The 56,827-nt window shown below is 73.0% G+C and carries 54 protein-coding genes and 1 pseudogene (1 of these 55 cut by a window edge); 21 read left to right on the forward strand and 34 right to left on the reverse strand.

From position 1 onward, the window contains the following. On the reverse strand, nt 1-272 hold a 272-nt coding region (locus ACXR2U_RS02455), incomplete at its 3' end, for a leucine zipper domain-containing protein (RefSeq protein ID WP_458823335.1). Between the two features lie 342 nt (nt 273-614). Between ACXR2U_RS02455 and ACXR2U_RS02460 the strand changes: the two genes are divergently transcribed. Further along, nucleotides 615-1,679, forward strand: a complete 1,065-nt coding sequence (locus tag ACXR2U_RS02460; RefSeq protein WP_458823336.1) for a threonine aldolase family protein — start codon at nt 615-617, stop codon at nt 1,677-1,679. 4 nt (nt 1,680-1,683) lie between these two features. Here ACXR2U_RS02460 and ACXR2U_RS02465 read toward each other — a convergent pair whose 3' ends face one another. After that, nucleotides 1,684-2,409 carry an SDR family oxidoreductase gene (locus ACXR2U_RS02465; protein WP_458823337.1) on the reverse strand — a complete coding sequence of 242 codons (726 nt, stop codon included), beginning with the start codon at nt 2,407-2,409 and terminating at the stop codon, nt 1,684-1,686. Nucleotides 2,410-2,486: 77 nt separating this feature from the next. On the opposite strand from ACXR2U_RS02465, the gene ACXR2U_RS02470 reads away from it, so the two are divergent. The 3 genes from ACXR2U_RS02470 to ACXR2U_RS02480 all read left to right on the forward strand — a co-directional run bounded on the left by ACXR2U_RS02470 (nt 2,487) and on the right by ACXR2U_RS02480 (nt 7,247). Then, nucleotides 2,487-3,077, forward strand: coding sequence for a TetR/AcrR family transcriptional regulator (locus tag ACXR2U_RS02470; protein WP_458823338.1), 591 nt, complete (start codon nt 2,487-2,489; stop codon nt 3,075-3,077). Nucleotides 3,078-3,447: 370 nt separating this feature from the next. Next, nucleotides 3,448-6,390 (forward strand): glycoside hydrolase family 3 C-terminal domain-containing protein, encoded by a 2,943-nt coding sequence (locus tag ACXR2U_RS02475; protein ID WP_458823339.1) that lies wholly within the window; start codon nt 3,448-3,450, stop codon nt 6,388-6,390. A 116-nt stretch (nt 6,391-6,506) separates the two neighbouring features. Continuing rightward, nucleotides 6,507-7,247 (forward strand): hypothetical protein, encoded by a 741-nt coding sequence (locus tag ACXR2U_RS02480; RefSeq protein ID WP_458823340.1) that lies wholly within the window; start codon nt 6,507-6,509, stop codon nt 7,245-7,247. Here ACXR2U_RS02480 and ACXR2U_RS02485 read toward each other — a convergent pair. Next, a complete protein-coding gene (locus ACXR2U_RS02485; RefSeq protein WP_458823341.1) occupies nt 7,175-7,798 on the reverse strand; it encodes an alpha/beta fold hydrolase in 624 nt (207 codons plus the stop codon). The two genes, ACXR2U_RS02480 and ACXR2U_RS02485, sit on opposite strands and share 73 nt — an antisense overlap. A gap of 31 nt (nt 7,799-7,829) precedes the next feature. Next, nucleotides 7,830-8,609, reverse strand: coding sequence for an MIP/aquaporin family protein (locus ACXR2U_RS02490; protein WP_458823342.1), 780 nt, complete (start codon nt 8,607-8,609; stop codon nt 7,830-7,832). Between the two features lie 156 nt (nt 8,610-8,765). Between ACXR2U_RS02490 and ACXR2U_RS02495 the strand changes: the two genes are divergently transcribed. Continuing rightward, a complete protein-coding gene (locus ACXR2U_RS02495) occupies nt 8,766-9,719 on the forward strand; it encodes an alpha/beta hydrolase (protein ID WP_458823343.1) in 954 nt (317 codons plus the stop codon). 38 nt (nt 9,720-9,757) lie between these two features. Here ACXR2U_RS02495 and ACXR2U_RS02500 read toward each other — a convergent pair whose 3' ends face one another. The 5 genes from ACXR2U_RS02500 to ACXR2U_RS02520 form a co-directional block, all read right to left on the reverse strand. Next, complete coding sequence (locus ACXR2U_RS02500; RefSeq protein WP_458823344.1) at nt 9,758-10,693, reverse strand: Dyp-type peroxidase; 936 nt, start codon at nt 10,691-10,693, stop codon at nt 9,758-9,760. 84 nt (nt 10,694-10,777) lie between these two features. After that, the gene (locus ACXR2U_RS02505) at nt 10,778-13,447 is read right to left on the reverse strand and encodes a helix-turn-helix transcriptional regulator (protein WP_458823345.1); all 2,670 of its coding nucleotides are present in this window, start codon (nt 13,445-13,447) and stop codon (nt 10,778-10,780) included. Continuing rightward, entirely contained in the window at nt 13,444-14,421 is a 978-nt protein-coding gene (locus ACXR2U_RS02510) for an alpha/beta hydrolase (RefSeq protein WP_458823346.1), read from the reverse strand. Before ACXR2U_RS02510 ends, ACXR2U_RS02505 begins: the two co-directional genes overlap by 4 nt. An 88-nt stretch (nt 14,422-14,509) precedes the next feature. Next, nucleotides 14,510-17,356, reverse strand: a complete 2,847-nt coding sequence (locus ACXR2U_RS02515; protein WP_458823347.1) for a helix-turn-helix transcriptional regulator — start codon at nt 17,354-17,356, stop codon at nt 14,510-14,512. A 37-nt stretch (nt 17,357-17,393) separates the two neighbouring features. After that, on the reverse strand, nt 17,394-18,230 hold the full coding sequence (locus tag ACXR2U_RS02520; protein ID WP_458823348.1) for an alpha/beta fold hydrolase: 837 nt from the start codon (nt 18,228-18,230) through the stop codon (nt 17,394-17,396). A gap of 121 nt (nt 18,231-18,351) precedes the next feature. On the opposite strand from ACXR2U_RS02520, the pseudogene ACXR2U_RS02525 reads away from it, so the two are divergent. After that, a pseudogene (locus ACXR2U_RS02525) lies at nt 18,352-19,233 on the forward strand (LysR family transcriptional regulator); the annotation flags it as partial. A 56-nt stretch (nt 19,234-19,289) separates the two neighbouring features. Here the strand turns inward: ACXR2U_RS02525 and ACXR2U_RS02530 are convergent. Continuing rightward, a complete protein-coding gene (locus ACXR2U_RS02530) occupies nt 19,290-20,333 on the reverse strand; it encodes a cupin domain-containing protein (protein ID WP_458823349.1) in 1,044 nt (347 codons plus the stop codon). A gap of 149 nt (nt 20,334-20,482) precedes the next feature. Here ACXR2U_RS02530 and ACXR2U_RS02535 point away from each other — a divergent pair, with 149 nt between their 5' ends. Then, complete coding sequence (locus ACXR2U_RS02535; protein ID WP_458823350.1) at nt 20,483-21,034, forward strand: TetR/AcrR family transcriptional regulator; 552 nt, start codon at nt 20,483-20,485, stop codon at nt 21,032-21,034. A 16-nt stretch (nt 21,035-21,050) separates the two neighbouring features. Here the strand turns inward: ACXR2U_RS02535 and ACXR2U_RS02540 are convergent, their stop codons facing one another. Together ACXR2U_RS02540 and ACXR2U_RS02545 are read right to left on the reverse strand one after the other, a co-directional pair. After that, complete coding sequence (locus ACXR2U_RS02540; protein WP_458823351.1) at nt 21,051-21,746, reverse strand: alpha/beta hydrolase; 696 nt, start codon at nt 21,744-21,746, stop codon at nt 21,051-21,053. 90 nt (nt 21,747-21,836) lie between these two features. Continuing rightward, on the reverse strand, nt 21,837-22,763 hold the full coding sequence (locus ACXR2U_RS02545; protein ID WP_458823352.1) for a LysR family transcriptional regulator: 927 nt from the start codon (nt 22,761-22,763) through the stop codon (nt 21,837-21,839). A gap of 273 nt (nt 22,764-23,036) precedes the next feature. On the opposite strand from ACXR2U_RS02545, the gene ACXR2U_RS02550 reads away from it, so the two are divergent. Further along, nucleotides 23,037-23,948 carry a zinc-binding dehydrogenase gene (locus ACXR2U_RS02550; RefSeq protein ID WP_458823522.1) on the forward strand — a complete coding sequence of 304 codons (912 nt, stop codon included), beginning with the start codon at nt 23,037-23,039 and terminating at the stop codon, nt 23,946-23,948. 34 nt (nt 23,949-23,982) lie between these two features. On the opposite strand, the gene ACXR2U_RS02555 is transcribed toward ACXR2U_RS02550, so the two are convergent. After that, nucleotides 23,983-24,438 (reverse strand): MarR family winged helix-turn-helix transcriptional regulator, encoded by a 456-nt coding sequence (locus ACXR2U_RS02555; RefSeq protein WP_458823353.1) that lies wholly within the window; start codon nt 24,436-24,438, stop codon nt 23,983-23,985. A gap of 84 nt (nt 24,439-24,522) precedes the next feature. On the opposite strand from ACXR2U_RS02555, the gene ACXR2U_RS02560 reads away from it, so the two are divergent. Together ACXR2U_RS02560 and ACXR2U_RS02565 are read left to right on the forward strand one after the other, a co-directional pair. After that, a complete protein-coding gene (locus tag ACXR2U_RS02560) occupies nt 24,523-25,281 on the forward strand; it encodes an SDR family oxidoreductase (protein WP_458823354.1) in 759 nt (252 codons plus the stop codon). A gap of 38 nt (nt 25,282-25,319) precedes the next feature. Continuing rightward, entirely contained in the window at nt 25,320-25,883 is a 564-nt protein-coding gene (locus ACXR2U_RS02565; protein ID WP_458823355.1) for a TetR/AcrR family transcriptional regulator, read from the forward strand. 23 nt (nt 25,884-25,906) lie between these two features. Here the strand turns inward: ACXR2U_RS02565 and ACXR2U_RS02570 are convergent, their stop codons facing one another. Next, the gene (locus tag ACXR2U_RS02570) at nt 25,907-26,926 is read right to left on the reverse strand and encodes an alpha/beta fold hydrolase (protein ID WP_458823356.1); all 1,020 of its coding nucleotides are present in this window, start codon (nt 26,924-26,926) and stop codon (nt 25,907-25,909) included. Beyond that, nucleotides 26,923-28,137 (reverse strand): MFS transporter, encoded by a 1,215-nt coding sequence (locus ACXR2U_RS02575; protein WP_458823357.1) that lies wholly within the window; start codon nt 28,135-28,137, stop codon nt 26,923-26,925. Before ACXR2U_RS02575 ends, ACXR2U_RS02570 begins: the two co-directional genes overlap by 4 nt. 101 nt (nt 28,138-28,238) lie before the next feature. On the opposite strand from ACXR2U_RS02575, the gene ACXR2U_RS02580 reads away from it, so the two are divergent. Beyond that, nucleotides 28,239-28,949 carry a DinB family protein gene (locus tag ACXR2U_RS02580; protein WP_458823358.1) on the forward strand — a complete coding sequence of 237 codons (711 nt, stop codon included), beginning with the start codon at nt 28,239-28,241 and terminating at the stop codon, nt 28,947-28,949. Between the two features lie 63 nt (nt 28,950-29,012). Further along, nucleotides 29,013-29,390 (forward strand): VOC family protein, encoded by a 378-nt coding sequence (locus ACXR2U_RS02585; RefSeq protein ID WP_458823359.1) that lies wholly within the window; start codon nt 29,013-29,015, stop codon nt 29,388-29,390. Between the two features lie 21 nt (nt 29,391-29,411). Here the strand turns inward: ACXR2U_RS02585 and ACXR2U_RS02590 are convergent, their stop codons facing one another. The 6 genes from ACXR2U_RS02590 to ACXR2U_RS02615 all read right to left on the reverse strand — a co-directional run bounded on the left by ACXR2U_RS02590 (nt 29,412) and on the right by ACXR2U_RS02615 (nt 35,264). Further along, on the reverse strand, nt 29,412-30,314 hold the full coding sequence (locus ACXR2U_RS02590; RefSeq protein ID WP_458823360.1) for an alpha/beta fold hydrolase: 903 nt from the start codon (nt 30,312-30,314) through the stop codon (nt 29,412-29,414). Then, entirely contained in the window at nt 30,311-31,120 is an 810-nt protein-coding gene (locus ACXR2U_RS02595) for an MBL fold metallo-hydrolase (protein WP_458823361.1), read from the reverse strand. Before ACXR2U_RS02595 ends, ACXR2U_RS02590 begins: the two co-directional genes overlap by 4 nt. After that, nucleotides 31,108-31,701 (reverse strand): nuclear transport factor 2 family protein, encoded by a 594-nt coding sequence (locus ACXR2U_RS02600; protein ID WP_458823362.1) that lies wholly within the window; start codon nt 31,699-31,701, stop codon nt 31,108-31,110. Before ACXR2U_RS02600 ends, ACXR2U_RS02595 begins: the two co-directional genes overlap by 13 nt. A 21-nt stretch (nt 31,702-31,722) precedes the next feature. Then, nucleotides 31,723-33,117 (reverse strand): FAD-binding oxidoreductase, encoded by a 1,395-nt coding sequence (locus tag ACXR2U_RS02605; RefSeq protein ID WP_458823363.1) that lies wholly within the window; start codon nt 33,115-33,117, stop codon nt 31,723-31,725. A gap of 106 nt (nt 33,118-33,223) precedes the next feature. Continuing rightward, nucleotides 33,224-34,135 (reverse strand): 1,4-dihydroxy-2-naphthoate polyprenyltransferase, encoded by a 912-nt coding sequence (locus ACXR2U_RS02610; RefSeq protein WP_458823364.1) that lies wholly within the window; start codon nt 34,133-34,135, stop codon nt 33,224-33,226. Then, nucleotides 34,125-35,264 carry a glycosyltransferase gene (locus ACXR2U_RS02615; protein ID WP_458823365.1) on the reverse strand — a complete coding sequence of 380 codons (1,140 nt, stop codon included), beginning with the start codon at nt 35,262-35,264 and terminating at the stop codon, nt 34,125-34,127. The genes ACXR2U_RS02610 and ACXR2U_RS02615 overlap by 11 nt, the downstream gene beginning before the upstream one ends. Nucleotides 35,265-35,507: 243 nt before the next feature. Between ACXR2U_RS02615 and ACXR2U_RS02620 the strand changes: the two genes are divergently transcribed. The 3 genes from ACXR2U_RS02620 to ACXR2U_RS02630 all read left to right on the forward strand — a co-directional run bounded on the left by ACXR2U_RS02620 (nt 35,508) and on the right by ACXR2U_RS02630 (nt 38,194). Beyond that, nucleotides 35,508-36,254 carry an SDR family NAD(P)-dependent oxidoreductase gene (locus ACXR2U_RS02620; RefSeq protein ID WP_458823366.1) on the forward strand — a complete coding sequence of 249 codons (747 nt, stop codon included), beginning with the start codon at nt 35,508-35,510 and terminating at the stop codon, nt 36,252-36,254. After that, nucleotides 36,251-37,486, forward strand: coding sequence for an MFS transporter (locus ACXR2U_RS02625; RefSeq protein WP_458823367.1), 1,236 nt, complete (start codon nt 36,251-36,253; stop codon nt 37,484-37,486). The genes ACXR2U_RS02620 and ACXR2U_RS02625 overlap by 4 nt, the downstream gene beginning before the upstream one ends. A 78-nt stretch (nt 37,487-37,564) precedes the next feature. Then, the gene (locus ACXR2U_RS02630; protein ID WP_458823368.1) at nt 37,565-38,194 is read left to right on the forward strand and encodes a TetR/AcrR family transcriptional regulator; all 630 of its coding nucleotides are present in this window, start codon (nt 37,565-37,567) and stop codon (nt 38,192-38,194) included. 27 nt (nt 38,195-38,221) lie between these two features. On the opposite strand, the gene ACXR2U_RS02635 is transcribed toward ACXR2U_RS02630, so the two are convergent. Beyond that, nucleotides 38,222-38,728 carry a MarR family winged helix-turn-helix transcriptional regulator gene (locus ACXR2U_RS02635; protein ID WP_458823369.1) on the reverse strand — a complete coding sequence of 169 codons (507 nt, stop codon included), beginning with the start codon at nt 38,726-38,728 and terminating at the stop codon, nt 38,222-38,224. 39 nt (nt 38,729-38,767) lie between these two features. Between ACXR2U_RS02635 and ACXR2U_RS02640 the strand changes: the two genes are divergently transcribed. Further along, complete coding sequence (locus tag ACXR2U_RS02640; RefSeq protein WP_458823370.1) at nt 38,768-39,742, forward strand: EamA family transporter; 975 nt, start codon at nt 38,768-38,770, stop codon at nt 39,740-39,742. Here the strand turns inward: ACXR2U_RS02640 and ACXR2U_RS02645 are convergent. Further along, nucleotides 39,640-40,512, reverse strand: coding sequence for a helix-turn-helix domain-containing protein (locus ACXR2U_RS02645; RefSeq protein ID WP_458823371.1), 873 nt, complete (start codon nt 40,510-40,512; stop codon nt 39,640-39,642). The two genes, ACXR2U_RS02640 and ACXR2U_RS02645, sit on opposite strands and share 103 nt — an antisense overlap. Nucleotides 40,513-40,612: 100 nt before the next feature. On the opposite strand from ACXR2U_RS02645, the gene ACXR2U_RS02650 reads away from it, so the two are divergent. After that, on the forward strand, nt 40,613-41,410 hold the full coding sequence (locus tag ACXR2U_RS02650) for an SDR family NAD(P)-dependent oxidoreductase (RefSeq protein ID WP_458823372.1): 798 nt from the start codon (nt 40,613-40,615) through the stop codon (nt 41,408-41,410). Between the two features lie 172 nt (nt 41,411-41,582). On the opposite strand, the gene ACXR2U_RS02655 is transcribed toward ACXR2U_RS02650, so the two are convergent. From ACXR2U_RS02655 to ACXR2U_RS02690, 8 genes are all read right to left on the reverse strand, one after another. Further along, nucleotides 41,583-42,296, reverse strand: coding sequence for a GntR family transcriptional regulator (locus tag ACXR2U_RS02655; protein WP_458823373.1), 714 nt, complete (start codon nt 42,294-42,296; stop codon nt 41,583-41,585). Nucleotides 42,297-42,374: 78 nt separating this feature from the next. Next, complete coding sequence (locus ACXR2U_RS02660) at nt 42,375-43,736, reverse strand: aldehyde dehydrogenase family protein (protein ID WP_458823374.1); 1,362 nt, start codon at nt 43,734-43,736, stop codon at nt 42,375-42,377. A 15-nt stretch (nt 43,737-43,751) separates the two neighbouring features. Continuing rightward, nucleotides 43,752-44,756 (reverse strand): proline racemase family protein, encoded by a 1,005-nt coding sequence (locus tag ACXR2U_RS02665; RefSeq protein WP_458823375.1) that lies wholly within the window; start codon nt 44,754-44,756, stop codon nt 43,752-43,754. Nucleotides 44,757-44,758: 2 nt separating this feature from the next. Beyond that, nucleotides 44,759-45,655 (reverse strand): dihydrodipicolinate synthase family protein, encoded by an 897-nt coding sequence (locus ACXR2U_RS02670; RefSeq protein WP_458823376.1) that lies wholly within the window; start codon nt 45,653-45,655, stop codon nt 44,759-44,761. Nucleotides 45,656-45,678: 23 nt separating this feature from the next. Continuing rightward, on the reverse strand, nt 45,679-47,112 hold the full coding sequence (locus ACXR2U_RS02675; protein ID WP_458823377.1) for an FAD/NAD(P)-dependent oxidoreductase: 1,434 nt from the start codon (nt 47,110-47,112) through the stop codon (nt 45,679-45,681). Beyond that, the gene (locus ACXR2U_RS02680; protein WP_458823378.1) at nt 47,096-47,365 is read right to left on the reverse strand and encodes a (2Fe-2S)-binding protein; all 270 of its coding nucleotides are present in this window, start codon (nt 47,363-47,365) and stop codon (nt 47,096-47,098) included. The genes ACXR2U_RS02675 and ACXR2U_RS02680 overlap by 17 nt, the downstream gene beginning before the upstream one ends. Further along, nucleotides 47,362-48,507 carry an NAD(P)/FAD-dependent oxidoreductase gene (locus tag ACXR2U_RS02685; protein ID WP_458823379.1) on the reverse strand — a complete coding sequence of 382 codons (1,146 nt, stop codon included), beginning with the start codon at nt 48,505-48,507 and terminating at the stop codon, nt 47,362-47,364. The genes ACXR2U_RS02680 and ACXR2U_RS02685 overlap by 4 nt, the downstream gene beginning before the upstream one ends. Nucleotides 48,508-48,519: 12 nt before the next feature. Continuing rightward, on the reverse strand, nt 48,520-48,927 hold the full coding sequence (locus tag ACXR2U_RS02690; protein ID WP_458823380.1) for a nuclear transport factor 2 family protein: 408 nt from the start codon (nt 48,925-48,927) through the stop codon (nt 48,520-48,522). A gap of 98 nt (nt 48,928-49,025) precedes the next feature. On the opposite strand from ACXR2U_RS02690, the gene ACXR2U_RS02695 reads away from it, so the two are divergent. Beyond that, nucleotides 49,026-49,901, forward strand: coding sequence for an LLM class flavin-dependent oxidoreductase (locus ACXR2U_RS02695; RefSeq protein WP_458823381.1), 876 nt, complete (start codon nt 49,026-49,028; stop codon nt 49,899-49,901). Between the two features lie 3 nt (nt 49,902-49,904). Here ACXR2U_RS02695 and ACXR2U_RS02700 read toward each other — a convergent pair whose 3' ends face one another. From ACXR2U_RS02700 to ACXR2U_RS02710, 3 genes are read right to left on the reverse strand one after another with little or no spacing between them, the layout of a single operon-like run. After that, complete coding sequence (locus tag ACXR2U_RS02700; protein WP_458823382.1) at nt 49,905-51,098, reverse strand: metal-dependent hydrolase family protein; 1,194 nt, start codon at nt 51,096-51,098, stop codon at nt 49,905-49,907. Then, entirely contained in the window at nt 51,095-52,810 is a 1,716-nt protein-coding gene (locus ACXR2U_RS02705) for a hydantoinase B/oxoprolinase family protein (RefSeq protein ID WP_458823383.1), read from the reverse strand. Before ACXR2U_RS02705 ends, ACXR2U_RS02700 begins: the two co-directional genes overlap by 4 nt. A 14-nt stretch (nt 52,811-52,824) precedes the next feature. Beyond that, the gene (locus tag ACXR2U_RS02710) at nt 52,825-54,858 is read right to left on the reverse strand and encodes a hydantoinase/oxoprolinase family protein (protein WP_458823384.1); all 2,034 of its coding nucleotides are present in this window, start codon (nt 54,856-54,858) and stop codon (nt 52,825-52,827) included. A 366-nt stretch (nt 54,859-55,224) separates the two neighbouring features. Between ACXR2U_RS02710 and ACXR2U_RS02715 the strand changes: the two genes are divergently transcribed. The 3 genes from ACXR2U_RS02715 to ACXR2U_RS02725 form a co-directional block, all read left to right on the forward strand. After that, the gene (locus ACXR2U_RS02715; RefSeq protein ID WP_458823385.1) at nt 55,225-55,545 is read left to right on the forward strand and encodes a putative quinol monooxygenase; all 321 of its coding nucleotides are present in this window, start codon (nt 55,225-55,227) and stop codon (nt 55,543-55,545) included. 41 nt (nt 55,546-55,586) lie between these two features. Beyond that, nucleotides 55,587-56,600 carry a sugar ABC transporter substrate-binding protein gene (locus ACXR2U_RS02720; protein WP_458823386.1) on the forward strand — a complete coding sequence of 338 codons (1,014 nt, stop codon included), beginning with the start codon at nt 55,587-55,589 and terminating at the stop codon, nt 56,598-56,600. Between the two features lie 93 nt (nt 56,601-56,693). Beyond that, nucleotides 56,694-56,827: the start of a sugar ABC transporter ATP-binding protein gene (locus ACXR2U_RS02725; RefSeq protein WP_458823387.1), read on the forward strand. The gene runs 1,393 nt beyond the window's last position; the window shows 134 of its 1,527 coding nt (coding positions 1-134); the start codon lies at nt 56,694-56,696; the stop codon falls past the right edge of the window.

The raw sequence follows: 56,827 nt of genomic DNA on the forward strand, positions 1-56,827 counted from the left end.
CGGGCCGGGCCCCACCGGCGGGTCACCCGCAGCCCGATGATCCGACGTTCCCGCCGAGCCGGTGTGCGCCCGGGTGAGCGGTGCGGGCGGCTGGACCGGTCACCCATGCCCCCAGCGCCGTGGGCGCGGTATCGGTCGGCCCACCGCTTGGCCGTCGTCGGCGAGACCTGGAACCGCTCCGCCGCCCGGCGCAGCGGCCACCGATCGTCCACGACGCACCGCGCCAGCTGGAGCCGGCCGCGGGGGGTGAGCAGGGCGTTACCGTGTGACACGAAGACCTCCGGTGTGTGTGCGTTCCTCGACAGCTCGCACTTCACCCGGAGGTCTTCGCCGTGTCAGCTCGCCACGCCGTCACCAACGTCCGTGGTCAGTACACCTAGGTACCGGGCTCCCAGAAGTCGGACCACGCGCGCCGACACCGGGGCGAGCACCACGTCCGACGACGGGTGAGCGCACCACCGCACCAGGTGCAGCGCCGCGGGGACGTCCAGCGGGGGATCCGGACCATTCCTTCATGGTGCACAACTCGGGCACGAAGTGACAAGGCGACCGAACCACCACAGACCGGCCGGTCGGGTGACCGGGTTGCCGTCCCGGTTGCCACACTGCAGCGCGTGGACGACGAGACCCGCGCCCGGCGCGACCGCTGCACGGTCTTCGTGGCGGGTGACGGCCCGAGCTCACCCGCCGCCCTGCTCACCTCGATCAGCCCGGACGTGGTGCCCGACACCTACGGCGAGGGCGGGGTCGTCGCCGACCTCGAGGCCGAGGTGGCCGAGCTGCTCGGCTTCCCCGCCGCGGTCTTCCTGCCGAGCGGCACGATGGCGCAGGCGGCGACCCTGCGTGTGCACGCGGACGTGCGCGTATCCCGCACGGTGCTCTGGCACCCCCTGTGCCACCTCGCCACCCACGAGGGCGAGGCCCACGCGCGGCTGCACCAGCTGCAGGGACGCGCCGTCGGGGCGGGCGACCGGCTGGTGACGGTCGCCGACCTCGACGCCGTCGCCGAACCCGTCGCGGCCCTGCTGCTCGAGCTCCCGCAACGCGACCTCGGCGGCGCGCTCCCCGCGTGGGAGGACCTGGTCGACCAGGTCGAGTGGGCGCGCGGCCGGGGGGCGGCGGTCCACCTCGACGGCGCTCGGCTGTGGGAGGCGGGTGCGGGGTACGGCCGTCCGCCGCGCGAGATCGCCGCGTTGTTCGACACCGCGTACGTCTCGTTCTACAAAGGCATCGGCGCGCTCGCCGGCTGCTGTGTCGTCGGCTCGGCCGAGGTCGTCGCCCAGGTGCGCGAGTGGCGCCACCGGCTCGGCGGCACCCTGTACGGGCTGTGGCCGCTCGCGGCGTCGGCACGGCACCTGCTCGCCGACCGGTTGGCCGAGATGCCGACCCGGCTCGAGCACGCGCGCGCGATCGCCGCCGCCTGCGCGGGTGTCGACGGTCTGCGGGTGGTCCCCGATCCGCCGCAGACCCCGATGATGCACCTGCTGTTCGCCACGACGGCCGAGCGTTTCACCGCCGCAGCCCGTCGGCTCGCCGAGGACGACGGCGTGTGGGTGTGGCCCGAGGCGATGACGACCGGCGACCCGGGCACCGTGCGGTGCGAGCTGCCGGTCGGGCGCGCGACGACGGCCCTGGAACCGGGCCGCGTGGCGGAGGTCCTCGCCCGGCTGCTGGAGTGAGCGCTCAGGCCGCGAACCAGGCCAACTGCTCGTGCAGCCACGGGTAGAACTCCTCGGCAGGTCGGTTCAGCTGCGACTTCAGGCCACGGGTGGAGTCGTCGGCGAGGACCTCCAGCGCGCCCGCGGCGATCCCGTCGTACGCCTGCGCCACGACGTCGGCGGGGCTGGTCTTCGGCACGTCCCACCGGCTCGACATCGCGGTGTCGATCATCCCGACGAGCAGCCCGGTCACCTGCGTGCCCTGGCCGCCGAGCAGCAGACGCAACGCGTTGGTGGCCGACCACATCGCCGCCTTCGACGCGCCGTAGGCGGTCGGCACGCTGATCCACGCCGCGGACGACAGCACGTTGAGCAGCGTGCCGCCACCGTGGCGCGCGAGCACCGGGCTGAACGCGTTGGCGATCCGCAGGTTGCCGAAGAAGTTGGTCTCGAACACGCGGCGCAGCTCGTCCTCGGGCCCGGCGATCGAGTCGCCCTCGGGCGCGATGGCCGCGTTGTTGACGACCAGGTCGACGTCGGGGGCGGCCGTCACCGCCCGGGCGACGGCATCGGGGTCGGTGATGTCCAGGGCGAGCGCGACGACGCGGTCGTCCGCCCACTCCCGTGGCGAGCGGGCTCCGGCGTACACCCGCGCCGCGCCGCGCTCCAGCGCCTGGCGGACGAACTGCTCGCCCAGACCTCCGTTCGCGCCCGTCACCAGCACGGTCCGGCCCTGCAGAGAACCCGTCATCTACACTCCTCGGTAAGTGGGGTTGATCCCCACATCGGAGCATATGGGGACTGTCCCCACTTGTCGAGGAGGTGCCCGTGACGCCCGAGGTGACGACGGACCGCCCACTGCGTGCCGACGCCCGGCGCAACCGCGACGCGATCCTCTCCGCGGCCCGTGCGACCTTCGAGACCGAGGGCGTGCTCACGCCGCTCGACGCCATCGCCGTGCGCGCCGGGGTCGGCAACGCCACGCTGTACCGCAACTTCCCCACCCGCGACGACCTCCTGAGCGCCGTCATGGCCGCGGAGATCGCCAGCGCCTCGGCCGCCGCCGAGGCCCTGGCGCGGGAACTCCCACCCCGTGCCGCGCTGGCCGAGTGGCTGGTCCGCCTGACCTGGGACCTGCGCATCTGGCACGACCTGCCCTACTGCGTGGCGACGGCCAGCGTCGATCCGGACTCCCCGGTCGGAGCGGCGTGCCACCCGCTGCTGGTCACCACGCGGCACCTGCTCGTCGCGGCCCAGGCGAGCGGTGACGCCGACGCCGCCGTGACCGCCGACGAGGTGTTCGAGCTCGCCACCACGTTGTCCTGGGGGGTCGACCGGTTCGGCGACGACGAGACCGCCGCCCGGCGACGGGTCCGCATCGGCACCGCCGGCGTCTTCCTCACGCCTCCCGCGCCGTAGCACCCCGTCACCGACGGCTGCCACGCGAGGCGGGCACCAGCGAATTTCGCCGGATATCAGCGGTATCGGGCGGTCGATTCGCCCCCTTGACGCTGATTGTCGGCTGAACTTAACCTGTGCCCAGCCGTTGGTTCGTCCGACTAACGGTTTCCCCGCGCGGCCCGGGCCCGTGGTCGACCAGCCGGGGTCCCTCCCTGGAAAGGCGACGTCGCCCATGCCACGAAACCCACGCCCGCGCACCGAACCGCGTGCCCCCGGATCCGCCCGTCAGCGGTGGATCGCCCTCGCAGCAGCCGGAGCCGCCGCGGCGTCGCTGACCGTCGCGGTCGCGGGACCCGCGGCCGCCGACCCGTCGTCCTCCTGTCCGTGGGTGGGCTCCTCCGCCACGGCCGATGCCAAGGCCGCCGCGGTCGTCTCCCTGATGACTCGCGACGAGAAGCTCTCGCTGGTCCACGGCGCGAGCGGTTGGACGTACAACACCGACGGCTACACCGGGATCATCCCGGCGGTCACGCGGCTGTGCCTGCCGCGGATGACGATGAAGGACGGCCCGAACGGGCTGCGGCTGACCGGCACGACCAACCTGCCCACCGGTGAGGTCCTCGCGTCGTCGTGGGACCCGAGCCTCGCGAAGAGCTACGGCGCCGTGCTCGGCCAGGAGTCCCGGACGACCGGGGTGGACGTCCTGCTCGGACCGACGGTCAACCTGGTCCGCGACTCGCGCTGGGGCCGCGCCGACGAGACCTACGGTGAGGACCCGTTGCTCGCCGGCGCGATCGGGACCGGCACCGTGCAGGGCATCCAGTCCGCCGGGGTCATCGCCGAGCTCAAGCACTACGCGGCCTACAACCAGGAGACCAACCGTCAGGCTCCGGCCGACACCGTGGTCGCGAGCGACCGCACGATGCACGAGCTCTACACCCGCCAGTTCGCCGACATCGTGGCGAACGCGAAGCCCGGCGCGATCATGTGCTCCTACAACCGGGTCGATCCCTACTCCACGAACGCGGACGGCACCCGCACCTCGATCGGTCCGACCCAGTCTGCGTGTTCGAGCTCGTACCTCAGCAACATCCTCCACGCGCAGAACGGGTTCCAGGGATGGGTCGGGACCGACTGGAACGCGGCCTACCGCGGCACGACCCTCGACAGCGTCAACGCCGGCCTCAACATCCAGACGCCCGGTGACGACTCGGACGTCTACAACGCCGCACTCGCTGCGGCGGTCGCCAAGGGCTACGTCACCGACGGCCAACTCAGCGGCCTGGTCCGGCCGATCGTGCGCAGCGAGTTCCAGTTCGGGCTGGTCGACAGCCCGAAGACCGGAACGGTGAGCACCCCGTCGTCGACCCCGGAGCACCAGGCCGCGGCGTTGAAGATCGCGCAGAACGGCACGGTGTTGTTGAAGAACACCGACGCCGTCCTCCCGCTCTCCTCGACCTCGGTCGGCTCGATCGCGATGTTCGGCGACGACACCCTGTTGCGGAACTCCGGCACGACACCCGGTTCCAGCGGCGCGCCGCTCGCCCACACCGCGATCGCCACCCGTGCGGGTTCCGGCACCACCACCACCTACGACCCGAGCACGAGTCCGACCGCGAACACCGCCGCGGCGGCCGCCGCGGCCGACGTCGCGATCGTGTTCGTGAACAAGGTGCAGAACGAGGGACGGGACGCGGCCGACCTCTCGCTGCCCAGCAACGAGAACGACCTGGTTTCCGCGGTCGCCGCGGCCAACCCGAACACGATCGTCGTCATGAACACCTCCGCCGCGGTGCTCATGCCGTGGTTGCCGCAGGTCAAGGGCGTCATGGAGGCCTGGCTCGGTGGCGAGCAGGGCGGCAACGCCCTCGCGTCGTTGGTGTTCGGCGATGTCAACCCGAGTGGCAAGCTGCCGCTGACGTTCCCGGCGTCCATCGAGCAGTCGCCCACCAGCACGGTCGCGCAGTGGCCGGGTGACGGCAGCACCGTTGACTACTCCGAGGGTCTGGACATGGGCTACCGGTGGTTCAACGACCACGGGGTCACCCCGGTGTTCCCCTTCGGGTACGGCCTGTCCTACAGCTCGTTCCAGTTCTCCAACCTGCGACTGAGTCAGCCGTACGGAACGTCGGGCGCGAACGTCTCGGTCTCGTTCACGGTCAGGAACACCGGCGCGGTCACGGGTTCCGACGTCGGCCAGGTGTACCTGACCAAGCCGAACACGTTGGCGACCTCGCCGCCGAACCAGCTCGTGGGCTTCAAGAAGGTCACGTTGGCGCCGGGGACCAGCACCAAGGTCACGGTGAACGTCCCGGCCCAGCAACTGGGCTACTGGGACGAAGGCGCGCAGGCGTGGACCGTGCAGGACGGGTCCTACCGTTTCGCCGTCGGGGACTCCTCGGCCTCGCTACCGCTGGCCGCCGACTACGACGTCACGTCGAGCACAGGTCCGGTCCGGCTCGCACTCAGCGGGGCTCCCGCGACGGTCGCGACCGGGTCGTCCTTTCAGGTGAAGGCGAAGGTCTCCGACGTCTCGGACTTCGCGGTCAAGAACGGGTCGGTGGAGCTAACGGGACCGAAGGGGTGGACGGCGACCCCGTCCTCGGCCGGAGCATCGCCCGCGAAGGGCGCGACGGTGACCCGCACGTTCCGTGTCACGGCGCCCACCACGGCGACACCGGGCAACAACCGGGTGTCCATGACGTTGACCGGTCTGGTCGACGGCAAGCGGTTCTCGGTGACGCAGGCGGTGACGGTGACGGTTCCCTTCCGCACCCTCGCTGCGGCCACCACCGTGGTCGGCACCACGACCACCGCGAACCGCGACGCCGGGAACTTCGACGGCCGCGGTGACAGCTACTCGGCCGAAGCGCTCGCGGCCAACGGGTTCGGTCCGGGGGCGAGCATCCGGTTCCCGGACGGCGGCACCACGACGTTCCCGACGGCGGCGCCGGGGACGTACAACGCCCTCACCGCCGGCGGTCAGACGATCGCGCTGACCGGGCGGGGAACCGCGCTCGCGCTGGTCGGCGCCTCGACCCGGGGGGCCGCGACGGGCACGGTGACCGTCACCTACACCGACGGCACCACCAGCACCGGCACGTTGTCGCTCGGTGACTGGACCGTCCCGACCCCGCCGGCAGGTGCCGTCGCCCTCACCACGGTGCCGTGGAACCAGCGCAGCACGGCGACACCGCTCGCCCGGCAGGTCACCCTGTTCGGCCAGGAACTCCCGATCAGGGCGGGCAAGACGGTCGCGTCGGTGACGTTGCCCAGCCTGTCCAGCGTCGGGTTGTTCAGCATCGGCGTCGTCACCGGATCGGGCGTCTAGCACCGACGCGTCGCACACCGCCGGGTGCCGGGCCGTCCACGGGACGGCCCGGCACCCGTACGGAGCAGTCAGGTGACGGACGCAGGGATCGCCCCGGACACCCAGACTGGCCCGCGATGTCCACGCCAACCGGGCCACCCGCACCCTCCGTCGGTGACGACACCACCACGAACAGCGCGATGTCGACGAGGGGCGACGGCTGGATCGAGGAACTGCCGGACCGCCCGCAGGCGCTGTTCAACGCGCTGATGACCGAGCAGTTCGTGCTGCAGTCCGCCCGCAGCGTCACGGTCAACGAGTCCTCGAGCCGGGCCGCGCTGTACCTCACGACGTTGACCAGCACGCTCGTCGCCTTCGGCTTCCTGTCGAGGACCGCCTACGCCGACCGCTACCTCGCGACCGTCATGCCGGTGGTCGTCATCCTCGGCGTCTTCACCTACCAACGACTGGTCGAGACGTCCCTCGAGGACATCGCCGCGCTGGCCGCGATCCAGAACATCCGACAGCTGTACCGCAAACTCGTCCCTGACGCCGCGGACTACTTCGTGGTGCCGGACGTCGCCTCGGCGGCGAACGAGATGTTCGACATCGGTCGGCGCCGCACGTGGGTCAGCCTGTTGTTCACGGTGTCCTCGGGCATCGCCGTGGTGAACTCCATCGTCGCGGCCGCCGGTGTCGCGGTCCTGGTCGACACCACGCACGTGCACCCGTCGGTGGTGATGAGCAGTGGCGCCGTCACGGCGGTCGCCCTCGTCGCGGCGCACCTGCGCTACCAGGAGCGCCGCTACCGCGCCGTCACCGCACTCGTCGACGCGAGCAGGTCCCCGAGCACGCGGATCCGAGCGGGGAACGCCTGATCAGACCGGCCACACGCGTGCAGCACGACGCACGGCACCGGATCGACGTCGGGAAGCCCGTCCAACGTCACACCGCACGCGGGCCCCGCGTGGGGTCGGCCCGGAGTGCGACGGGGACGGTCGCCCGGGCGCAGTCCCTCGACGGAGCGCCGACACTCCTCGGCGAGGTCGGCGGCGATCCCCACGACGCGACCCGCGCCGTGCGCCACGGCGAAGGTGATCGCGTCGCGGGCAGCGACGCCGTACCCGACGAGCACGCACCGTTCGATGCCGAGAGCGGTGACCACCACGTCGAGGTCGTCGGCGAGGAACCGGTCGTCGTGGTGCTCCCGCAGCGGCGCCGACCCGACCGCACCACGCCGGTGGAACAGGACGGTCGGCACCTCTGACCGACCGAGCCACTCGGCGTCCTGCTCCGGCGTCCGGTGCGGCGTGGCGGCCGACGCCACGAGCACCACGGCCGCCCGCTCACCCCGGACGGGCGACCCGAGGAGCCGGTACCGCAGGGTGTTCGGCCCGTCGGCGTCGCCTCCCACGTCGATCAGGGTCATCCCGCGCCGTCCGCCACTCGCGCCCGTGCGATCACGTCGCCGGCTCCCCCGGCGCGGTGGCGGCGCGCAGGAGGCGGTCGTACACGACGACCGCGAGCGCGCCACCGACGAGCGGCGCCACGACGTAGACCCACCCCCACGGGAAGCGGCCGGTGAGGATCGCCGGACCCAGGGCGCGCGCCGGGTTGATGCCCCCGCCGCTCACCGGACCACTGACGAGTGCGCCCGCTCCGAGGGCGAGACCGATCGCGACGGCGCTGGTGGCGCGAACCGCACGCGGGTCGGTGGCGACCGCGACCACCGTGAGGACCAGCACGAACGTCACCGTGGCTTCGACCGCGAACACCTGCCCGGCGTTGCTGGTGCCGGCCGGGGCGACGGCCCCCAAGTGCGCCACCGTGCGGGCCCGTGTTCCGAGGAACGCCCACGTGAGCGCCGCGCCGCCGACGGCGCCCGCGACCTGCGCGAGGACGTACCCGGGGACCAGGCGCCAGGGGAACCGACCCCCGACGGCGAGCCCGAGCGTGACGGCCGGGTTGACGTGCGCACCGCTGAGATGTCCCAGCCCGACGATGACGACCGCCTGGGCGAACGCCACCGCGAGGGGCACGGTGACCGACCCGAACGCGGGCTCGGGCGTGAGGGCGGCCGACGACGCCGCAGCGGTGATCGTCAGGACGAGCCCGGCGGTCCCGACGAGTTCAGCGGCGTGGAGCCGCAGGGGGTTGCCGTCGGCGGAGTGTCCGTGCAGCAACCAGAGGCGTTCGCGGCCCGGGCGGACCCCCACACCTCGCGACGCGGTCGTGGTCATGGACGCCACCGTGGTCGAGGCCGCCCGGACGTCGCATCCGCCGATCGACTGCTCGTCGCGGGGTTGCCGGGGCCGGGAGTCAGTCAGGTTGCGGATGACCGCCCGGGCCGCAGCCCGGTTCGATCCCTGCAGGATCTCGTCCGGAGGAGGACCGCGTTGAGCGAGGAGCGTGTCGTCCTCGATGCGACGACGCGTCGGTTCGTCGAGCAGGCGGCCGTCGCCGAGGCCCGGTCGCCGGAGGCGTTCCGCCGCGCCTACGACGCGCTGTTCGCCCGCGACACCCCGCGCCCGGTCGCGGACGTCCTCGACGTCGACACGGGCGGCGGTCCGCACGAGGCGCTGACGGTCCGCCTGGTCCGGCCCGTGACCGCGCACGAGTCGGCAGCACCGCCGTGGCCCGCCGTCGTGTACGCGCACGGCGGTGGATGGGTCGCGGGCGGGCTCGCGACGTGCGACCGGATCGCCCGCGAGCTCGCGGTCCGGGCCGACTGCGCCGTGGTCGTCGTCGACTACACGGTGACCCCGGCGGCCGGGTTCCCCGTCGCCCTCGAGCAGGTGTACTCCGTCCTGGAGTGGGTGCGACAGCGCGGTGCCGCGTTCGGCTTGGACCCGGAACGTGTTGCGGTGGCGGGTGATTCGGTTGGAGCGACACTGGCGACTGCGGCGGCGCTCGTCGCGAGACAGCGCTCGGGTCCGACCCTGGCCGGGCAACTGCTCCTCTGTCCCTGGACCACCCCGGATGCCGACACGGGGTCGGCGCGCACGTTCGCCGAGGGGTTGGGTCTCCGGCGCGACACCGTGGACCACTGCTGGCACCGGTACGCCGGACCGGACCGGATCCGGCACCTCACCGCCGCACCCGGACGGGCGCGGGCCGAGGACCTGGTCGGCCTCCCGCCCGCGCTGGTGGTCACGGCCGGCGCCGACCCGACCCGCGACGAGGCGGAGTCCTACGCGGCCACGCTCCGCGCAGCCGGCGTCCGCGTCACCGCCGTGCGGTACGAGGGCGCCGTGCACGACTTCGTGACCGCCGACGCGCTGCGTCACACCTCGACGGCGAGGGCGGCCCTGGACCAGGCCGCCCAGTTCCTCGTGCACGTGCTGCGTTGAGTCAGGCCCTCGTGCGCGTCGCGCGCTGAGTCACGCTCTCACGGCTGCGGCGGCAGCTCGTCGAAGAAGTCCAGGGCCGGCGCGAAGAACACTCCGCCGGTCACGGCGCGGGAGTAGTCGAGGATGCGGTCGTGCGTGGCGTCGCCGAGGCCCAGGAACATGTTGCGCAGCATCGCCTCGATCGTGTCCAGGCGCGCGCAGTACCCGATGAAGCAGGTGCCGAAGCTGTTCGTGCCCAACTCCCCGAAGGGCATGTTGTCGCGGACGATCTGCTGCTGCTGCCCCGCGGCGTCCACGATCGTGTTGAGCCGCAGGTGGGAGTCGGGTGCCTTCCGGTCGTCGGGTTGCTCGACGTTGTCGGCCTTCCCCCTGCCGATCACCCGTTCCTGCTGCTCGACGGTGAGTGCCGTCCACGCCTCGATGTCGTGCAGGTACTTCTGCACGACGACGTAACTGCCACCGGCGAAGGCCGTCCCCTCCGGGATGACACCCGCGCGGAAAGCCTTGTTCCCGTGGGGGTTCTCGGTGCCGTCGACGAACCCGAGCAGGTCCCGCTCGTCGAAGGACCGGAACCCGTGGGTCTCGTCGACCACCGCGGCGGACCTGCCGAGGTGCGTCACCAGTTGCCGCCCCAGTTCGAAGCAGAGGTCGGCCCGCTCGGCCCGGATGTGGAACAGCAGGTCACCCGGGGTCGACGGCGCGTGGTGCCGTGCACCGTCCAGCGGCACGAATGGGTGCAGTTCCGGGGGTTTGGGACCGGCGAACACCCGATCCCAGAGGTCGGAGCCGATGCCGACGACGCAGGACAGTCGCCCCTCCGGCAGCCGCGAGGCCACCGTGCGGATCACGCCGCCGACGTCCCCGAGCAGGTCGCGGACCGCGCCCTCGCCGCCCGGGGCGACGGTGACGGTGAGGAAGAGGGCGGCGTCGGTGAGCGGAGCGAGCACCGGCTGCGCTTCGGCGGTGGTGGTCACCGGGATCTCCTGCCGTCGTCGGAGAGCCCAGCGTCTCGAGCGGCCCGCCCACGCGCGTCCGCAATCCGACTGCTCGACACCCCCTCACCCGTCGAGTGGCAGGCCCTGCTCCCGGTCGAGGGCGCGCAGGGCGTCGCGCAGGTGCATGCGGCGCTCGATCCCGAGGCTGCGGAACACCCGGGTCATGTGGGTGGTCACCGTGCGCACCGAGAGGTACAGCTGGTCGGCGATCTCCTGGTTGGTGGCGCCTCCGGCGGCCAGCTCGGCGATCTTGCGTTGCTGCAACGTCAAGACCCCCAGTCCGTGCGTCGGGGTGCGCGGACCGGTCGCGGCGGCCAGCTCGTGGCCGGCGCGCTCGGCCCAGCTCGGCGTCCCGACCGCCTCGAAGGCGGCGACCGCCGCGCGCAGTTGGGGCCGGGCATCCGCCGGTCGCTGCGCCCGGCGCAACCACTCCGCGTAGTCGAGGCGGGCCACCGCACGTTCGTGCGGCCAGGTCGCACCTCCCGGGTGCACCAGCGCCAGCCGGAAGTGGTGTTCCGCCGCGTCGTCCTCGGCGAGCAGCGCCCGGGCCCGGTGCAACGCGAGGCGCAGGCGCAGGGACGCACCGTCGCCGTGCCGGGAGGCCACGTCCACCACCCGCGACCGGGCCTCCTCCACACGTCCCGTGTGCGCGGCCGCGGCCGCGAGGTCGCCGATCGCCAGATCGGAGAGCACCGCGTGGTGCGGAGTGCCGTCCGACCACCACAGCTGCCGCAGGTGTCGCCACGCGTCGTCGTGACGACCGGCGGCCGCGGCCGCCGCGCCCTCGGCCCGCCACAGTCGGACGGCGAGCTGCGGCTCCTCGAGGGGGTCGAACCGGGCGCTGGCACTCCGGAACCCCGGGGCGGGCTCCGACGACATCCAGCCGCCGACCACCTCCACGGCGACCCGCGCCGCGGTCGCCGGCCGGTCCCGCACCGTGCGGGGGAACGAGCCTGCGATCCGCTCCGCCCAGGCGAGGGCGTCCCGCAGGCGACCGGCGTCCGACAGCGCCCAGACCAACGCCTCGGCCGCGTCGCGTTCGGGTGCCGCCCGGCGGCCGGAGTCGGCTGCCGCGCTCAGACGCTCGATCGCGACAGCGGTCTCGTCGAGGAGCAGCGCGGCCTTGCCGACGGCACGGTCGAGGGCCGTGCGCGGGACGGTGGTGGCCCCGGCGACCTGCGCCAGCGCTCGCGTGAGGTGGGGGTCCTGCACGACGGCGGCCGCCGCCTCCTGGTGGGTCGCCGGGTCCAGCAGCGCCGACGCCCACAACCAGAGGGCGGCGTCGACGCCGTCGACGCCGGTCGGGGTGGCCGCCTCGGGGAGAGGACGAAGCGTGGGTGCGGGCGGGCGGGCGACGAGCTGCCGGAGCACGCCGGGCCGGGCGGGTCGACCGGTGCGGTAGACGTCGTCGGTGGCCTCGGCGAGGGTCTCGACACGCAGGTACCGCCGCCCGGTCGGCTCCGGCTCGGGCTCCGGCGGCACGGGCGCCCCGACGAGGTGCCGCGCCCAGGCGGGCTCGTCGATGGCGTGCGCGTTCCACGCCGCGGCACGTCGTCGACGGGCCTGGTCGCCGGGGTCGGGAGTGAGCGCCGCCGCGAGGCTCAGGACCTCGATGGCGGCGTTCGGCGCACCGAGGGAGGTCAGCCGGGTCGCCGTGTGTTCGAGGTACGCGGCGAGCGCTTCGTCCGGGCCCACGCGCCCCGCGCCGCGGTGCCAGGTCGCTCGGGGGTCGTCCGCGGCGAGGGCGGCCGCGATGCGGCCGTGGAGCAGCCGCATCCGGGACGGGCTGACCCCGTGGTAGGCCGCAGCCCGCAGCATCGGGTGACGGAAGTGCACCCGCCCACCCCGGACCAGGAGCCAGCCGTCGTCGCGGGCGGTCACCCACCCCGGGTCCGCGTCGACGTCGGGGACGACCGCGCCGACGACACGCAGGTCGCCGCGGACGGCGGCGGCGACGGCCAACAGCTCGCGCGTGGCCGAGGGCAGTTCCGGCAGCCCGGGCGCGAAGGTCTCGACGAGGTGCCGGGGAAGCGGGATGTGGGGCACGCCCGGGTGGGCCCACTGGGGGTTGTCGGCGGCCCGGCGTCCCAGTTCGGTCAGCGCGAGCGGGTTGCCCGCGGCCTGGGCGAGCAACCGCAGCCGGACGACCCCGTCGGGCGGTCGGGCCAGCTGGTCGAGGTGGCGCGCGGCGTGGACCTGACACCAGGGCCGGACCGTCACCACCTCCTCCGCCCGGTGGGTCGGACCGGGGAGCCTGTTCGACCGGCCGTCGATGTCGGTGGTCGCGACCCGCAGGACCGACACCCGGGCGGGGAGCACCTGCAGCAGGCGGCCGACGAACCGGTGCACGTCGTCGCCGGACAGGCAGGTGTCGTCGAGCACGAGCAGGACCGGCGCCGTGGCACTCATCGCCCGCAGCCGCGACACCGCCGCGTCGAGCAGCACACGCTCGGATCCGGGCAGGTCGCTCTCGGGTGACCACGCGCCCGACCTCGGCCGGCCGAACAGCTGGGTGGACACCGTGACGCCGCGTCGCCGGGCCTGCTCACGGACCTGACGGAGGACGCCGGTGCGCCCCGAGCCGCGCCCACCGACGAGCACCACCGCGGCCCGGTCCCAGCCGCGGTGGTCGAGGCGCGTCAGTGCGTCGGCCGCCGCAGCGTCCGGACCGCAGCAGGCCACCGGAGCGGGCACGCGGTGGCAGACGCTCGCGACGTCCGCGGCGAGTGTCACGGCGAGCGGGTGTCGTCGCGTCCCGCGTGGACAGCGGTGTCCGCGGTGAGGGTGTCGGCGAGGAACCGGGCGGCCTGCACGACGGCGCTGCGTGCCGACGGCGTGCGCCGCAGCGCGTCGAGGACGGCGAAGTCGTGGATGGTGCCGAGGTAGCGGGTGCAGACGACGTCCCCGCCGGCGGCCCGGATCCTGGCCGCGAACGCCTCGGCCGGGTCGCGGGTCACGTCGGCTTCCGCGGTCACCACCAGCGTCGGGGGGAGGTGGGCGAGTCGGTCGGTCACGGCGGTCAGCGGCGACGCGCCGACCTCCGTGCGCGCGGACGGCCGAGGGACGTACTCACGCCACAGGTGGCGGACGTCCGCCATCCGCAGGGCGTACCCGGTGCCGAACTCCCGGCCCGACCCGTCCGCGTCGTCGGGAGCGGAGAACGGGTACAGCAGCGCGACCGCCGCGAGCGGCTCCACGCCACGGTGGGTGAGGGCGACCGCGGCCGACAGGGTCGCCCCGGCGCAGTCGCCGAGCAGTCCGGTCCGCGTCGTGTCGACGCCGGAGCCCAACCCGCCGGCCTGGACCCAGTCGACGACGTCGTGCAGCTGGTGCAGCGGCGTGGGGTAGCGGGTCTCGGGCGTGAGTCCGTACTCGACGAACAGGACCGGCAGGGACGACCGGCGCACCACCTCGTGCGCGAACCGGGCGTGGGAGCGGTAGTCGCCCATCGACCAGCCGCCACCGTGGGCGTACACGACGACGGGCGACGGGGAGGCCCGCGGGTGCTCCGGCTCGAGGAGGTGGACCGTGACGTGGTCGTGGTCGCGGGTCGGGACACGGAACGTGGTGCGGGTTCCCGACGTCGGCACCGGCGCCGTCTGCATCTCGGCGAGAGCGCACCGACCGTCGGCGGACCCCATCTCGTAGAGGTACGGCGGGTGGCGGGCTCCCTCGACGAGCGTGCGGACCAGCGGGTCGAGCGTCACCGTGCCCACGGGAACCCGTCTCCGATCTGCTCACGACCGTCCGAGCCGTCCGCTCCAGGGTCCCGCACGACGTCGACCCGGACCACCGTCATGTGACTGCACCTGCGTCGACCGCGTCCCACGCGGCGACGACACCGGGCAGGTGCGCCCGCGACGCCACCCCCAGCTTCGGGAAAGAGCGGTACAGGTGTGATCCGACGGTCCGCGGCGACAGGAACAACGCCTGCCCGATCTCGCGGTTGGTGAGTCCCGCGGCCGCCATCCGCACGATCTGCACCTGCTGGGCGGTCAACTCGGCCAGCGGGTCCCGGTGCGACGGGCCGACGCTCACACCGGCCGCGCGGAGCCCGCGGTGGGCGCGGTCCTCGAAGGGACGGGCACCGAGCCGGGCGAAGGTGGCCGCGGCCTCCGCGAGGGCCGCCTTCGCCTCGGCGTGGCGGCGCAGGCGGCGTTGGAGCTCCCCGAGTTCGAGCAGGGCGAGCGCCCTCTCGAGGGGCCACGTCCGGCTCAGGTCCGCGTCGAGCAGGGCTGCGAGCGAGTCCACGGCAGCGGTCGCGTCGTCGCGGCCGAGCGCACCCACCCGGGCCTCGACCCACTGCTGCCGCGCGGAGCGCCACCCGGACCGGGCGAGCACCGGGGCGACCAGCGCCCGGGCCTCGTCGCCCCGGCCCGCGCGGCGTCCGACGGCGACGACCTCGGCGACGGCGAGACTGGACAGGTGACGGTGAACGGGACGACCGTCCGCGTCGAACAGCGACCGCATCCAGGCCCACGACGTCTCCACGTCGCCGGTCGCGTCCGCCACCCGACCACGCAGCCAGGCCAGGTGGACCTCCAGGGCGTGGTCCTGGCACTCCGCGACCAACTCGTCGGCGCGCGCGAGAGCCCGGTCGGCGTCGTCGCTGCCGCGCAGGCCCGCGACCACCGCGAGCTGCACGCGGGCGACGGCGTCGACGAGACGCAGGCGGGCGACCGCGTTGACGCGCGACGCCTCCTGGGCGTTCTCGGCGGCCCGCTGCAGGCGGCCGGCGTCGAGCAGCGCCCACCCGAGCGCGGCGAACGTCGTCAACGCGGGGGTGAACACCACGCCGCGACGGATCGTGTCGACGACGGGTGTCAGGTGGGCGACGGCCTGCTCCGTCCGGTCGAGGACGTAGGAGGCGGCCCCCACCGCGGCGGCGGTGGCGAACTGCTCGGGCGTGCCGAGAGGTCCGGGTGCGGGAGGGACCGCGTCGACGCGCGCGGCGAGGTCGGCGTCGGGTACGGCGACCGCGGCGGTCCAGAGCGTCCAGAGCGCGCCCCGGGCCGTCGCCGAGCGAGCCGCCGGGTCGATGCTCGACCACGTCCGGCGGTACCGCCCGAGGGCGTCGTCCGAGCCGGTGCTGTAGGCCGGGAGCGCGGCGGTACCGAGGAGGTCCTCGGCGCGACCCGGGTCGTCGACCACGATGTCGTCGGCCGCCGACAGCACCAGGTCGAGCGCGGCCCGGTGACGTCCGTCCATGGCGGCGGACCAGCCGGCGAGGGCCGCGGCTCCGGCTCGCAGGTCGCGGTCGTGGCTGAGGAGCCGCACCTGGTCGGTGAGCTCGCGGACCCACACGGCCGACCCGGTCCCGCCCGCGTGCTCCGCCGCGATCAGCAGCCGGCGCGCGCGGACCTCGGTGTCGGAGGTGATGGCGGCGGCCCGTTCGAGCATGGTCGCCGCGGCGAGAGCGTCGCCCCGCGCCCCGAGCTCGGCGGCGAACCCCTCGAGGTCCGCGGCGGTGCGGTCGTCGGGCGCCGATCCGCCCGCGCTGCGGTGCCACGCCTGGGGGCCGGGCTCGTCGGCCAACGCTCCCGCCAGGACGTCGTGCGCCACCCGCCGCTCGGTCGCGCTGGCCGCGTCGTGGACGAGCGCCTGGATGAGCGGGTGCCGGAAGCGGGCCTGTCCACCGAGGGTGGTCACCAGGTCGGCGAGCTCGGCGGGCTCCCACGACTCCGGTCGCACCCCGGCTGCCGGTGACTCGAGCACGGAGAGCCGGTGCTCACCGCAGGCGACCAACAGCAGCGCGCGTCGGGTCTCGGCCGGGAGGCGCGTCAGGTCCCGCGCGAACACCTGCCGCACGGCGTCGGTCACCGGCATCGGATCCCCCGCTCGGGGCAGCGCCTCGCCCTGGGTGACGGCGCGGCTCAGCTCGACCAGCGCGAGCGGGTTGCCCGCCGCGAGGCGCAGGATCTCCAGCCGCGCCCGTCCCGTCACCGACGGGTCGACGTCGTCGAGCAGCGCCCCGGCGTCGGACGCGCCGAGTGGCCGTAGGTCGACGACGTCGCACACGCCGACCAGCGCAGGGAGCGGCACCTGACCCCGTTGGGCGAACAGGATCGCGAGGCCCTCCTCGGCGCTGTCCGAGAGGCGCCGGCAGACGGCGGCGACCACGTCACGTGACCCGCTGTCGAGCTCGTGGACGTCGTCGACGACCACGAGGACCGGTCGGTCCTCCGCCACCCGCGACAGCGCGGTCAACACGGCGTGCGGGACGAGCCACGGGTCCGACGCCGCGCCCTCCGGAGCGTGGTCGGGCGCGCCGACTCCCCCGGGACCCCACTGCAGCGCCTCTGCGAGCGCGCCGCCGAGCCCGGGCGGGAGCTCGTCCAGCTGGTCCCGGACCGGCCCGAGGAGCCGGCCGAGACCGCCGAACGAGGCCGCCGCGCTCTGCTCGGTCCCGCTGACCCAGAGCACCCGGAACCCCTCGTCGGCGGCTCGGCGCGCCACGTCCGCGAGCAGAGCCGACTTGCCGACCCCCGCGTCACCCAGGAGCAGGACGGGAGCGCCGGACACCTCCGCCAGGTCGGCCGTGAGGGTCCGGAACGGCGCCGCGGCCCGCAGGACGTGACGGGTGACGAGGTCGATGTCGTCGGCGCGCCCGGCCAACCGTCGCAGGCGCGGACCGGTCGGCACCGGCCCAGCATGCCCGAGACGACGCTGACGGCCCGCTCTACGCCTGGATGAAGGCGAGCAGATCGGGGTTGATCACGTCGGCGTGGACCGTCAGCATCCCGTGCGGGTAGCCCTCGTAGATCTTGAGGACGGAGTTGCGGAGCAAGTCGTGCTGCTTCAACGACGCGTCCTTGTAGGGCACGACCTGGTCGTCGTCGCCCTGGGTGACCAGGACCGGCACCGTGATGGCCCGCAGGTCCTCGGTCTGGTCGGTCTCGGAGAACGCCTTGATGCCTTCGAGGTGGGCCAGCGCGCTGCCCGTCATGCCCTGACGCCACCAGTTGTCGATCACCGGCTGCGAGACCTTCGCGTCCGGCCGGTTGAAGCCGTAGAACGGGCCTGCCGCGACGGCCTGGTAGAACTCGGCCCGGTTGGCCGCGAGGCCGGCGCGGAACCCGTCGAACACCGACACCGGGGTGCCGTCGGGGTTGGCGTCGGTCTGGACCATGAGCGGGGGCACGGACGAGACCAGGACGGCCTTCGCCACGCGGCCCTGCGGTTCGCCGTACCGGGCGACGTACCGCGCCACCTGGCCGCCGCCCGTGGAGTGCCCGATGTGGATCGCGTCCTGCAGGTCGAGGTGCTCGACGACGGCGTTGACGTCGCTCGCGTAGTGGTCCATGTCGTGGCCGGTGCCGACCTGCGTCGACCGTCCGTGTCCCCGACGGTCGCTGGCGATCACCCGGTAGCCGTGGGCGTGGAAGAAGAGCATCTGCGCGTCCCAGTCGTCCGAGGACAGCGGCCACCCGTGGTGGAACACGATGGGCTGCGCCTCGGGACTTCCCCAGTCCTTGTAGTAGATCTCGACGTCGTCGTCTGTGGTCACGAACGGCATGGTGGGCCTCCGGGTGTCGGTAGGAGTGACGACGTCGATGCTGTCGTGGGTGACCGACCGTCGGCTTCCGTACGGTGACTGCCCCAGCGGACCGGGGACCGACCGTGCAGTCAGTTGCACGATGCACCGGTGGGCCGGAGCGGGGCAGCATCCCTCCGGCCGATGCACCTCGACGACGGGAACCCGTGTGCAGTTGCGACAGCTCGAGTACTTCGTGGCACTGGCGGAGGAACGACACTTCGCACGGGCGGCCCAACGCTGCCTCGTGTCGCAGCCGGCGTTGTCGGGAGCGATCACCCGGCTGGAACACGAGGCGGGGATGCCGCTCGTCCGCCGCGGTCACGTGTTCGAGGGGCTGACCGACGAAGGCGCGCGAGTCCTGTTCTGGGCGCGGCGCATCCTCGCCGACCACGCGACGCTGCGCGAGGAGTTGACGGCGTCCCGGCACCGCCGCACCGGCCATCTGCGGCTCGGGGTGACCGACGGCGCGTCGGTGGCCGCGGCGGGGATCATCGGGCGGTTCTGCGACGAGTACCGGAGTGCTCGCGTGGACGTCGTGACCGGGCGCTCGTGCGACGAGGTCCTCGACCGACTCGACCGGCTCGAACTCGACGCGGTGGTGGTCGACGCGGCGACCGCCGCGGGTGCGCGGCGCCGGGTCGCTGTCCTCGCGCGCGAGCGCCTCGCCGTCGTGGGGCCCACGGGCCTGCTCCGGTCGCTCGACGCGGCGTGCGACTGGGCCGCTCTCGACCGGGTGCCGCTGTGCCTGCCGCCGGTGGAACACCCGGTCCGGACGCTCGTCGACGACGCGTCGACCGCGGCGGGGTCCCGGCTGCGGCCACAGGTCGAGAACTCGACGGTCGCCGGGCTGGTCGCGCAGGTGGCGAGCGGCGCGTTCGCGACCGTCTGTCCCCCGTCGTGGTTCGGAGCGCTCGGTTTCGGCGACGCCCTGTCGACCGTGGTGATCGACGGACCTCCGGTGACGACGAGCCTGACCCTGGCGACGTCCTCGCGCACGTCGCTCTCGGTCACCACGCGTGCGTTCGCGGAGATCGCCGTTCAGGCGTCGACCGGGTTGACCCGTTCCACGAGCAGCGGGTCACTCGGGAAGAACGGGAACGTCACGACGTCGTCGACCGGCAACGACATCAGCGCGGCGACGAGTCCGGGTCGCAACGTGCTCAACGCGGCGCGGTAACCGATGTCGGCCGGCGTCGGCTGGTCGAAGAAGATCAGCATGTGGATGTCGCCGTCGTCGGTGAGGTCCTCGATCTGGTGGGGGTAGGCGCGCGGGACGACGTACACGTCACCGACCTCGAGGACGTAGGTGTCGAACGTGCCGTCGGGGTCGAGGATGCTCATGCGTGCCCGGCCCTTGGCGAGGTAACCCACCTCGACGGTGAACGGGTGCCAGTGGATCTCGCGCATGCCCTCGTCGGAGACGGTCAGCGAGTACATGGAGATGTGCGTGAGCGCCGGCCAGAACTGCTTGCGGGCGGTCTTCGCGGTTCCCGACGCGGTGGCGACGGGTGCGGCCATGGCCTCGACGTCGAACTTGTACGCAGACGGTCGTTCGTCGTCGGCGGTGAGGGTGGCGCGGGACGCGACCTCGACGAACACCTCGTCGACGACCGCGTGGGTGCGGTGGGCGAGGACCGCCTCGTCCACGTCCAGGGTGTTGCCGACGACCGCGTCGCTGAACGCCGCGAGACCCGCGCGCAGGCCGATCTGCCGCGGGTCCCCGCTGGTGTGCGCCGCGAGGATCTCGCAGTCGGTGTCGCCGACGTTCTCGACCGCCACCATCACCCCGGTCGGCACGAAGTACATCTGGCCGGCGGCCAGGCTGAACCGCTGGTACTCCTCCTGGTTGCCGAAGATGGTGACGAGCGCGGTGCCGCTCAGGCAGTACCCGAGTTCGTCGGCGTTGACCTGCCACCGCGGTTCCATCGCCGTCCCGGCCGCGAGCACGACCCGGCGGACCGACACGCCGTCGAGCAGGGGGAACGACGCCGTGTCGAGCGCGGTGAGGCTGCTGCCGCCCTGTGTGACGTCGGGCGCCCGGTCCCGGAGGTTGGCGACGTGTCGTGACGGTGTCCTGCTCATCGGGTGCTCCGCTCCTCGTCCGGCCCGCGCGTCGGCGCGACCCGTCCACCGTGCGCGACGCGGACGCATCACGTCCAAGACCGACTCGTGACCGATCGATCGGCGACGTCGATCGGGCCGGGACCGTGAGCACGCGGGAGGATGGCGCGGTGGGCCGACGACCGCAACCACAGATCCGTCGGGATCTGCTGGACGCGTGCACGGACCACTCCCTGGCGCACGGTCTGCCCGACCGCCTCGGTCCGCTCGCTGTCGCCGCGGGCACGTCGCCCCGGATGCTGATCTACCACTTCGGCACCCGCGACGCGCTGGTGCGCGAGATCCTCGAGGAGGCCCGTCGACGTCAGCTCCGGGTCTTCGGCGACCTCCTGCAGGTGCGTCCCGACCAGCCCTACCCGACGACCCTGCGGCGGGCCTGGACCTCGATCGCCGGCGCGACGGGGCAGCCGTTCATCGAGTTGTTCGGGCAGTGGCGCGCCGGAGCGGAACGTGAGTGGACGCCGGGCTTCCGCCGGGCTGCGACGACCGACTGGTTCCCGCCGCTCGAGGAGGGCCTGCGCACCATCGGACGACCCGAACTCGCCACGCTCGTGCTGGCGGTGATCCGGGGTCTGCTCATGGATCTGGACGCCACCGGTGACGCCGCCCGCACGCAGCGGGCGTTCGACCAGTTCGTGGCGACCTTCGACGCGCCCGCCTGACCAGCCGGCGGCGCGATCAGAGCTCGAGCAGCAGGTCGCGCACCGCCGCCGGCTGCGAGAGGAACGGGTGGTGGCCCGTCGGGAACTCGACGACCCGGTCGGCGCGGCGGGCGAACTCCCGTTGCGCCGCCGCGGGCGTGCCCCGGTCGTCCCCGCACACCACGTAGGTGGTCGGCACGTCGTGCCACGCGGCCGCGCCGACCGGCGTGCCGAGGACCGCGAGGTTCTGGCGGGCCAGGTGTTCCGAGGCTCCGGCCTGGACGTCGGGCGGACAGTCCTGCAGGAAGGTCTCGACCAGCAGCCCGGGCCGGACGCCGAACGTGCCCGCCGCGGGGTCGACGTCGAGGAACGGCGGCACACTTCCGTCGCCGAACTCCGACTGGCTCTGCCCGACCTCGAGCAGGTAGCTCGACACGTACACGAGGTGCCGGACCGTCCCGACCCCCGCCGCCGCCTCGGTCATCACGGTCCCGCCGTAGCTGTGCCCCACCACCACCGTCGGTTCGTCGCTGCCGAGCAGCACCTCCCGCACCACGGCGACGTCCTCCGCCAGACCCGGACCGCTCGCCCCCGGGGCGACTCCCGTCTCGCCGCAACTCGGCAGCGCCGGCGTCACGCTCACGATCCCCCGCTGCTGCAACAGGTTCCCGGTCGGACCCCACCACCACGCGCCGTCACGGACACACGCCCCGTGCACGAACACCACCCGCATCCCGAACCCCCGCCGTCGTCCCGATCACGTCCGATCGACGCTAGACACCCCGCGCGTTACGCGAAAACCCGCGGGGAGCCGAGCCCGGTGTCAGCGCGTGCGGTCGGTGGCGACGTCCGTGAGTTTGCGGGTGATGTCGCGGGGCACCCGGAGGCCGCGGGTGCGGAGGTCCTCGACGAACCGGCCGGTCAGCGCGTCCGGTGTCGACGCCGTGACCGCGACCACCACGCGGGTCCACCGCGGCCGGAAGGAGCGCACCGTGCCCGGAAGACCCGCGCTCACCGCACTCACCGGGGTGACCGCGATGCCGATCCCGGCAGCAGCGAGTTGGGGCGCGGCCGAGGTGATGGTCGTCCGCATCACGACCTCCGGTCGGACTCCGGCGTCCGTGAGCGCACGGTCGAGCCATGCGCTCAGGCCGTTGTCCACCGCGAAGTGCACCAACGGTTCCCCGTCCAGCTGGCGGAGCCGCACCGTGTCCCTCGCGGCGAACGGATGGTCGGGCGACGCGGTGACCACGATCTCCTCGTCGGTCACGAAGGCCTTCCCGTAGCCCGCCGGAACGGGTTCCGGCATCACGGCCACGTCGACCGCCCCGGAGTCAACCCATCCCAGCAACTCGGCGACGATCGCGGACTCACGCAGCACGACGTCCACGCCTGCACGTCTGCGGTGCCACTGCCGGACCACCGGCGCGATGAGCGGAACGGTGAGACTCTGCGCGCACGCCACGCGCAACCGACCGGTCGCACCCTCTCCCACCGACCGGGCGGACCGCACCGCGGCCGCGGCGGACTCCAGTGCGTGGCGGGCGGGTGGGAGTGCGGCAGCGCCGGCCGGCGTGAGGGTCACGCCGCGCCGGCCACGGTGGAACAACGAGGTCCGCGCCTCCCGCTCGAGCTCGGCGAGTTGGTGCGACACGGCCGGTTGCGACAGGTGGAGCACGCGCGCGGCCTCGGTGATGGAGCCCGCATCGGCCACGGCGACCAGACACTCGAGGGCGCGCAAGGTAGTCATCGACGAATTCTATGGTCTAGCCCTAAACCATGAACGGCTTGGAGGGAAGCTCCCGGGACGTGGCGACGCTCAACCGGTCGGAGCGTCGGCCGCGGGTCGGCGCGAGACGACAGGAGATCGGGGCATGGCAACGGTGTTCGTCACCGGTGGTTCAGGATTCATCGGTCGCCCCCTCACACGGCGTCTGGTCGCAGAAGGGCACGCGGCCCTCAGCCTGGTCCGCAGTGGCGTCCACTCCCCCGGATCGGAGGTGTGACGGCCGTGCGAGCGCTGGTGGTCGATCCTGCTTCCCCCGACGGTCTCCGCCTCACGGCTGACGCTGCTGACCCACACGCGGAACCTGACCAGGTCGTCGTCGCCGTGGAGGCGGTCTCCCTGAACGCGGGCGAGACCCGCTACCTGCACGAGATGTTCGGCGCCGGCGAGATCCCCGGGTGGGACGCGGCCGGCGTGGTGGTGGCCGCCGCGGCCGACGGCACCGGCCCGCCCGTGGGAACCCGCGTGGTGAGTTTCGGGTGGCGCGGGGCGTGGGCCACCCGACGTGCGGTGTCGACGGCGGAGCTCGCCACGGTCCCGGACCACGTCGACCTCGGCGACGCGGCCACCCTCCCCGTCGCCGGGGTGACCGCCCTGCGGGCCCTGCGGGCGGCGGGCAACCTCATGGGCCGTCGCGTCCTGGTCACCGGCGCCTCGGGCGGGGTCGGGCGGTTCGCCGTCCAGCTGGCGGCCCGGATGGGAGCCGAGGTCGTGGCCGCGGTCGGCACCCCCGGACGCGCCCACGGACTGCGGGAGATCGGCGCGCACGAGATCGTCCACGGCGAGCACCTCACCGGGCTCACCGACGACCTCGCCGCGGTGGTCGACACCGTCGGCGGGCCGCTCCTCGCGCGGGCGTACGCCCGCTTGCAGCCCGGTGGCAGCGCCCACGCCGTCGGATCAGCGTCCGGCGCACCGTTCGTGTTCGACCTCGAGGCCGAGCGACGCCGCGCCGGCGGCACCCGACTGGAGATCACCAGCCGCGGCGACCGCAGCGCCGGCGACCTCGCGGTCCTCGTCGGCCTCCTGGCCGAGGGCGCTCTCGACCCGCACGTGGGCCTGCGCACCGACTGGTCGGACCACGAGGCGGCCGTGCGGGCGCTGCTCGCACGCCAGGTGCTCGGCAAGGTGGTGCTCGACGTGCGGTGACCGAGCTGGACAGACGGGAGGAGCAGACCCGGCGTCAGGCCGACGGAGCCGGGTGACCGGACAACACCTTGTCGAGCAGCGCCTGCAGCTGCCGCCGTTCCGATGGAGCCAAGCCCCGCAACAACTCGTCCTGTACGGCATCGGCGTGCACCTGCAGGCGTTCCAGGTGCCGTCGTCCGCGGGGCGTGGGCGTCACGAGGTTGCGTCGACGGTCGGTCGGATCAGCCTTGCGCACCACCAGCTCGTCGTCCTGCAGTCGGTTGACCACGGCGTTGACGTCGTTGCGGTCGAGACCCAGGTGGCGGCCCAGGTCGGCCTGGCTCAGCGGGCCGGACTCCTCGAGGGCCGCGAGCACCGCGAACTCGGTCCGCGCGCCGAGAGGCATGCGCTGCGCGGTCAGCCGTGCCCCCAGCGTCGACACCTTGTTCGTCTGCCAGGACGCCAGCGCCCGCAGGCGTTCCGGTGGTCGGGGCTCGGGCGCGTCACTCACCGCCGCAGCCTAACAGTTGGCCTGACCAACGATCTCGAGGTACGTTCGTTGGTGTCACCAACTATTGCTCACGGAGGAGCTCACATGACCACCACACTGCAGTTGACGGCACGCCGTGTCCTCGTCCCCGGAGGTACCGGCGGGGTCGGAGAGGGCGTTGTGCGGCACTTCCTCGCCGCGGGGGCGCAGGTCGTCGTCCCCACCCGCTCCACTCGGCGCGCCGAGGAGTTCCGCGCCGTGCTCGGCAACGCCGCCACCGGGAACCTGCACCTGTTCGAGCACGACTACACGACCTTCGCCGGAGCCGAGTCGCTCGCGGGCGAGGTCGAGAGCCGACTCGGCGGCGTCGACGACGTCGTCGCCCCGATCGGTGGGTGGTGGGCCGGTCGACGCCTCTGGGAGATCGACCAGGCGGACTGGGACTCGGCGTTCACCGGCCTCGCCACCGCCCACATGGCCGTGCTCCGCGCGGCACTTCCCCGCCTGGGCGCCGAGGGCGCGTACACGGTCGTGACGGGCGAGTCGTCGTCGTGGCCGGTGCCGGGTAGTGGGCTCGTGAGCATGGAGCAGGCCGCTCTGCTGATGATGCAGCGCGTCGCCGCCGCGGAACTCGGGGATCGCACGCGCGTGTTCGCGTTCGTCCTCGGTCCGGTCGCGACCCGCGGGTCCGACTCTCCCGACCCCTCGTGGGTGACCTCGGAGCAGGTGGGCGCAGCCGCCGTGGCGGTCTCCGCGAGGTCGGACCTGCCGGGCCAGACGATCGAGTTGCACGACGCCGAGGGTGCCGATGCCGTCCTGCAGCGACTCGGCGCAGACACCCCGGCGAGGACGTGGCGGTCGTGACGACGTCGGTCGGGGACCGCGGTGCCTAAGATCGGGGCGTGTCCGCTGCCGGCGTCGGGAGCCGGCCCGGAGGCCGGAACGCGCGGGTGCTCGACGCCATCCACACCGCGGTGGGCGAACTCGTCGCCGAGGGTGCCGACCGGATCACCATGCCTGTCGTCGCGGAGCGCGCCGGGGTCAACCCGACGACGCTCTACCGGCGCTGGTCGACCGTGGACGTCCTGCTCGAAGAGGTCGCCGTGGCCGCACTGACCCGCGACGACGAGTCGGCCCCCGACACCGGGTCGATCGCCCGCGACCTGCGCGAGTGGGCGCTGGTCATCGCCCGTGACGTCCGCCGCCCGGCCCGGTCGAGGTACCTGCGGGCGATGGTCGCCGCACGGGTGGACCTCGTGGCCCACTGCCCCGTCATGGAGACCCGCCGCACGCAGGCGGCGCAGATGGTGCGACGCGCGCGAGCACGCGGCGAGGCGACACCCACCGTGCAGCAGGTCCTCGACCACGTCATCTCGCCGATCTACCACCACGTCGCCTTCGCCCTGGAGGTCGACGACGCCTTCGCCCGACGCCTGGTCCGTGACGTGCTCTCGATGGCCCGCTGACGACGTGGTCGCCGCCGGCCCGGTCACGGGCTCGGGTGCAAGCCCCTGCTCGTGACCCAGGCCCGCAGGGCCTCGGTGAGTTCCGTCGCGCGCTCGAGGGGCAGCCAGTGCCCGGCGTCGACGGACACGATCGTCAGGTCGGCGCACGCGGCGCGCATCGGATCACCCTGGCGGTTGCCGGTGATCGTGCAGAGGGCGTCCCACTCACCGTTCACGAACAGCACCGGCTGTGCCAGGCGTCCCCCGTCCGGCGACCGGCGCGCGTAGGCCACGTTGGCCTCGTCGTTCACGTAGAGGCGCGACGGCGGCCCGAACCCGCGGTCGCGGTAGGCGGCGACCACCTCCTCGAAGTCCGCCGCCGGCCAGAGCGCCGGGTCGGGCTCGGTCCGCGGCGCGCGGTGCGCTGCGCCGAAGCGCCCGCCGTTCCGGGTGACCGTTGCACTGGGCGACACTCGGCCCACCGCATCCGGCGACCCGCTGCGGTACACGGACGCGAGCGTCGACGCCGGATCGGCGTCGAGGTCGGCGACGGCCTCGTCGAAGTGCGTCGTGTAGTACCGGTAGTAGTCCCACTGACCGTCCGGGTACTCGTCGGCCGGGTGGACGGAACGGTCGACGAGCGGGACCAGGGTGGCGAGGCCCGTTCCGCCCGGTTGGTAGGCCCACGACGTGAGCACGGCGGCGCGGCAGGCGTGGGGCTCGTGCGCGGCGAGCTGACCCACCACGACGCTCCCCCAGTCGTGGCCGACCCACACGGCGCTCGTGGTGCCGAGGTGCCCGAGCAGCTCGAGCATGTCGGCGACGATGTTCTCCATCGACGCCGACTCCGGACCACCAGGCGCGCTCGACCCACCGAAGCCCCGCAGGTCCGGGGCGATGCAGCGCCAGCCGTCCGCGGCCAGATCCTCCAGCTGGGCGCGCCACATCAGCCCGAGACCGGGCCAGCCGTGGACGAACACCATCAGCGGTCCGGTGGCGGGTCCGCACTCGAGGTAGCGGGTGGTCTGACGCGCGGTCCGGAACGTCCGCGACTCGAGGGTCACCGGGGTTCTCCGTTCGGGAGTGGGACGGGTGTGCGGCCGCGGGTGCGCCCGACGGCGATCGCGGCGGCGACGAGGACCAGGCCGACCTCGGCGAACCCGTAGGTCACCGCCGTCGCGGTGAGGCCGAACCGGGCGACCGCGAGGCCCGCGGCGAGGGCCGGGACGCTGAAGGCCAGGTAGCTGACCAGGTACATCGTCGCGAACACCTCACCCCGCTGCGCGGCCGGAGCCGCATCGCCGAGGTCGTTCACCGCGACACGGAACGCCACCCCGAAACCGAGACCCGCCACCACCGATCCCGCGACGTACACGGGTAGATCCCCGGTGAGCAGCGCGACGACCGTGACCAGGACGCCGGCGGTGAGGGCTGCGTACCCGGACCACTGTCGGCACGCGGGACGCAGCGCCCCCGAGCCGACCGCGCCGACGACCTCGGCGAGGAAGAAGACCCCGAGCACGAGGCCGACGACGAAGTGGCTGTGGACGTCGAAGACCTGACCGAGCACCGACGAGCCGAGCGAGAGGTACAGGCCGGCGAGGGCCCACGTCGCGATCATCGACGGCAGCAAGGCGACCAGCGTCGGCCGCGCCGGTCTCGGCAACCCGACGCTCGGCACCAGCGACCGCAGCACCGATCCCCGCCGTGCCTCGTCCGGCGTGCCACGCTCCGGGGTCCACCACACCAGGGCCGCCAGCACCAGGTACACCGCGCCGAGCACCCAGAACACGAGCTGACGGGGGAACGGTGCGAACTCGACGAGGGCGCCGGCGAGGCCGACTCCGGCGGCGATGCCGAGCGACGGGACCGCACTGCTGACGACGGAACCGGTCCGCGCCGACGGTGCCGCGTCCATGATCATCGCCGTCGTCGTGCCGGTCGCCGCGCCGACCGCGAAACCCTGGACGACGCGGGCCGCGATCAGGTCACCCGTTCCTCCCGCGACCGCGAACAGCGCCATCCCCGCCGCCAGCAGGAGCAGGGCAGCGGACGCGACCGGTCGACGTCCCACCCGGTCCGACAACGAACCCACCGTGAGCAACGCGGCGAGCAGAGCGAACACGTAGACGGCGAAGACGACCGTCAGCGTGAACGGCGAGAAGCCCCACAGCTGCTGGTAGACCGGGTACAGGGGGGACGGCGCCGATGCCGCGGTCAGCGTCGCCGCACCCGCGACCGCAGCGACCACGAACGAGGCCGACCGGTCGAGCACCACACCTCCGCTCAGAGCAACGAACTTTGCTTTAGGCTACGCGACGTCGTGCAGCGGTGGAAGGCTCGGCCGTTGTCGGAGCGGGCGGGCAGAATCCCGGCATGGCCAGATTCGAGGACGAAGACCTCACCGATGCCGAGTTCCGCGAGTGCGACCTCACGCGCGCCCGGATGATCGGGGTCGTCGTGCAGGACGTCGTGATCGACGGCTTGGTGCGCAACCTGGTCGTCAACGGCGTCGAGGTGAGCGCCTACGTCGAGGCCGAACTGGACCGGCGTCACCCGGTGCGGGTGCTGAACCGTTCCGACGACCCCGACGACCTGCGGAACGCGTACCGCCAGCTGCAGGAGGCGTGGCGCGCGACGGTCGAGCGCCTCCGCCGCATGCCGTCGGGATCGGAGCACCGACAGGTCGCCGGCGAGTGGTCGGCCGTCCAGACCCTGCGCCACCTGGTGTTCGTGCACGATTCGTGGTTCCGCCGCTGCTGCCTCGGCTCGACCCGCCCGTTCACCGCGATGGGGCTCGCGTCACCGTTCGTCCCGGACCAGGAGGAGCAGGGTCTGGACCCGGCGGCCGATCCGTCCCTCGATGACGTCCTCGTGGTGCGCGAAGCCCAGGCCGCCGAACTGGAGCACTGGCTCGCCGGCGTCACGTCCACCGACCTGTCGGCGCCGGCACCGGTGCCGGCGGGACCGGGCTGGCCGCCGTACGCGGCGGGCAGGTCCGTCCTGCAGTGCCTGCAGGTCGTCCTGAACGAGGAGCACGAACACCACGGCTTCTGCGTGCGCGATCTCGACCTGCTCGAGGGGTGACCGTCGCGCGGTGTTCGCGTCGGAACTGGTGACGTCGCGCCGCACCTCTGTCACGCTCGACGGATGGCCGCCATCGAACCGGAGTTGTGGGTGGACGACCCGCCCCGCGCCGTGCGCTTCTTCGCCGACGCCCTCGGGGCACGCGTCCTGCTGCAGGTGGGCGACGGGCTCGACGTCGTCGCGCGACTCGACGTCGACGGCGCCCGGTTCTGGGTGGCCCGTGCCGACGCCGAGCTCGGTCGGCGCGCCCCCGGTGGTGCCGGGGGCGCGACCGGGCGAGTCCTGCTGGTCGTCGACGACCCGCGGTCCGTGGTCGACGCACTCGCCGCTGCAGGGGCGACCGTCACCGCCGACGTGGCCGAGGAGCACGGCTGGCTGGCCGGGCGCGTGGTGGATCCGTTCGGTCACGAGTGGGAGATCGGCCACCACCTCGGCGAGTGATCTCCGCACGGCACCGCGGGGTCAGCGCGCGATCTGCTCGAACCACGCGTCGAGGGCGGCGGTGAAAGCCTCCGGTTGCTCGACCCACGGCAGGTGCCCGGCCTCGGCGATCACCGTCAACGTCGAGGTGGGCATCGCCTCGTGCGCCCGCTGTCCCTGACTGACCGGGTCGCACTGGAAGTCGTCGTCACCGAACACCAACAACGTCGGGACGGTCACGCGTGTCAGGTCGGGCAACAGGTCGTCGCTCTGGAACCCCGAGGCCCGGGTGTAGGCGAGGACCGTGTCGTCGAACTGCATCGTGCTGAACACGTCGCCGGCGCGGTCGGGGTCGTGGAAGTAGAACGCGCCAGTGGCGTCGAGCACCTCCTGGATCGACGGCGGTGTGTCACGCCCCGCGCCGCTCATCAGGGCCATCGCGTCGTCGATGTAACGGGGGTGGGCGCGGTAGAACGGCTCCGCGCGGCGTTGTTCGATGCGGCGCATCATCTCGCCCATCCGCACGTCGTCCGCGGCGACGATCGGGTCGATGGCGATGATCCCCCGCAGGTGCGTGCTGTGCTCGATGCCGTACGCGAGCACCTGGTGGCCGCCGCCGGAGTGACCGGCGAGGAACACCTGCTCGGCGCCAAGGTGGACCCGCAACGCGTCGATGTCGGCCACGAAGTCGGCGAGCGCATAACGGCTCGGATCCTCGGGCCCCGTGGACTTGCCGCTGTGGCGGGTGTCGAAGTAGACCACCGTGCAGTGATCCTCGAGCCCCGGCAGGGGGATCAGGTAGCTCACGGCCGGTCCCCACCCGGATGCGGGCACCAGCATGAGGGGCCCGGTGCCGCGCACCGTGTAGTGCAGGGTGAAGCCGTTGATCTGGGCGCTGTGCTCGCCCGGGGCCGTCGCCGGCCCGGTGTTCGTTGCAGTGGTCATCGGTTCTCGTCCTCGTGTCGTCGGGAGATGGTGATCGGATCGGCGTCGGTGCCGACCCTGGGCGAAGGTCTGACGGCCGGGTGTGTCCGCGCCTGGTCCACCGCCACCGTCAGGTCGCCACGCCACACATCGCCGTGGCCGGGCACCACGACGTCGGCGGGGAGGCCCGCGAGGTGGGTCAGGGTGTCGCGTGCGCCGGCCGGGTCCGCGGAGAAGAACCCCGGCGGCAGCTGGGGTCCCCGTGACGTCGACAGCGGGTGACCGGTGACGAGCGCGTCGCCCGTGACGACCACGCCGGCGTCGCCCAGCAGGTAGGCCGTGTGTCCGCTGGTGTGCCCGGGTGTCGCGACCGGTGTCGGTCGCCCGGGGACGTCCAACGGGCCCCGGGTCGCGAACGGTGCCGCCGTGGACACCTCGACGTGGGTGCGACCGCCGGCACGGGCGACACCCGCGAGCCAGCGCACGCCCCGCGGTCGCCACGCGTGACGCACGACGTCGACGACGCTCGCCTGCTCGTGCGTGTCACCGTGCAGGTTGGCGAGCTCGAGCGGGTGCGCGAGCACCAGCACCCGGTGCCGGGCCAGCAGCGCGGGCAGACCGCCGACGTGGTCGACGTGGGCGTGCGTGACGAGCACCGCTTCGACGTCCTCCAGGCGGTGGCCGATGCCTTCGACCGCGGCGACGATCCCGGCCGCATCCCTCGGATACCCCGTGTCGATCAGGGTCAGCGCCCGTCCCTCCTGCAGCACCACCCAGTTCACCGCGGTACCGCGGCCGAGGTGGATGCCGTGGCTCACGCGTTCCACGGGTCACCGGTCCGTTCCGGGACCGGAGCCAGACGGCTGCGAAGCCGGGCCAGGAACCCGCTCGTATCAGGGTTTCCTCCGTCGGCGTCCGTCACCCGGAGGACGGCGAGCAGCACGGTGGCATCCCCGTCGAACCACGTGCAGTCCACCGCGACATGGGTGACGTGCAGTCCCTCGTCGTCGTGGCGGACCTGGAAGGTCCAGTGGAAGCCCAGTTGCGCGCGGCGCACGGGCGCGGGGCGGATGTCCTGGTCCGGCAGCTGGTACCAGGCCACGACGTGGGCGTCGACGGTGTAGCGCGCTCCGGTGCGTCGCAGGGCCACGGTGCTCACGACGTGCTCGGTGGCGACCGGGCCGGCCCCGCCGGTCGCGGTCTGCACGACGGTCTCGCGTCCGATCAGCACCGGGAGGTCCAGACCGAGCACCTCCGCGGCCGGCGTGAGGTCGACGACGACGTCGGCGTCGAGGACGTCCGAGAGCAGCCCGGTCGCGCCGGTGTCGAGAGCGTGGCCGAGCAGCGCCGGAATCTGCCGGAGGACGGCGACGTCCTCGGGCTTCGAAGGGGTGGGTGGGTTCGTCATGGGAGTTGTCCTCCGTGGTCGTCAGACGAGGGGGTGTTGCAGACGGAACAGGTCACGCGAGTCGGCCACGGCCTTGACCGCCCGCAGCCGTCGCAGCGCGTCCGGGCGGAAGGGCGAGCCGGCGGCGTCGTCGTCGCCGGCGAAGTTCAGGTAGCCCAGCCCGGTGGACCACGGCGTCAGCGCGGCGACGACGCGGTCGGCGTCGGCCACCGCGTCCGGGCGCTCGCCGGGCCCGCCGACCACCGCGCACCACACACTGAAGCGGGCGTCGTACAGGTCGATCGCCCCGCTCACCTCGGGCGGTCGGCTCATCGCGCCACCGAGGTGGCGCAGCTCGACGATCTCGACGCCCACACCGGATGCGGGCCCGGCGACGTCGACGACAGCTGCGAGCGCGGCCGGGGGCAGATCGCGCAGCAGCGTGCTGCGTTCGACGAACGGGGCGGGGTCGACCGGGTCGGAGTGGATGGAGGCGAACTGGTCGTACGGCAACGGTCCGACCGTGTCGAGCAGCACCGGAGCCGCGGCCCGCACCGGGGCGAGCAGCGGGTCGACATCTGCGGCGTCACCCAGGTACGCCACGCGCAGGTGCAGTGTGAAGCGGCCCGCCAGCAACGGCGGGATGCCCGGTAGCGGCGGCATGCGCAGCAGTGCCAGCGAGACCGTGAGCTCCTCCGGTGCCCGCACGGTCAGCGCCTGGAAGGCGGCGAGGACCTCGGCCGTGTGCGCACCGTCGAAGAACAGGCCGCCGCCGGCGAACGCGCCGACCTCGACGAGGTCGATCTCCATGGCGGTGACGACGCCGAGGTTGCTGCGACCCCCGCGCAACGCCCAGAACAGCTCGGGGTGGGCGTCGGCCGTCGCGTCGATGCGCGAGCCGTCGGCGCTGACGACGCTGATCGTCCGGACGTGGTCGACGGCCCACCCGTGGGTGCGACCCAGGACCGGGCTGATGCCCCCGCCCAGGGTGAAGCCGACGACGCCGACGCTGGGCGACGAGCCGTGCAGCGGCGCGAGCCCGTGGGGCAGCGACGCCTCGAGCACGTCCTCGAACCGCGCGCCGGCACCGACCCACGCACGCCGTCGCTCCGGGTCGATCTCGACCTGCCGCAGGGCGTCGGTGCGGATCAGCACGCCCTGCTCGATGGGTCGGCCGGCTTGATGGCCGGTCGCCATCACCGCGACCGGCAGGTCGTGAGAGGCGGCGAAGTCCACCGCGGCGGCGACGTCGTCGGCGCTCCGCGCACGGACGACGAGATCCGGGCGGCGGACGGCCGCGAGGTTGTAGCCCACGCAGGCCTCCTCGTACCCGGCCGAGTCCCGGCGCAGCACCTCGCCGGTCACCCGGTGGGCCAGCTCCGTCGCGTCGCGATCAACCCGTGCTGGAAGGGTGTTCTCCCCCGTGGTCGTGCTCATGGTCGTTCTCCTTCGTGGACGCCACCGCGCGGTCCGCGGCGGCAGTGGAACCGGTCGACGGCAGCGTTGCCCGTCGGGGCCGGTGGTTCCGGTACGGCCGACCGCGTCACCACGCGACACCGGCGCGCGTCAGGGCGAGGCCAGCCCCGAGGGCGACCGCGAAGGCCAGCGCACCTGCGGAGGTGCGCTTCAGCGCGGTGACCAGCTCCGGTGCGGTGACGGCCCGCAGGCCGAGCAGGAGTGCAGGGACGGTGAGCGGCAACGAGAGGAAGGCCAGTGCCGCAAGGGGGTGTCGCACCGTGAGCGCGAGCGCGAGCAGGTACGGGGCGACGAGGAACGCGGCGTACACCGACCGGGAACGGCTGACTCCCAGGCGCACCGCGAGCGTGCGCTTGCCCGCCTTCTCGTCCGGTCCGATGTCGCGGATGTTGTTGACCATCAGCACGGCACAGGCGAACGACCCGGCGGCGACGGCACCCGCGATGCCGGGCACTGTGCAACGGTCGGCTTCGACGAACTGCGTGCCGAGCGTGCCGACCAACCCGAAGAACACGAACACCGCGACCTCGCCCAACCCGGCGTAACCGTAGGGGCGGGGACCACCGGTGTAGAGCCACGCCGCCGCGAGCGCGGCGGCGCCGACGAGCAGCAGCCACCAGTGCTGGGAGACCACGACGAGCGCGAGACCGGACACCGCGGCGGCACCCAGGAAGGTCAGAGCCACGGTCCGGACCGTCGTGGGCGGCGCCGCGCCGGACCCGGTCAACCGTGGCGGACCCACCCGGAAGCGGTCGGTGCCACGGACACCGTCGGAATGGTCGTTGGCGAAGTTGACCCCGATCTGCAACAGCAGTGTCGTGAGCAACGCGAGGGCACCGGTGAGCGCATCGGCGCGGCCGTCGGCCGCCGCGGCCGCGGTACCCAGCACCACGGGCACCGCGCTGAGGGTGAGCGTGCGGGGGCGGGCCCCGCTCACCCACGCCGTGAGCGGGACGCGGTCGCGGACCTCAGTGCGCACGGACGGCCTCGATCTCGTGCACGACCTGCACGGCGACGCGCGCCGCGGGCGGCATCGACGCCACCTCGGCGGCGAGGGCCGCCGCCCGGAGCCGGAAGCCGGGTTCGGAGGCGACGAGGTCCGCAGCGGCGCCGACCTCGGCGACGTCGCGGACCACGACGGCCACTCCTGCCGCCACCGCACGATCGGCGTTCACCTCGTGGTCCGCACCCAGCGGGTGGACGACCATGGGGATGCCCGCCCGCAGCGCGGACAGCACGGTCCCCTCGCCGCCGGCCGTGACCACCACGTCGGTCCCCGCCAGCAGGTCACCGAGCGGCGTGAACGGCACGTAGGTGCGGGAGACCGGCGCCGGCGCCGGCGGAACGGTGTCGCCACCGGTCGTGACCACGACGTCCCACCGCGCCGGGTCGAAGTGGTCGGCGGCCCGGTCCCGGAGGCCCGGGTCCGTGAACACGGTGCCGAAGGTGACCAGCGCCCGCGGCCGTGACGGGTCGACGGCCGGACGGTGCGGTGCGACGACCGTGCGCGGGCGGCGGTGGATCTCCGGCCGCACCGGGATCCGCCGCAGGGCGGGATCCGGCGGACCGGCCTGCAACCCGGCCGGGAAGATGTCGAGCACGGCGCGCGGGGGCGCGAGGACCAGGCCGTAGCGCTCGGCTCGTTCCGAGGCGACCCGGCGCAGCGCGGCGCCGAGCTGCGGCGGCCGGTCGGGGCCGAACGTGTGCCGGTAGAACGCGGCACCGGTCTCGCCGGCGACGAACGCGCCGATGTGGTCCATGGCCTCGCTGATGACGACGTCCGGGCGCCAGGCCGTCGCGCTGGCGAGGCCCTCGATGACTCCGGCGTCGACCAGGCGGCCCGCGAAGAACCTCGCGATGACCGGTGGCACGGGGTCCGACGCCGGGCTGATCCCGAGCTCGTCGCTCATCCGGCGCAGGGTCACGCCCGCGAGCGGCCCCGCGGGCAGCACCGTCAGCTGCTCCGTGGCCTCCCGGCGGAGGAAGCCCTCCAGCTCGAGGCTGGTGATGACCGCGACCTCGTGCCCGGCAGCGGCGAACGCGCGCAGCAGCGGGAACATCGGCACGAGGTGACCGACGAACCCGGTTCCGCTGAAGGCGATACGCACGGCGTGCTCCCTGTCCGTCGACCTGTCCGACGAGCGCGCGTCGTCCGCCCGGGAACGGGTCGGACCGGTGTTGCGCGCTCGACATCGAGGGTCGGTCGGGCACGGGTGGCCCCGCCTCCGTGGAACCACGCAACCGTGCCGGGGGCCGTCGTCCCCGTCACACCCCGAGTTCTTGACTGAACGGTCCAGCTCGTCCTAGCGTCGTTTCAGACCGATCAGTCAACAACTCGGATGGAGCACGAGATGAGCACGTTCCTCACCGGCAAGACCGCCCTCGTCACGGGCGGGACGTCCGGCATCGGCCTCGCGGTCGTCCGCCGCTTCGTGGCGGAGGGCGCCCACGTCGTCGTCACCGGCCGACGTCAGGAGCCGCTCGACGCCGTCGCGGCGGAACTCGGCGACGCCGTCACCACCGTCCGCGCCGACGCCTCGGACCCGGCCGACGTCGCCGCGTTGTACGAGACCGTCGCCGCGCTCGGCAATGGCCTCGACGCGGTGCACGTCAACGCGGGACTCGGCGAGTTCAAGCCGTTGTCCCAGGTGACGGTCGAGGACGTCGAGAAGGCGTTCGCCACCAACGTGCGCGGCACCACCCTCACCGTGCAGGGCGCGCTGCCGCTGCTCAACGAGGGCGCCGCGATCGTCATCACCGGATCGACCGCCGCGACCGGCAAGGAGCCCAACTTCGGTCTCTACGGCGGGTCCAAGGCGGCGGTCGCCGCGATGACCCGCACGTGGGCGGGCGAACTCGCCCCGCGCGGGATCCGCGTCAACCTCGTCATCCCCGGGCCTACAGACACGGCCGGCCTGCGGGGTCTCGTCCCGGCGAACTCGGACGCGCTGCTCGCCAAGATCGCCGAGGGCATGGCGCTCGGCCGCGTGCTACGTCCCGAGGAGGTCGCCGCCGCCGTGCTGTTCCTCGTCTCCGACCAGAGCTCGGGCATGACCGGCAGCGAGCTCCTCGTCGACGGCGGGGCGTCGGTCGGGTGACCGGCCCGCTGACTCCCGCCGGTCCGACGGCGCGGCGCGGCTGGCTCGCGGTGGCGTCCGTCGCCCTCGGGTCGTTCGCGATCGTGCTGTCGGAGTTCCTCCCGATCGGGCTGCTGCCCGCCATCGCGGACGGCCTCGACGTCAGCATCAGCACGGCCGGCCTCATGGTCGTCGTCACCGGGCTGCTCGCCGCGGTCGCCGCGCCCGCGGTCACGGTCCTCACCTCGGGCCTGGACCGTCGCGTCGTCCTCGTCGGCCTCAGCCTGCTGCTCGTCGTGTCGGACGCGCTGGCCGCCCTCGCCCCTGACTTCGCGATCCTGCTGCTGGCGCGCGTCCTGCTGGGGATCAGCCTCGGCGGGTTCTGGGCGGTCGGGGCGGGCATCGCCGGCCGGCTGGTCCCGCCCGCGGACACCATCCGGGCGACATCCCTGATCACCGCGGGGATCTCGGTGGCCACGGTCGTCAGCCTGCCGCTGAGCGCCGGGGTGGCAGCCGTGGCGAGTTGGCGCCTGGCGTTCGTCGTCGGAGGCGTGATCGGCGTGGTCGCCCTCGGCCTGCAACTCGCGACGCTGCCGAGCATCCCGTCCTCCCGGCGGGTGCGGGTCGCCACGCTCGGCGCCCTGTTCCGCGTGCCGCGAGCCCGCATCGGCCTGTTCGCGGCGACGGTCGTGTTCGGGGCGCAGTTCGCCGCCTACACCTTCGTCACCCCGTACCTGGAGGACCGGGCCGGCCTCAGTGCCGGGACCGTGACGCTCACCCTGCTGCTGTTCGGGGTGGCCGGGATCGTCGGCAACTTCACGGCCGGGGTCACCCTCGGCCGCACGGTGACGGGAACGACGGGCACGGCGTGGTTCCTGCTCGCCGCAGCCGTCGTGGTGCTGCCGCTGGTGGCACACCAGCCCGTCGCCGTGGTCGCCGTGGTCGTGGTGTGGGGCCTGGTGTGGGGCGCGCTCCCGCTCGCGCTGCAGACGTGGATGGCGAGCGCCGCACCGCACGGCGCCGAGACCGGGCTCGCCCTGTTCGTCACGACGGTGCAGCTCTCGCTCGCGGCCGGATCGATCCTCGGAGGCGTCGCCGTGACCGCCTGGGGGATCGACGCCGACTACCGCTGGGCCGGGGTGGTCGCGTTCGTCGGCGCCGCGGTCTTCGTCGCGCTGGCCGTGCGGCGCGCCGACCCCGACGCGACCACGGACGCCACGACGACGCCGGCACTCGCACCCCACACGCCGTAGCACCGCACCACGGGTCGCGTCGTCCGCCGTGCGTCAGGATGGACGACGCGTCCGCACACCGATCCGAGAGGGGCGATCATGCCCAGACCCCGCACGTTCGACGAGGCGGACGTCATCGCCCGTGCGCGCAAGGCGTTCGCCGAGACGGGCTACGCCGGCACGTCCCTGGACACCCTTCTCGAGGCCACCGGCCTCGCCCGGCAGAGCCTGTACAACGCCTTCGGCGGCAAGAAGGAACTGTTCATGCGGGCGTTCCTCAGCGACGCCGCGGAGGCGGTCGACGCCGTCGAGTCGATCCGGCACGGTTCCGACAGCCCCATCACCCGGATCCGGTCGCAGATGGTCAAGGTGGCCGTGGAACACGGCGGTGCCCAGGCGCCGCCGTCCCTGTTCACCAAGGCCGCCGTCGAGCTCGCGACGCAGGACGCCGAGGTCGCCTCGACGGTCGCGGCCTCGTTCCACTCCATCAGCTCGCACTACGCGGCGTGCATCGTCGAGGCGCAGGAGGCCGGCGAGATCGACGCCGACGCTGACGCCGACTCGCTCGGGGCGTTCTTCTGCGCGGTGATCGAGGGGATGTCGACGCTGGGTGGTTCGGGCGTGCCCCGCACGATGTTGCTCGACATCGGGTTGACCAGCCTCGACGCCATCCCGCTCACCGCCCTCGGTCGCGAGCACCTCGGCACCGACGACGGCGACTGGCACTGACCCGCCGGGATCCGCGCAGAGCCGGACCTACCGCAGCGTCCCCCCGTCGAGGCCTTCGCCCCAGGAACGCAGGAGACGTTCCAGCGCGGTGCGTTCGCGGGACGTCAGAACACTGGTCAACCGCTTCTCGTTGGCCATGTGGGCCGTGAACGCCTCGTCGACGAGGTCGCGGCCGGCTTTCGTCAGCACGACGACCCGGCCCCGCCCGTCCTCGTCGCGCGGCAACCGCTGCACCCACCCGGCCGCCTCGAGACGGTCGAGCCGCTTGGTGACGGCACCCGTCGTCACCATGGTCCGGGCGGCCAACTCGGTCGGTGTGACGGACGCTGGGGCGCCTTCGCGCCGGAGAGTGGCGAGCAGGTCGAACTCACCCTCGCTGAGTCCGTACTGCTGGTACACCGCCGTCAGTTCCGTCGTCAGCCGGGCGGCCAGACGGTGCAGCCGCCCGATCAACGCCATCGGGGAAGTGTCGAGATCCGGACGCTCACGGCGCCACTGCGCGCGGATCTCGTCGACACGGTCGCGGGTGGGCATGTTGACATTCTAGCTTCCGTGGAAGCTAGACTGGCTTCCATGGAAGCCACCAGGTTGCGAGTCGCAGCGCTGACCGCCGTCGCACCGATCGCGTGGGGGTCGACATACTACGTCACCCGTCACTTCCTCCCGGGCGACGCACCGTTGTGGGGTGCAACGTTGCGAGCGCTCCCCGCCGGTCTGCTGCTGCTCGCCGTGAGCCGGCGGAGGCCGGTCGGGAGCTGGTGGTGGCGGTCGTTCGTCCTCGGCCTGGTGAACTTCGCGGCCTTCTTCCTGCTCGTCTACCTCGCCGCGCAGCTGCTGCCGTCGTCGGTGGCAGCCTCGGTGATGGCACTGGCGCCACTCGCCCTGGGTGGGTTCGGGTTCGTCCTCCTGGGGCAACGGGTGGACCCGCTGTTCTTCGTGGCCGCCGCCACCGGACTGGTCGGCGTGATCCTGTTGGTCGGCCTGGCCACCGACGGGATCGACCCGCGGGGTGTCGCGGCCTCGGCGGCCGCACTGACCCTGTCAGCGGCCGGGTCGGTGCTCGCCACCCGCTGGCGCGGCGACGTACCGTTGCTGGCGTCGACGAGCTGGCAGCTGCTGGCCGGCGGCGTGCTGCTGCTGGTCGTGGCCGTCGCCGTCGAGGGCGCGCCGCCGCACCTCGACACAGGCGGCATCGTCGCCGTCGGCTACGTGACGGTCGTCGCCACGGCTGTGGCCTTCGTCTGCTGGTTCTCCGGCCTGTCGCGGTCGAGTGCGGGCTCCGTCGGGCTCATCGGCTTGCTCAACCCGGTCACCGGGATCGCGCTCGGTGTCGCGTTCGGCGGCGAGACGCTCAGCGGCTGGCAACTGCTCGGCGCCGCACTCGTGCTGCTCGCGGTCATCACCACGCTGCGTCGCCGCACGGACGCTCCGGCGACCGAGCGGACTCAGGGGCGACTCACGACGCCGGAGGTGTCAGCGTCGTCGGTGGCCCAGCTCGCGAGCAGCGGGAGGGCGCGGGCGGTGGGTGAGTCCGGTTCGACGGTGTAGACGATGAGGCGCTGGTCCGGGTCGTGCGGCCCCACGACGGTCTCGATGCCGAAGGTGAGCAGACCGGCGGTGTCGTGGCGGATCCGCTTGGTGAGCGACGTGCGGTCGCTCACCGAGACGTCGTTCCACCACCGCGCGACGTCGGGGTCGGCGGCGCGCAGCTCGTCGACCAGCTCGCGCAGCACGTCGTCGTGGGGCCGACGTCCGGTCTCGACCCGCAACGCCCCGACGGCGGCTTCGGCGAAATCGCTCCAGGTGTCGATGGTTCCGCGCGCCCCCGGATCGGTGAGCAGCCAGCGGGGGAACGACGACCCGACCGGCATCGGCGTCGACAACACCGCGGTCAGCAGGTGGTTGCGAGCCAGGACGGTGCCGCGGTGACCGAGCAGCAGCGCCGGCACGTCGTCCAACGCGGTCAACACCCGCAACATCCCGGGGTCGGCCCGCTGCACCTCCACCGGACGACGCCGCGCGCTCCCCGGAGCGGCCGCGGCGTCGGCCAGGGCGTGGAAGTGCGCGGCCTCGGTGTCGTCGAGTCGAAGCGCCCGCACCAGGGCCGTGCGCACCTGCGGGTTCAGGTGGCGTTGCCGCCCCTGCTCGATCCGGCTGTAGTGGTCGGTGGACAGTCCCGCGAGGAACGCGACCTCCTCCTTGCGCAGGCCGGGGACCCGCCGTGGACCCGGGAAGGCGTCGATGCCCGCCCGGGCGGGGGTCAACCGGTCGCGGCGCGAACGGAGGAAGCGTGCGAACGCCTCGGCTGCCACCTCCACACCACGACCCTAAGCCGCAGGTGCCGCCCGTACCTGGTCACGCCGTGACCGGGCACCACACCTCCTGGCCCGGCGGCGGCGACGCGTGTTCGGTCGAGGCATGACCACTCCGACCGCTGCCGACCTGACCGCCACCGACCCGACCCGACCGACCACCCGCACCGCGCTCGTCACCGGCTCGACCAGCGGCATCGGCGCCGCGACCGCCCGCGCTCTCGCCCGCGAGGGGTACCGCGTCGTCGTCACCGGACGCGACGTCGACCGCGGCGCCGCCGTGGTCGAGAGCATCGAGCACGACGGCGGTTCCGCCGTCTTCGTCGCCAGTGACCTCACCGCATCGCCGGACGTGATCCGCAGCTTCGCCGCCGACGCCGTCGCCGCTGCGGGCGGACGGCTCGACCTGCTGGTGCACAACGCCGCGGTCTGCATCGTCGAGAACACCGTGACCCTCACCGACGCCCAGCTCGAGACGACCCTCGCCGTCAACGTCCGCGCGCCCCACGTGCTCACCGCCGCCCTCGTCCCCGCGATGGCCGAGAGGGGACACGGCGCCGTCGTGGTCATCGGCTCGTGGATGGCCGAGGTCGGCCACCCGTTCGTCGGCCTGTACGCCGCGAGCAAGGCCGCCGAGCAGGAGCTGGCCCGGTGCTGGGCCGCCGAGTTCGGACCGCGCGGCGTGCGCGTCAACACCGTGGCACCCGGCGCCACCAGCACCCCGATCAACGCCGACGCGGCCGACGCCATGACCGCCCTCACCGTGGGGATCCCGGCCCGTCGCACCGGCACCCCGGACGACATCGCCGCCGCCGTCGTCTGGCTCGCCTCCGACGCGTCGTCCTACGTCCACGGCACCGTGCTCGAGGTCGACGGCGGCATCAACGCCACCCACTCGTCCTGAGTCGCGACGCGCACCGTGCACCCGGCCGGATGCCCTTCGACACCGCTGGGGTCGTCATGACCCCCTCGTGCGTCTGAAGGTGCACAGGGGCGAACACGTCGTCCTGGACGACGCCTGCGCGGGACAGCGCGTCAGAGCGTCGAGGCAGTGCCGGAGAGACGACGTACCGCTGTCAGGACGGTGGATGGTCTCCTGCGTCTCGTGCCGGGTGGCCCGCCCACGACCCGCGGACGTGGCCGATGTGGCGACGCATGAGCCGTTCGCTGCCGCGTCTGTCCCCGGCCTGCACCAACGCCAGCAGGTCGACGTGCTCGTGGGCGCTGGGCGCGAGTTCCCCGGTTGCCGCCAGTGACGCCTGGCCGTAGAGCCGCGACCGGATGCGGAGCGAACGCACGAGATCGACCAGCGCGTGGTTGCCCAGCAGGGCCAGCAGACCCGTGTGGAACTCGAGATCGGCCCGGTTGTGCGTGATGAGGTCGCCTCTGCGCGCAGCCCGCTCGATGAGCACCGTCAGCTTGCGCAAGGCGGCGTGCTCACTCGTGGACAGCCCACGCGCCGCCACACGCCCGACGCTCGGAACCTCGACCAGCAGGCGGAGTTCGGTGAGCTCGTCGAGTTCGGCGTCGCTCAGCGCGACCACCCGGAAACCCTTGTTGGGGACGGCCTCGACCAGGCCTTCCTTCACCATGTCGAGCATGGCCTCGCGGACCGGGGTCGCCGACATGCCGAGCTGCGCGCCGAGGGTGGGCGCCGAGTACACGATCCCGGGGCGCAACTCGCCCGCGACGATCGCAGCCTGCAGGGTGCGGATGGCCTCCTCACGCAGGCTTGGGCGCTGGGCGACGGCGCCCAGGGTCGGCCCGGGGGTGGCGTCGCGTACGGCCATGCGGGTGTGACCTCCGGGCGTCGGTGAGCGGTTGGAGTCTAGGGCTGGGTCGCATCTGACATGTCACACAGCACTGGGTCAGCCCGCGGCGATCGTGACCGTGTGCGTGGTGGTGAAGACGTCGACGGCGGCCTTGCCCTGCTCTTTACCGCCGTAGCCGGACTCCTTGACGCCACCGAACGGCGTCCAGAAGTCGACCCCGGTGGTGGGCGCGTTGACCTTGATCATCCCGGTGGCGAGACGCCCCGTGACGTCGAGCACGGCGGCGAGGTCACGGCCGTACACCGCGCCGACCAGTCCGAACCGCACGGCGTTCGCCCGTTCGACGGCCGCCTCCAACGTCGGGACTGCGGCGACCGTGCAGATCGGCCCGAACACCTCGTCGCACTCGAGCAGGTGGTCGGCCGGCAGACCGTCGACCAGCGTCGGCGCGACGAACCACCCGGCGCCGGCCGGCGCGGTGCCGCCGGTGAGCACCCGGCCCCCACTCGCACGGGCCGACCCGACGGCGTCGAGCACGCGCGTGCGGGCCGCGTCGGTGACGACGGGTCCGACCGCCACGGCCGGCTCGGCCGGGTCGCCGACACCGAGCGCCTCGACCGCCGCCACCAGCGCGTCGGTGAACGCGGTGGCGTCGCCGACGACGATCACCCGCTTGGTGGCGGTGCACTTCTGGCCGGCGAACCCCGCGATCGCAGCGGCGATCGAGGCGGCCGCGACCCGTACGTCGGCGTCCGGCAGGACGATCGCCGGGTTCTGGCCGCCCATCTCCGCCTGCACCCGCACGCCGCGCGAGGTCGCGTCACGCACCACCTGCTGCCCCACCGCGGTCGACCCGGTGAAGGAGACGACGTCGGCCGCACCGGTCACGGCCCGGCCGGTCCCGGTTCCACCCGGCAGCACGGCGAACAGCCCCTCGGGAAGCACGGGCGCGAGCAGTTCGCCGAGGCGCAGCGCGCAGGCGGTCGACTCCTCCGAGGGTTTCAGCAACACCGCGTTGCCGGTCGCGAGCGCGGGGGCCGCCTTCCACAGCGGGATGGCCAAGGGGAAGTTCCACGGGGTGACGAGCCCCGCGACCCCCCGCGGTCGTCGCGTGGTGAACGACAGCGTCGTGCCCGGCGCGCCGAACGTGTCGCCTGACGGGTCGAGGGCCTGCTGGGCGTTGTAGCGCAGGATCGCGACCGACCGGGCGACCTCACCGCGAGCCTCCGTGACCGGCTTGCCGACCTCGCGCACCACGAGGTCGGCGAGTTCGTCCGCGGCATGCTCGACCACGTCTGCGGCGCGGGTGAGCGCCACCGCACGCGGGCCGGGGTCGCGGGCCCAGTCGTGTTGCGCGTCGCGAGCGGTGGCCGCCGCCTTCTCGACGTCGGCGGCGGAGGCGGCGGGGACCGAGACCACGACGTCGTCGGGCCGTTGCGGTGAGGTGGAGGTCAGCACGAGGATCCTCGCGTTCTAGAAGGCGAAACCCGCGGGGAACGGGTCGGTCGGGTCGAGCAGGTACTGGGCGGTGCCGGTGACCCACGCCCGGCCGTTCACGGTCGGCACGACCGCCGGCATCCCGCCCACCGTCGTCTCGCGCACGAGCCGGCCGATGAAGCGGGTGCCGATGAACGACTCGTTGACGAAGTCGGTGTCGAGCGCCAGTTCACCGCGCGCGTGCAGCTGCGCCATGCGCGCACTGGTGCCGGTGCCGCAGGGCGAGCGGTCGAACCAGCCCGGGTGGATCGCCATGGCGTGCCGCGAGTGCGCGGCGGTGGAGCCGGGAGCCGTGAAGTACACGTGGTGCAGGCCGCCGATCTCGGGTGAGGTCGGGTGCACCGGCCGGTCGGACGCGTTGACGGCCTCCATGATCGCGAGGCCCGCCTGCAGGATGGGTCCCTGGTGGGTACGGTCGAAGGGCACGCCGACGCGGTCGAGGTCGACCACCGCGTAGAAGTTGCCGCCGAACGCCAGGTCGTAGCCGACCTCGCCGCCGAGCGCGGGCACGTCGACGGTGAGGTCGAGGCCCACGCTGAACGACGGCACGTTCTCGATCGTCACCGACCGGGCCGCGCCGTCCTCGACCTGCACCGCGGCCGTCACCGGGCCCGCCGGGGTGTCGAGCCGGATCGTCGTGACCGGTTCCACGACCGGGACCATGCCCGTCTCGACCAACACCGTCGCCACCCCGATCGTGCCGTGACCACACATCGGCAGGCAGCCGGAGACCTCGATGTACACGACGCCCCAGTCGCAGTCCTCGCGTGTCGAGGGCTGCAGGATCGCACCCGACATGGCGGAGTGCCCGCGCGGCTCGAACATCAACAGGGTGCGCAGGTCGTCCATCTCGGCCATGAAGTGCAGGCGCTTCTCGGCCATCGTGGCGCCGGGGATGACGCCGACCCCTCCGACGACCACCCGGGTCGGCATCCCCTCGGTGTGGGAGTCGACCGCGTGCAGCGTGCGGACGGAACGCACGGCTACTTCAGGCCCGCGGCGAGTGCCTTCTCGGTGGCGTCGCGGACCACCGCGACGTCCGCCTCGGAGAGCGGGCCGCGTGGCGGCTGGCACCGTCCGCCGTCGAGTGCGTCCGGGACGATGTCCATCGACAACTTGATGGCCTGCACGAACTCGGTCTTGCTGTCCCACCGCAGCAACGGGTGCAGGGTGCGGTAGAGCGGCAGCGCGGTGGTCAGGTCACCGGCGCTCGCCGCGGTGAACAGCTCGACACACGCCTCCGGGAACGCGTTGGGGTAACCCGAGACCCATCCCGGCGAGCCCGCGAGCGCGAGTTCGAGCACGACGTCGTCGCTGCCGGCGAGGACGTCGAGACCCGGCACCAACTCGCTGATCTCGTAGTAGCGACGCACGTCGCCCGAGAACTCCTTGACGGCCACGATGAGCCCCTCGCCGTACAGCTCGGCGAGCAGGTCCGGGACGAGGTCGACCTTGGTGTCGTAGGGGTTGTTGTAGGCCACCACCGGCACCCCGGCCTCGGCCACGATGCGGTAGTGCTCGACGACGTCGCGCCGGTTCGCGCGGTAGGCGTTCGGGGGCAGCAGCATCACGGCACCGCAGCCCGCGGCTCCCGCGGCCTCGGCGTGGCGACGGGCCTGCTTCGCGCCGTAGGCGGCGACACCCGGCATGACCGAGAAGCCCTCGGGTGCGGCGTCGACGGCGGTCTGCACCACGGCGTAGCGCTGGTCGTCGGTGAGCTGCTGGTACTCACCGAGCGAGCCGTTCGGGGTGACACCGTGGCACCCGTGGTCGGCGAGCCAGGCGACGTGACGGGCGTAGCCGTCCAGGTCGGGGGTGTCGTCGTCGTTCCACGGCAGGGCGGTGGCGACGAGAACTCCGTGCCAGGGCTTGCGGTCCATGCTTGTCCTCCTGGGTGAGGTGGTCAGGCGTCGCCGCTGGCGACGAGGCCGAGTGGGACCGGGACGGCGACCGGGCGGTCGGCTCCCGCGGCGGGATCGCGCGCCGCACCGGTGCGGCGCGCGGTGAGGCAGTCGGTGGCGAACGCGCACTCGCGGCCCTGGCACCAGCCCATGCCGGAGCGCGAGAGCAGCTTGACGGTGCGGGTGTCCCGTGCGCCGAGGTCGATCGCGGCGTCGACATCGGCCACGGTCACCTCCTCACACCGGCACACCACGGTGGCGGGTGTGAGCTGTGAGAGCCACACCTCGGGCACCGGGTACACGGCGTGCAGCGCAGTGGCGAACCGTTGCAGGCGGTCACGATCGCGACGGGCGGAGCTGAGGTCGACGCGGCCGAGCGCTCCCGCCGCCCGTCCGGCCGACGTGCCTGCCACGGTGCCCTCGGCGACGGCCAGCTGAGCGCCGCCCACGCCGGTGGTCTCTCCGGCTGCGAACACCCGCCCGACGGACGTGCGCTGGTCACCGTCGGTCGTGACCGCGACCCCGCCGTCAGCGGTCGGGCGCAGCTCGCACCCCGCCTGCCGCGGCAGTTCGGCCTGCACGGTGAACCCGTGCCCGACAGCGAGCACGTCGACCTCGATGCGGCGGCGGGTGCGGTCGACGACCTGACCCGACCGGTCGACCCGGGCGACGGTGACCGCCTGGACCCGGTCGGCTCCGTGCGCCGCGAGCACGACCGAGCGGTGGTGGACGGGCACACGGTGACGGGCCAGCGTGGCGGCGTAGCCGGCGGCTTCGCGGATCTTCGGGATCTGCGAGGCCACGGCCGGCAGGTGCCGCAGCCAGCCCGCCGGGTGGTTGGCCTCGTGCACGCCGACCACCCGCGCGCCGCGGGCGGCGAGGCCGGTGGCCACGGGGAGCAGGAACGGCCCGGTGCCCGCGACGAGCACCCGCGGCCCGACGGCGACCCCGCTGCCCTTCAGCAGCGACTGCGCGCCGCCCACGGTGAGGACACCAGGCAGGTCCCAGCCGGGGAACGGCACCTGTCGGTCGAAGGCACCGACCGCGATCACGAGGCGGTCGGAGACGACGGTGCGCTCCCGGCGGGAGAGGGGGTCGCTGGAGTCGACGGCGTGCACGGTGCAACGGTCGTCGTCGACCACGAGGTGCCAGACCTGGTGGCGGGCGAGGTGGCGGATGGTGCCGCTGACGACGTGCCGTGCGAACGCCTGCTCGAGCCGCTCGAAGACCTCGACGTCGTGGTGGAGGTCGGCGTCGACGCGCAGACCGTCCGGGCCGTGGCGCCAGTACTGTCCGCCCACCCGGGGTGCGGCGTCGACCACCGCGACCGTGGCTCCGGCGTCGGCGGCTGCGACCGCCGCGGCGAGCCCGGCCGGTCCGGCCCCCACGACGGTGACGGCGGCGGCGAGCGTCAGCGGCTCAGACGGCGAGGTCATCGTGACCGGCTCCGTCCTGGGTGGCGACGACGGCGCCGGCGGTGGCCGGGGCGAGACAGGCCCGCTGGTCGGGGCGGCCGTCGACGACCACCAGGCAGTCGAAGCACACGCCGATGCCGCAGAAGACGCCGCGCGGCTTCCCGCCGAACCGGGTGGTGCGCCAGCTGTAGGTCCCCGCGGCGACGAGCGCGGCGGCGACCGTCTGACCGTCGGTGAACGGGATGGTCCGGCCGTCGAAGTCGAAGGTCGTCACGCGGCGATCCCCACGAAACGGCTCGGCGTGAACGGCTCGGGGTCGATCGCCGTGGGCGTCCCGCTGATCAGCTGCGCGATCAGCTCACCGGTGGCCGGAGCGAGCCCGATGCCCGCGCCCTCGTGGCCGCAGGCGTGCCAGAGCCCGGTGACGCGCGGGTCGGCGCCGACGACCGGGAGGTGGTCGGGGCAGTAGGGCCGGAACCCGCCGTAGACCCGTAGCAGGTCGACGGTGGCGAGCACCGGGAACAAGGCGACGGCGTGGGCCGCCAGCCGCCGGACCACCGGCACCGACACCTGCTTGTCGAATCCCACCCGCTCGCGGCTGGCGCCGATGAGCACGGTGCCGCCCTTCGTCCCCTCGACCACCGGCGACGTCTCGAGCCCGGCGTTGTCGGAGGCGACGTTCTCGACGTAGTCGGCCGAGTACACCTTGTGCCGCACCACGCGGGGCAACGGCTGGGTCACCAGCACGAAGCCCCGGCGCGGGAGCACCGGAACCGGCGCCCCGAACCGCTCGGACACCTCGCCGCCCCAGGTCCCGGCGGCGTTGACGACGTGGTCGGCCGGGATCGTCCCGGACGTCGTGGTCACACCGGTGACGGCTCCGTGCTCGACGCGCAGTCCGGTGACCTCCTCACCCAGCCGCAGGTCGGCGCCGTGTTCGACGGCGTCGGCCACGAGCGTGGCGGCCGCCTTCGCGGGCTGCACCTGCAGGTCGCCGGGGTAGAAGGCCCCGCCCGCGAGATCGCGGGCCAGGTGCGGTTCGGCCTCGTGCAGGGCGGCGGCGTCCAGCGGCTCGCTCGTCACGCCGGCCGCCGCCTGCGCCCCGGCGAAGTCACGCAGGGCGGCGAGGGCGGCGGGCGTGCGCGCAACGACGACGCCGCCCTTGCGCTCGAGTTCGAGACGTTCGGCACCGAGGGAGTCGCCGAGTTGCTGCCACAGCCGCAGGGACCGCAACGCCATGGCGAGTTCCGGGCCCGCAGCCTTGTCCGACACGAGCAGGTTGCCCTCGCCCGCACCGGTGGTGCCGGCAGCGACCGCCCGGCGGTCGACGATCGTGACGTCCAGGCCCGCGTGAGCGGCGTAGCGGGCGCACGCGGAACCCACGACGCCCGCGCCCACGACCACCACCCGAGTCACGTCAGTACTATGTCACACATCATCGAATCGGCCCAGAGCTCGAGCCGTGACGACGTCCAACGCACCGGTCGGGTGATAGAGCCGAGCCGCTGCCAACCGGCCTCCGGCCAGCCGCACCACCGACACCCCGGCCACGTCCAGCGGCACCACTCCCGGCTCGGACGGCGTTCCGACCATCCGCCACTCGACGGTGGCGACGTCGCCGACCTCGATACCGTCGACGAATTCGCGGTGGTAGTCGGGATACAGCCGCAGCAGCTCCGTCTGCACGGCGCGGTCCTCCTCGATCGATGCGACGGACGCCCGCCCGTTCACCAGGACCTCCAGCCCTGGGTCGAGGTAGCGCGCCGCGGTGTCGTGGTCGCCCGCGTTCGACGCGTCGTTGTAGGCCTTCCAGACGGCCAACGGGTTGCTGCTCACGTGTTCCCTCTCTCCGTCGTGTTCGATGACGCTGCTGTGTGACATGGCACCATGAGGCTCGGCCGGAGCACCGACACCGGCGAGGACGGATGGACGAGATGAGCACGACCGACCTGGCCTGGGGCGCGATCGTCCTGCCCGACCGGCACCCGCCCGCCGAGTTCCTCGCCGACGTCCGCGCCGTCGAGCAGGCTGGCGCCCGCACGGTGTGGACCTACGACCACCTGCTGTGGCCGCAACTGGGCGACGGTCCCTGGTACGGCTGCGTCCCCCTGCTCGCGGCCGCCGCCACCGTGACCGAGCGGGTGCGCCTCGGCACCCAGGTCGCCACCCCGAACTACCGCCACCCCGTGCCGTTCGCCAAGGAGCTCGTCACCCTCGACCAGCTCAGTGACGGCCGGTTGGAGGTCGGGCTCGGCGCGGGGGTCGAGGGCCCCGACGCCGCGGTGCTGGGCGATCCGCCCCGCACGCGCCGGGAACGCACCGACCGTTTCGCCGAGTGGATCGCACTGCTCGACCGGTTGCTGCGCGAACCCGTGGTGACCGTGCGGGGCGAGCGGTTCAGCGCCGTCGACGCCCACCAGCTGCCCGGGTGCGTCCAGGACCCGCGGGTGCCGTTCACGGTCGCGGCCACCGGCCCGCGGGCGCTGGCTCTCGCGGCACGGTTCGGCCAGGCCTGGGTGACGTACGGCCCGTACGGCGCCCAGGTCGACGCCGAGACCTGGTTCGCCGCCCTCGCCGAGCAGGCGGCGAAGCTCGACGAGGCCGCGCAGGTGGCGGGCCGTGACCCCCGCGAACTGCGCCGCGTCGCCCAGTTCGCCCTCGACGTGCAGTGGCCGTTCGAGAGCGCGGACCGCTACACCGACACCGCGGAACGGCTGCGTGAGCTCGGGTTCGACGAGGTCACCGTGCACTGGTCACGTCCCGACGGCCGAGGGCTCCCCGTCCCCGCCCAGGAGTACCTCGCCGGGTGACGGTCAGCGGACCGTTCCGGCCTGCACGACGGCGCGGGCGCCGTCCCACAGGACCGAGGGGTCGGTGAACGGGTCACCGTCGACCACCAGCAGGTCGGCCACACACCCGGGCCGGATCCGGCCGAGGTCCGGGCGGCGGATGAGGTCGGCGTTGACCGACGTCGCCGAGCGCAGCGTCGAGGCCACGCCCGCGACCTCGACCTGCAGACGCAGACCCTGCAACTGCTCACCCTCGAGGATCCCCATGAGGTCGGTACCGAAGCCGACCCGCACGCCGGACGCGTGGGCGATCTCGACCGCCTTGCGCCCGGCCTCGAGCACCTCCTGGTTCTTGCGTTGGGACACCGCAGCCATCCCCACCTCGCCGCCCCGGCGGTCCATCGCGTCGTAGGCGGCGAGCGTCGGCACGAGGAAGGCCCCGGCCTCGGCCATGAGGTCGGCGGTCTCGACGTCGAGCAGGTTGCCGTGCTCGATCGACAGCACCCCGCCCTCGACCGCGTGCCGGATCGCCTCGGGCGAGTACGCGTGCGCCGCGACGTAGCTGCCACGGCGGGTCGCCTCGTCGCACACGGCGCGGATCTCCTCCGCGGAGTACTGCGGGATCCGGATCGGGTCGGTCAGCGACACCACCCCGCCCGACGCCATGATCTTGATGGCGTGGGCGCCACGGCGGAACCGGTCGCGGACCGCCACGCGCAGCGCGTCGACCCCGTCCACGACCTCGGAGACGTGACTGTTGCAGCCACACACATCGGTGTCGACGGCCCGGACGTCGCCGTGGCCGCCGGTCTGACTCAACGCCGCCCCGGTCCACAGGTACCGCGGCGACGGCAGGAGCCCCTCCGCGATGGCCCGGGTGATGCCGGCGTCGCCGCCGGACGGGTCACGCACGGTGGTGAAGCCGCGCTCCAGCGCGCCGACCAACCGCTTCGCCGCCACGAGCGCGACGTAGCTCAGCGGGACCGACTCCATCTCGAGCATGTCCAGGCTGAAACCGTAGGCGTGGCAGTGGGCGTCGATGAGGCCCGGCAGCACGGTGCGGCCCGTCACGTCGAGCACCCGGTCGGCGTCCGGCGCGGGCGCACCCGGCTCCAGCACCGACACGATCACGCCGTCCTCGACGTGGACGGTCGCGGGCACCGCTGCGTCCAACAGGCCGTCGAACACCGACCCGCCGACGAGGGTCAGGCTGCTCACGCCGGCACGCTCCGCCGCTCGTCCGTCGCGGTCTGGTCGACCGTGAAGGTGCCGGGGTCGACCACGACGCCGTAGCGCTGCGCGGCGGCGTCGACCGACACGAAGCCGTTGCGCACGTCGGCCGCCACGCGGGCCGGATCGCGCTCGAACGGGTTGCCGTATCCCCCGCCGCCACCGGTGTTGTTGACCAGCACGTCGCCGGTGTCGAGGTGGTTGTAACTGCCACCCTGGACGACCTCGTGGTCCGTGCCGGGGTTGAGGACGATGTGGTTGTTGTCGCCCTCGCCGCCGCCACCGATCGACCACGGCTTGGTCTTGGTCTTGTAGACGATGCAGATGCCGGTCGACGGCGCGGTGAACCGGTAGGACCGACCGACGCCGACACCGCCACGGTGTCGGCCCGCGCCGCCGGTGTCCGGCCGGTAGCCGTAGGACTCGATGAACATCGGTGACTTGGTCTCCAGGACCTCGACCGGGTTGTTGCGGCACCCCGGCTCGCTGATGTGCATGATCCCGTCGGCGCCGTCCCCTCCCGCGTGCCCACCGAACCCGACGGCCTCGTTGGTGGCCTCGAGCCACGCCTCGCCGTTGCGCGGGTTGACGCCCAGACCCATCATCGAGCAGACGTCGCCCCCGGAGCTCGCCGGCACCAGTTCGGGCATGCCCTGCGCGAGGGCCTTGAGGATGACCTCGCCCGCGAGCAGACCCGTCCACAGTGTGAACGTGGGCATCGGCGGGACGGCGTGCATCACCGACCCCGGCACGGTGACCACGCGCATCGGCGCGAAGTTCCCCGCGACCACGGGGGTGTCGGGGGTCGTCATCGACTTGAAGATCAGCGAGCACAGGGCTTCCGTGCCGCCCCGCGGCATGTTGATCGGGCCGCGCACCTCGGTCTCGCTGCCGGTCCAGTCGATCACCATCTCCTCGTCGGTGACGGTGACGGTGACGTTCATCCGGACCAACCGGTCGAGGTCGACACCGTCGTTGTCGACGAAGTCGTGCGCCGTCCACGTGCCCTTCGGCAGCTTCGCCAGCGCGAGCCGGGCGAGCTTCTCGCCGTGCTCGTTGATGGCGGCCATGGCGTCGACGAGGCCGTCCACGCCGTACTTCTCGGCGATCTCGCGCGTGCGCTGCACGCCGCTGAAGCAGGCCGACACCTGCGCCTGGATGTCGCCGATCGTCCGCTCCGGCATGCGGCTGTTGAAGCGGATGACGTTGAAGATGTCCTCGTTGGCGACGCCCTCGCGGTAGAGCTTGCTGGCGGGGAAGAAGATCCCCTCCTGCGACATGTCGGTGGAGTCCAGGACGTAGCCCGGGTCCTTCTGCTTGAGGTCGAGGACGTGGATGCGGCAGGAGGCGTACCCGACCAGCCGACCGTCCGCGTGGATCGGCGCGAACACCAGCGGGTCCAGCGTGTGCGCGCTCGACCAGTACGGGTAGTTGAGCAGGATCACGTCGCCGGGCAGGAGGTTGTCGGCGCCGATGAACTCGACGGCCCGTTTGATGCCGTGGTCGTTGCCGCGGGTGAAGATCGCGATGCCCGGCGCGTCGGCGACCACGTCCCCGTGCACGTCGTGGATGCCGATGCCGTAATCGTGGATCTCGTAGACCACGGTGTTGTACGCGGTCCGGCACAGGTTGCGGGCCATCTCCTCGGCGGCGGCGAGCAGCGCGTGGCGGATGACCTCGGTGGTGATGGAGTCGTTCACGGTCCCTGTTCCTCTCAGCGTCCGACAGCGATGACGAGCTCGCCGAAGCGGCCGACCCGCAGCGCGTCGCCGGCGTGGATGACGGTGGTGGCGGTGTGCTCGGAGATGACGGCGGGACCGGCGATCTCGTCGCCGGCACCGAGGGTCTCGCGGGTGTGGAGCGCGTACGGCACGGCCGGCTGCTCCGCCGACACGTAGACGTCGCGGGTGCCCTCCGCCACGAGGGCGCCACCGCTGCGCGGCGCGAGCTCCGGCAGGGTCGGCTTGTCGACCAGGCCGCTCGCCCGCAGCCGCATGGTGGTGACCTCGATCGGGTCGTCCATCACGTGGCCGTACTGGCGTTCGTGCAGTTCGGCGAAGGCTTTCGCGACCTCTCCCGCGACGTCGCCGGTGTCCGGTACGGGCACCGTGACCGAGTGCTCCTGACCCGCGTAGCGGACGTCGACGCTGCGGCTGAGCACCTGCTCCTGCTCGCCGAAGCCCTCGGACCCGAGTACCGCCCGCGCCTCCTCAGTCATCGCGCCGTAGCTCGTCGACAGGATCGACTCGTCGAGATCGGCGAGCGGCATGACGGCCGTGCGGGCGAAGTCGTGCTGGACGTCGGCCATGAGCATGCCGAACGCGGAGAACGCACCCTGCCCCGGCGGCACGATCACGGTCGGGATCCCGAGTTCGTGCGCGACGTCGACCGCGACCAGCCCACCGCCACCGCCGAACGACAGCAGCGCGAAGTCCTTCGGGTCGCGGCCGACCTCGACCGTGATCGCGCGGACCGCGCCCATGATCTTGGTGGTCGAGATGCGGACCATGCCGCGGGCGAGGGCCAGGTGGTCCATACCGAGCGCCTCGGCGATGGGCTCGAGGGCGCGCTGCGCGAGTCCCTCGTCGAGGGTGAGCCGACCGCCGAGCGGTGTGCCGCCACCGAGGTACCCGAGCGCGAGCGCCGCATCCGTGAACGTCGGCTGGGTCCCGCCGCGGCCGTAGGAGGCGGGGCCGGGCGCTGCGCCCGCGCTCTGGGGGCCGACCTGCAGGGCACCGGCGCCGTCGAGCCAGCCGATGGAACCGCCGCCCGCGCCGATGGTGTGGATGTACAGCGACGGCGTGTTGATCGGCAGGCCCTCGAACTCCGCGCCCTGGTGCAGCACCGGTTCTCCGTCGACGACCAACGAGGCGTCGAGGCTGGTGCCACCCATGTCGATGGTGATGAGGTTCGGCTCGCCCACCAGGTGGCTGAACGCCGCCGCACCGATCACGCCGCCGGCGGGGCCGGAGAGGATGAGGCTCACCGGTTGCTCGCGGGCCGCGGTCGCGGTCATCGCGCCGCCGCCGGAGCGGGTCATGAGGAACCGGCCGCCGAAGCCGTTGCCGTCGAGTTCGCCCGCGAGGGTCTCGAGGTAACGACGCACGATCGGCTTGACGTAGGCGTCGAGCACCGCGGTGCTCGTGCGCTCGTACTCGCGGTACTCGCGCGACAACTCGTGCGACACCGTCACGACGACGTCGGGTGCGACCTCCGCCAACACCTGACGCATCTGCAGTTCGTGCTCGGGGTTCGCGTAGCTGTGCAGGAACGCGACCGCGACCGAGTCGTAGCCGCGCTCGGCGACGGTGGCGGCGACGGCCCGCGCGGCGTCGAGGTCGAGCGGGAGGTGTTCGGTGCCGTCGAACAGGCTGCGCTCGGGCACCTCGAAGGTGTCGTACCGCTCGAGCAGCGCCGTCGGCGGCCGGTACGTGATGTCGAAGTTCACCCGGCGGTCGGTGCGGCCCAGCAGGTAGACGTCGCGGAAGCCCTGCGTGCCGATCACCGCGGTACGCGCGCCGGTGCGGGTCAGCAACGCGTTGAGGCCGAGCGTCGTGCCGTGGGTGAAGATCGAGATGTCGGACAACCCGGCGTGGATGACCCCGAACGCGTCCATCACGCCCTGGGTCGGGGCCGCGGGCGTGGTCGGGACCTTGTCGAAGCGCAACTCCCCCGTCTCGGGTGAGAGTTCGACGACGTCGGTGAACGTGCCGCCGACGTCGATCGCGACACGGCTGGAACTCGGCATGGGACGGCCTCTCGGATCGTGGGTGCGCCGAGTCGCGGGGATGCAGCGACGACGGCACGAGCTGGCGGGTGCGGCGTGGAACGCGCAGGTACCCGGGTGTCCCGCGGCGCCACGACGGCGCCGGCACGAGTGACGAGCGAAGACCTCTCACGCCGGGTTGGCACGGCGGAGGACCTCGACGGTGGCACACCGCCTCGACGGGTGTCAACCGTGCTCCGGGCTCCGCACGGACACCCCGGACGCCCGGTTCCGGCGCGTGCCACGGCCGTGCACAGTGCGCCGCCGGGCGGGTGTGCGGGGCGCACACACCCGGCCGTCACCCCGGGTTCAGAGTTCCGACACCTCGACCACCGACGCACCTGGGAGATGACCGTGATCCGCAGTGTTCTCCGCCTCCACGCCGCGCCCGGACGGGCCGACGCGGTCGCGGAGTTCTACGCGGACGAAGCGATCCTCGACCGGGCGCGTGCCTTCGCGGGCTGCCGCGACGCTGCTCTCCTGCGAGGCACCGGTGACGACGCCGCCACGTACCTGGTCATCGCGGACTGGGACGCGGCACAGGACTACCAGCGGTGGGTCTCCGACCCGTGGCGAGCGGACGTGTCCCGCCGTCTCGCCGACCTGCTGGACACCGAGCACGACGAACCCGCGGTTGGCAACGTGTTCGAGTTCGTCCCCGCCCGGTGACCCCCCGTGACCATTCCCGCCCCACCCCAGGAGGAGCAGTAGTGAAGCGAACCACGCGGATCGTCGCGGCGGCCGGGGCGAGCGTCGTGCTCGCCGTGACCGTTGCAGCGTGCAGCAAACCGTCCAGCGGCGGCTCGTCGTCGGCGTCCACCGTGTCCGAGGACCAGAAGATCGCGATCGGCTACTTCGGCTTCGCGAAGGCGAACTCGTTCGCGCAGGCCGGTTTCGCCGGCGTCGAGGAGTACGCGAAGTCCCACAACGCGACCGCGGAGTTCCTCGACTCCAACTTCGACGGCCCGACCCAGGTCAACCAGCTGCAGGACGCCATCACGTCGAAGCGGTTCCAGGTCGCGATCATCCAGGCGAACGACGGCACCGCGATGGTGAACCCGGTCAAGCAGGCGATCGCCGCCGGCATCACCGTCGTCGTGCAGTTCACGCCGATCGGCGGCAAGTACGACACGATCGACCCGCAGGTCGACGGCACGATCAACCTCATCGACCCGCCGACGGTCAACGGTGCGGGCCTCGCCAAGATGGCGCTCGACGCCTGCGCCGGCAAGAGCCCCTGCAAGGTCGCGTACCTGCAGGGCTTCGCCAACTACCCGCTGGACGCCGCGCGCACGGACGCCGCCGTGGCGGCCCTCAAGGCCGGCGGCGCCGACGTCATCAGCAACCTGGTCGGCGGCTACACGCAGGACAGCGGCCGCACCGCGATGCAGAACCTGCTGCAGTCCGACCCCGACGTCAACGTCGTGATCGGGTCCTCGCAGGCCATCGAGGGCGCCGCTCCGCTCGCCGCGGGCAAGAACATCCAGTTCGTCGGCAACGGCGGCTCGACCCAGGCGTACGAAGCCGTGCAGAAGGGTGAGTGGTTCGGCACCTACGCCTTGCCCGAGAAGGACGAGGGCGCGAAGGCGGCCGAGCTCGGCATCGACAAGGCGCGCGGTGGGGACGTCCCGGACGCGCAGAGCTCCTGCGACGTGCTGACGAAGTTCCAGTGCCTCGGTACGAAGGAGACTCTGCAGGGCCTCACCGGCACGTACTCGGACTGATCCCACCGCCGGTCGGTCGGTCGGTCGGGTGGGAGCGGCGCCGCTGCCACCCGATCGGCCGACCGGCCGGTGTACCGCACGACAGGAGTCCGCGTGATCAGCACGACGAAGGAGCCGACCGCCGTCCGGGCGCCGCACATCGCGGTCCGGGGCGTCGGCAAGAGCTACAGCGGGGTGTCGGTGCTGCGCGACGTCGACCTCGACGTCGCGCCCGGCGAGGTGCACAG

The organism is Jatrophihabitans sp. YIM 134969, assembly GCF_054456675.1.

Excerpts from the sequence above, each read along its gene's own strand:
- ACXR2U_RS02480 (WP_458823340.1), top strand. The coding sequence starts at position 6,507 with ATGTCCACGCCAACCGGGCCACCCGCACCCTCCGTCGGTGACGACACC.
- ACXR2U_RS02540 (WP_458823351.1), bottom strand. The coding sequence starts at position 21,746 with ATGCGGGTGGTGTTCGTGCACGGGGCGTGTGTCCGTGACGGCGCGTGG.
- ACXR2U_RS02545 (WP_458823352.1), bottom strand. The coding sequence starts at position 22,763 with ATGACTACCTTGCGCGCCCTCGAGTGTCTGGTCGCCGTGGCCGATGCG.
- ACXR2U_RS02640 (WP_458823370.1), top strand. The coding sequence starts at position 38,768 with ATGGAAGCCACCAGGTTGCGAGTCGCAGCGCTGACCGCCGTCGCACCG.
- ACXR2U_RS02490 (WP_458823342.1), bottom strand. The coding sequence starts at position 8,609 with ATGACCACGACCGCGTCGCGAGGTGTGGGGGTCCGCCCGGGCCGCGAA.
- ACXR2U_RS02715 (WP_458823385.1), top strand. The coding sequence starts at position 55,225 with ATGACCGTGATCCGCAGTGTTCTCCGCCTCCACGCCGCGCCCGGACGG.
- ACXR2U_RS02630 (WP_458823368.1), top strand. The coding sequence starts at position 37,565 with ATGCCCAGACCCCGCACGTTCGACGAGGCGGACGTCATCGCCCGTGCG.
- ACXR2U_RS02580 (WP_458823358.1), top strand. The coding sequence starts at position 28,239 with ATGGCCAGATTCGAGGACGAAGACCTCACCGATGCCGAGTTCCGCGAG.
- ACXR2U_RS02650 (WP_458823372.1), top strand. The coding sequence starts at position 40,613 with ATGACCACTCCGACCGCTGCCGACCTGACCGCCACCGACCCGACCCGA.
- ACXR2U_RS02655 (WP_458823373.1), bottom strand. The coding sequence starts at position 42,296 with ATGGCCGTACGCGACGCCACCCCCGGGCCGACCCTGGGCGCCGTCGCC.
- ACXR2U_RS02520 (WP_458823348.1), bottom strand. The coding sequence starts at position 18,230 with ATGCCGTTCGTGACCACAGACGACGACGTCGAGATCTACTACAAGGAC.
- ACXR2U_RS02485 (WP_458823341.1), bottom strand. The coding sequence starts at position 7,798 with ATGACCCTGATCGACGTGGGAGGCGACGCCGACGGGCCGAACACCCTG.
- ACXR2U_RS02585 (WP_458823359.1), top strand. The coding sequence starts at position 29,013 with ATGGCCGCCATCGAACCGGAGTTGTGGGTGGACGACCCGCCCCGCGCC.
- ACXR2U_RS02695 (WP_458823381.1), top strand. The coding sequence starts at position 49,026 with ATGAGCACGACCGACCTGGCCTGGGGCGCGATCGTCCTGCCCGACCGG.
- ACXR2U_RS02560 (WP_458823354.1), top strand. The coding sequence starts at position 24,523 with ATGACCACCACACTGCAGTTGACGGCACGCCGTGTCCTCGTCCCCGGA.
- ACXR2U_RS02600 (WP_458823362.1), bottom strand. The coding sequence starts at position 31,701 with ATGACGAACCCACCCACCCCTTCGAAGCCCGAGGACGTCGCCGTCCTC.
- ACXR2U_RS02465 (WP_458823337.1), bottom strand. The coding sequence starts at position 2,409 with ATGACGGGTTCTCTGCAGGGCCGGACCGTGCTGGTGACGGGCGCGAAC.
- ACXR2U_RS02620 (WP_458823366.1), top strand. The coding sequence starts at position 35,508 with ATGAGCACGTTCCTCACCGGCAAGACCGCCCTCGTCACGGGCGGGACG.
- ACXR2U_RS02670 (WP_458823376.1), bottom strand. The coding sequence starts at position 45,655 with ATGGACCGCAAGCCCTGGCACGGAGTTCTCGTCGCCACCGCCCTGCCG.
- ACXR2U_RS02605 (WP_458823363.1), bottom strand. The coding sequence starts at position 33,117 with ATGAGCACGACCACGGGGGAGAACACCCTTCCAGCACGGGTTGATCGC.
- ACXR2U_RS02590 (WP_458823360.1), bottom strand. The coding sequence starts at position 30,314 with ATGACCACTGCAACGAACACCGGGCCGGCGACGGCCCCGGGCGAGCAC.
- ACXR2U_RS02675 (WP_458823377.1), bottom strand. The coding sequence starts at position 47,112 with ATGACCTCGCCGTCTGAGCCGCTGACGCTCGCCGCCGCCGTCACCGTC.
- ACXR2U_RS02635 (WP_458823369.1), bottom strand. The coding sequence starts at position 38,728 with ATGCCCACCCGCGACCGTGTCGACGAGATCCGCGCGCAGTGGCGCCGT.
- ACXR2U_RS02710 (WP_458823384.1), bottom strand. The coding sequence starts at position 54,858 with ATGCCGAGTTCCAGCCGTGTCGCGATCGACGTCGGCGGCACGTTCACC.
- ACXR2U_RS02530 (WP_458823349.1), bottom strand. The coding sequence starts at position 20,333 with ATGAGCAGGACACCGTCACGACACGTCGCCAACCTCCGGGACCGGGCG.